Genomic DNA, 45982 nt, shown 5'->3' on the forward strand with positions numbered 1-45982 from the left:
CTCGATGTGGATCGAGGTGAGCACGTCCTGCTGCACGAGGCGCTGCGACAGGATGATCGCGTCCTCGTAGTTGTGGCCCTCCCAGGTCATGAACGCCACGAGCAGGTTGCGCCCGAGCGCCATCTCGCCCTCGTCGGTGCACGGACCGTCGGCGATGACCTGGCCGGCCTCGACGCGGTCGCCCTCGAAGACCACCGGCTTCTGGTTGACGCAGGAGCCGGCGTTGGAGCGGCGGAACTTGTGCAGCAGGTACGTCCGGCGGTGGCCGTCGTCCTGGTGGATGGTGATGTAGTCGGCGCAGAGGTCCTCGATCACACCGCCGACCTCGGCCACCACGACGTCACCGGCGTCGACCGCGGCACGGTACTCCATGCCGGTGCCGACCAGCGGCGACTCCGCCTTGACCAGCGGCACGGCCTGACGCTGCATGTTCGCGCCCATCAGGGCCCGGTTGGCGTCGTCGTGCTCCAGGAACGGGATCATCGCGGTCGCGACCGAGGTCATCTGCCGCGGCGAGACGTCCATGTAGTCCACGGCCGACGGCGCGACGTCCTCGGTCTCGCCACCCTTACGGCGGACCAGGACCCGGTCCTCGGCGAAGGTGCCGTCGGCCAGCAACGGCGCGTTCGCCTGGGCCTTGACGAACCGGTCCTCCTCGTCCGCGGTCAGGTAGTCGATCTGGTCGGTGACCCGACCGTCGACGACCTTCCGGTACGGCGTCTCGATGAAGCCGAACGGGTTGACCCGGGCGAAGGTGGAGAGCGCGCCGATCAGGCCGATGTTCGGGCCTTCCGGCGTCTCGATCGGGCACATCCGGCCGTAGTGCGACGGGTGCACGTCCCGGACCTCGAAGCCGGCCCGCTCCCGGGACAGACCACCCGGGCCGAGCGCGCTCAGCCGACGCCGGTGGGTCAGGCCCGCCAGCGGGTTGGTCTGGTCCATGAACTGGGACAGCTGCGACGTACCGAAGAACTCCTTGATCGCCGCCACCACCGGACGGATGTTGATCAGGGTCTGCGGCGTGATCGCCTCGACGTCCTGGGTGGTCATCCGCTCGCGGACGACCCGCTCCATCCGGGAGAGACCGACCCGGACCTGGTTCTGGATCAGCTCGCCGACGGTACGCAGCCGACGGTTGCCGAAGTGGTCGATGTCGTCGGCCTCGTAGCCCTCCTCACCGGCGTGCAGCCGGCAGAGGTACTCCACGGTGGCGACGATGTCGTCCTCGGTCAGCGTGCCGGTGGTGATCGGCACCTGGACTTCGAGCTTCTTGTTGAACTTGTACCGACCGACCTTGGCGACGTCGTACCGCTTCGGGTTGAAGAAGAGGTTGTCGAGCAGGGTCTGGGCGTTCTCGCGGGTCGGCGGCTCGCCAGGGCGCAGCTTCCGGTAGATGTCGAGCAGCGCCTCGTCCTGGCCGGCGATGTGGTCCTTCTCCAGGGTGGTCATCATCAGCTCGGACCAGCCGAACCGCTCGCGGATCTGCTCGGCCGACCAACCGATGGCCTTGAGCAGGACGGTGACGGCCTGCCGGCGCTTACGGTCGATCCGGACACCCACGGTGTCGCGCTTGTCGATGTCGAACTCCAGCCAGGCACCCCGGCTCGGGATGACCTTGACGCTGGAGAGGTCGCGGTCGGAGGTCTTGTCCGGCTGCTTGTCGAAGTAGACGCCCGGCGACCGGACGAGCTGGCTGACGACCACACGTTCGGTGCCGTTGATGATGAAGGTGCCCTTCGGCGTCATCATCGGGAAGTCACCCATGAACACCGTCTGGCTCTTGATCTCGCCGGTGGTGTTGTTGGTGAACTCCGCGGTCACGAAGAGCGGCGCGCAGTAGGTCAGATCCTTCTCCTTGCACTCCTCGATCGAGGCCTTGACCTCGTCGAAGCGCGGTGCCGAGAAGGAGAGCGACATGGTGCCGGAGAAGTCCTCAATGGGACTGATCTCGTCGAGAATCTCCGCGAGACCCGAGCGTGCGTGCGGGTCGTCAGCCGACCGGCCCTGCCAGGCCTCGTTGCCGACGAGCCAGTCGAAGGACTCGTTCTGGATGGCGAGGAGGTTGGGGACCTCGAGATGTTCGGTGATCCTGCCGAATGAGACACGGCGGGGAGCGAAAGCGCTCGACGTACGACTGGTCTTCGCAGGGCGGGAAGCTGCCAAGATGCGTCCTTCCGAGGACCGGTGCTGCAGAACGGCTGGTACGCGTGCACTCCAATGACCCCACTTGAAATATCCTCAATCGGACATTCCGAGCAGGGGTCGAGATCGGAAGGCAGCGCAAACTAGCAGTGTAGCCGAAAGGCTAACCGCTGTCCAGCCCACCCCGCAGGTCGCCGCGGAACGTGCCTCGGGACCCCCGAAACGGGGTCTACCGGGCCGCTCGGAACGCGGCGCTCCCGCTGGACCACCCGGTCTGCTGCGGCATGGTGCCGCCGCAGCCCTTACCCCGGGCGTGGCCGTCGCAAGCGTGGAAGGTCTTGCAGGTGTCAGCGTGCCTGCCCGGGCGGGGTCGCGTCAAGGGCTGATCACCTTCCGGAGCCCTCTTTCCCACCGCCGTGCGACCGTCCGACACCGCTGCGTCACCGGGCTCCGGAGCCAAACCCCAGCTCACCCGCGCTGCCACCAGGTGACCGAACGACAACGGGCGGTGATCCCGTGCTGGGATCACCGCCCGTCGAGTGCTGTCGTGTGCCTCAGCTCACGTGAGCCGGACACCGTCGAGGCACGCTCAGGTCACTTGAGGGTGACCTTGGCGCCCTCACCCTCGAGCTTGGCCTTGGCCTTCTCGGCGGTCTCCTTGTTGACCTTCTCCAGGATGGCCTTGGGGGCGCCCTCGACGGCGTCCTTGGCCTCCTTCAGGCCCAGGCCGGTCAGCTCACGCACGACCTTGATGACCTGGATCTTCTTGCCACCGTCGGCCTCCAGGACGACGTCGAACTCGTCCTTCTCCGGCTCGGCCTCGGCGGCCGCGCCGCCACCGGCCGGGCCGGCGACCATCATCGCGGCCGGGGCCGCGGCGGTGACCTCGAAGGTCTCCTCGAACTGCTTCACGAACTCGGAGAGCTCGATCAGCGTCATCTCCTTGAACGCGTCGAGCAGCTCGTCGGTGCTGAGCTTCGCCATGGCTGGCGTCCTTTCCTAATCTACGGAAGTTCGAACCGGGGTGCCGGGAGGCCGTCAGGCCGCCTCGGCGCCCTCCTTCTCGCGCTTGTCCTGCAGAGCAGCCGCCAGACGGGCGGTCTTCGACAGCGGGGCCTGGAACAGGGCCGCGGCCTTGCTCAGGTTGCCCTTCATCGCGCCGGCCAGCTTGGCCAGCAGCACCTCACGGGACTCCAGGTCGGCGAGCTTCGTGACCTCGGCCGCGGTGATGGCCTTGCCCTCGAAGACACCGCCCTTGATGACGAGCTTCGGGTTGGCCTTCGCGAAGTCGCGAAGCCCCTTCGCCGCCTCGACGACGTCGCCCGAAACGAAAGTCAGCGCGGTAGGACCGGAGAACAGCTCGTCGAGGCCGCTGATGCCAGCGTCCGTCGCGGCGCGCTTGGCCAGCGTGTTCTTGGCGACCGTGTAGGTGGTCTCCCGGCCCAGCGAGCGCCGCAGCTGGGTCAGCTGGGCGACCGTCAGGCCGCGGTACTCGGTCAGCACGGTGGCGCCGGCGCCCCGGAACTGCTCGGTCAGCTCGGCGACGGCCGTGGCCTTGTCGGCCCGGATCGGCTTGTCCGCCATGTCCCTCCTCTCTCGTTGCGCCAGGCTGGTCACCACCGAAGCCGGGCGGCGTCGGTGGTGGCGGAGGAATCGCGGGTAACGAGAAAAGCCCCGGCGCAGGGCGCACGGGGCGAGGGCCGGCAGATCAGGACGCAGTCGGCGGACCACGTGCCAACGAACCGGTTTTCGCTTGCCGCCCTACGCGGGTCGCCCGTCATGTCGCGGGACCTTCGACCGTGCCGGAGCACGGTGACCAGCGGTCTCTGGGTGGTACCTCATCCAAATTACTCTGGATAACACGGGAAGACTACGCGACCCCTCCCCCACCGCCAAATCGACCCGACGTGGGCTCGGTCACCCCGGTCGGTCTCAACCCCGCAGCCGACGACGCCAGGCGTAGCCGGCCAGCACCACCCCGCTCCAGAGCACCGCCCAACCCGTGAGCAGGAGCGCCGCAGGTATCGCCACCCCGGCCGCGGTGGCCCGCGCGGTCGGCATCACCGGCGGCGCGAGCCACGGCAGCGCCGAACCGGAACGGCCGAACACCACCGCGGCGACCGAGCCGACGGCGAGCACCGCGACGCCGTACCCGGTGCTACCGACGCAGGCACGACTGGCCAGCGCGCCGAGCGCCACGGCGGCCGGCACGGCGAGCAGGTGGGCCCAGAGTCCCAGCGCGATCCCCACCGGCAGGGGCCGGTCGTCGGCGGCCACCGGACCCGCCAGCCCGCCCAGCGGCCACGGAAGCAGCAACGCCAACGCCACCGTGCCGAGCGCCACCACCGTGGCGGCGACCAGGCCGGCCACCTGCTCCCGGCGGCGGCTGCCGACCGCCACCAGCGCCATCCGGCGCTGCACGTCCGGTTCCACGTCCAACAGCAGCTTGGTCTGCCAGGCCAGCACCGGGAAGAGGACCACCGCCGAGACGCCGTACGCCTCGGCCGGCTGGGCTCGGCCCCCGCCGTAGAGGACCCCGAGCACGACCAGGCCGGCGAGCAGGGGCGCGAGGATCCGGCCGGTACGCAGGAAGCCCGCCAGCCGCAGCCGGACCAGCGCGGTCACCGGGCCGCCCCCTCCGGGACGGTGGTGCCGTCCGTCGGTCGTCGCGGGCCCACCCCGACGTCCGGACCCGCTCCGGCGTCCGGCCCCGGACCACCGGTCGTCACCCCGTCGCCGGCCGCCCCGTCATCCGACCCGGCCCCGTCGCCCGTCGGCCCGGTGTCGGGTTCCGGGCCGTCCCCGGTCGGTTCGGGGGCGCGTACCCGCAGGATCTGGTGGCCGGCGGCGCGCAACCGGGCGACGGCGCCGGTGACCCGCGCGGCGGGCACGGCCACCTCGACCACGACCACGCCCTCCGCCTCGGCGGCGCGCTCGGTCACCGTGCCGTCGGCGACCGTCCAGTGTCGCGCTCCGGGCAGCCGGAGCGTCTCGTTGCGGTGGTCGCTGACCAGGACCCGACCACCGGCGGCGAGCACCTCGTCGACCACCAGCGGCACCAGGTCGCGGGCGGCGGCGTCCAGCCCCTCCCAGGGCTCGTCGAGCACCAGCAGGCCGGGCAGCCGGAGCATCGCCTGCGCCAGGCCGACCTTCTGTGCCGTCCCCTTCGACAGGTCGGGCAGGCGAACCCGCCGGAAGCCGGCGATGCCCAGCCGGGACGTCCACTCGTCGACCGCCCGGTCCGCCTCGGCGGCGGACAGCCCGGCGACCCGGGCCATCGCGGTGAGGTAGTACGCCACGGTGAAGGGCTGGTCGGCGGGGAACCGCTCCGGCACCCAGCCGACGTGGCGGGGGCGGTCGACGACCCGGCCCCGGGTGGGCCGGAGCACCCCGGCCGCCACCTGGAGCAGGGTGGACTTCCCGGCTCCGTTGCGACCGAGGACGACGGCCACCTCGCCCGGCTCGACCTGTGCGTCCGCCTGCCGCAGCACCCACGGGCCCCGCCGGTGGTAGCGCACCGAGACGTTCTCCAGCCGCATGCCGACGAGCCTGCCACAGGAGACACGAATCGGGGCGCCGCCACCAACGGTGGCGACGCCCCGATCGGGTGTTCGTCAGCCCTCGGCCGAGGCCTCGTGCAGGTTCTTCACCAGGTTCGGGTCGACCGGGACGCCCGGGCCCATCGTGGTGGTCAGGGTGACCTTCTTGAGGTACTTGCCCTTGGCGGCGGACGGCTTGACCCGCAGCACCTCGTCGAGGACGGCCGCGTAGTTGTCGATCAGCTGCGTCTCGGAGAAGGACGCCTTGCCGATGATCAGGTGCAGGTTCGAGTGCTTGTCCACCCGGAAGGCGATCTTGCCGCCCTTGATGTCCGTGACGGCCTTGGCGACGTCCATGGTCACCGTGCCCGTCTTCGGGTTCGGCATGAGACCGCGCGGGCCCAGGATCCGCGCGATCCGGCCGATCTTGGCCATCTGGTCCGGCGTGGCGATGGCCGCGTCGAAGTCCAGCCAGCCCTCCTGGATCCGGGCGACCAGCTCGTCGGTGCCCACCTCGTCGGCGCCGGCGCCGGCGGCCTCCTCGGCCTTCGCGCCGGCGGCGAAGACGATCACGCGGGCGGTCTTGCCGGTGCCGTGCGGCAGGTTGACCGTGCCCCGGACCATCTGGTCCGCCTTCCGCGGGTCGACGCCGAGGCGCATGGCGACCTCGACCGTGGCGTCGAACTTGACGGCGGTGGTCTCCTTGGCGAGCTTGACCGCCTCGGCCGGGGTGTACAGCTTCGACCGGTCGATGACCTCGGCGGCCTTGCGGTAGCTCTTGCTGCGCTGCATGTTCTGACTACTCCTGTGGTCTCTGGCGGGCGCCGTGCATCGTGCGCCCTCCCACGAACGAATTCGGTGTCGGGTCGCCGAGGTCAGTCGTTGACGATGATGCCCATCGACCGGGCGGTGCCGGCGATGATCTTCTCAGCCTGGTCGAGGTCGTTGGCGTTGAGGTCGGCCATCTTCTTCTCGGCGATCTCGCGCAGCTGGGCACGGGTGACCGAGCCGACCTTGTCCTTCTGCGGCACGCCGGAGCCCTTCTGCACGCCGGCGGCCTTGATCAGCAGCCGGGCGGCGGGCGGGGTCTTCAGCACGAAGGTGAAGGACCGGTCCTCGTACACGCTGATCTGCGCGGGGACGATGTCACCCCGCTGCGACTCGGTCTGCGCGTTGTAGGTCTTGCAGAACTCCATGATGTTCACGCCGTGCTGGCCGAGCGCGGGGCCGACCGGCGGCGCCGGAGTGGCCTGGCCCGCCGGCAGCTGAAGCGTGAACGTCTTGACGAGCTTCTTCTTCGGAGGCATGTCTCTTCCTGGGGCTTGGAACGGGAAAAGTGATGCTGGCGCGTCCCGCTCGATGCGCGCACGGTCAGCACGACAGAGCGGGGCGACGTTCTAGGGTAGCGCAGCCCGCTGCCGCCCCTTGCGGTGAGGGCCGGGACGGACACGGTTCGGGGCGGCGGGCCACGCCCACCGCCCCGGACGCCACGTCAGATCTTGGTGACCTGGTTGAAGTTCAGCTCCACCGGGGTCTCCCGGCCGAAGATCGACACCAGCACCTTGAGCTTCTGCTGGTCGGCGTTGATCTCGCTGATCGTGGCCGGCAGCGAGGCGAACGCGCCGTCGGTGACGGTGACCGAGTCGCCGACCTCGAAGTCGAGAACCTTGACCTCGGGCTTCGCCTTCTTCTGCTCGGTCTCCACCGCCGGGGCCAGCCACTTCAGCACCTCGTCGAGGGAGAGCGGGGCCGGGCGGTCGGCCCGGTCGGTCGCCCCCACGAAGCCGGTGACACCCGGGGTGTTGCGGACGCAGGAGTACGACTCCGGGGTGAGCTCCATCCGGACCAGGATGTAACCCGGGAAGACCTTGTTCTGGACCTGGAGGCGCTTGCCGTTCTTGACCTCGACCTCTTCCCGGGTCGGCACCTCGACCTGGTAGATGTAGTCCTCCATGTCGAGGGACGTGATCCGGGTCTCGAGGTTGGTCTTGACCTTGTTCTCGTAGCCCGCGTAGGAGTGCACCACGTACCAGTCGCCCGGCGCGTAGCGCAGCTTCTGCCGCAGCTCGGCAACCGGGTCGAAGTCCTCCTCCGGCGCCGGCTCGGTCAGCGCGAACTCCGGCTCGCTGGCGGCCTCGACCGACTCGTCACCCGACGCCGTCACCACCGAGGACTGCTCGTCCGCGGGTCCGGCGGTCTCGTCGTACTCAGGCACGCTCGCTCACTTCCGTCACTATCGCTTGGTCAGCTGGATCCGCCGAAGACCACCAGCGCACCCTTGGCGAACACGAAGTCGAGTCCGACGACGAGCGCGGTGACCACCGTCACGAACGCGACCACCACCGCGGTGTAGGTCAGCAGCTCCTTGCGGGTCGGCCAGATGACCTTACGCAGCTCGGCCACGACCTCGCGGATGAACCGCGCGAAGCGCCCGAACAACCCGACCTTGTCGTCCGACTTGGTCCTCGGCTTGCTGTCGGCCGAGTCGGCCTTGGTCCGCGACCGGGTCGCGGTCCCGCCCCGGGAGACCGGCTCCTCCGCGTCGTTGGCGTCCTCGTCGTCGGCGACGCTCTCGACGGTCTCGTCGTCGAGACGGTCGTCGCCGGCGTCCTCGCCGCGGCGCTTGTTGTCGGCCACTTCGCCCTCCGTCGCGGATGTCGGGTCGCACGTTGTCGGACGTGCGCGGCGCTGGTCACGCCGGCCGGACCAACCGTCCCGCGACGGGCCGCGGCCAGCGGATCAGCCGAAGGGCCCGATGCCTCGGAGCCATCCTGCCGATGCCACCACCACGGGCCGAACGCCGCCGGCAGGCGGCGCGACCCACGAAACGGTCAGGCCTGAGGCGCAGGGGTGACAGGACTTGAACCTGCAGCCTGCGGTTTTGGAGACCGCTGCTCTGCCAATTGAGCTACACCCCTGTGCGGCACTGCTCACCCCACACCGACACGCAGGAAGGTGCAGGGGTCACTTGCCCCACGGCGGACCAGTGTACGGGTAGTGGGTCCACTTTCCCAACCGGTCTGCCCCTGGCGGGTCGAAACGCAGGTCAGCGGGGTGCGCGGATGGTCGCCCGGGCCTGGGCGAGGACCTTCTCGCCGTTGCAGGTGGCGGTCAGGTCGAGACGGGTGAGCCCGTCCTCGGTGATCTCCCGCACCTTCGCGGTGACCTCGATCTCGGCGCCCTGGTCGTCGTCCGGCACGACCACCGGACGGGTGAAGCGGACGTTGTAGTCGACCACCGCGTCCGGCGCGCCGGCCCACTCGGTGACCGCCCGCCCGACCAGCGCCATGGTGAACATCCCGTGCGCGATCACCCCGGGCAGTCCCACGCCGGTGGCGAAGCGGTCGCTCCAGTGGATGGGGTTGAAGTCGCCGGAGGCGCCCGCGTAGCGGACCAGGTCCGCCCGGGTGATCCGGTACGTCTGGGCGGGCAGCTCGATCCGGGCCTTCCCCGCGTCGGTCACCGTGTCCATCTCAGTCCTCCCCGCGTACGACGAGCTTCGTCCAGACGGTGACCACGGGCTCGTCGGCCACCGTGGAGACCTCGGTCCGGATGGTCAGGAAGCCGTGCCCGCCCCGGTTGTCGATCGCCTCGACGTGGTTGACGCAGACCAGCTCGTCCCCGGCGGCCACCGGACGGGTGTAGGCGAACCGCTGGTCGCCGTGGACGACCCGGCTGTAGTCGACCCCGAGGTCCGGGTCGTCGACGATCTGGCGGCTCGCCGCCATGGTGATCGTCACCGGGAAGGTCGGCGGGGCGACCACGTCGCGGTGGCCGAGGGCCCGGGCGGCCTCCGGGTCGTGGTGGGCCGCGTCGGTGGCGCCGATCGCCGTGGCGAACTCACGGATCTTCTCTCGGCCCACCTGGTAGGGGGCGGTCGGCGGGTAGCTCCGGCCGACGAAGGACGGGTCCAGTGACATGCGGAGAACCTACACGGACGAAAAACGCCGATCCGGCGCGCACGGGCGAAAGCCGTGCGCGCCGGATCGGCGTCGGAAGCTGAGCGGACCGGCGGAAACCGGCCGCCGGGTCAGCGGGTCTCGCGGTGGACGGTGTGCTTGCCGTCCCGGGGGCAGAACTTCTTCAGCTCGATGCGGTCCGGGTCGTTACGGCGGTTCTTGCGCGTGATGTAGTTGCGCTCCTTGCACTCCACACACGCCAAAGTGATCTTCGGCCGGACATCGGTAGCCTTCGCCACGGCGGAGTGCCTTCCTCGCTAAGGATCAACTACGGCGTAGTAGCTTACGCGCTGACTACGCGGACACGCAAAGTGGGCGCCATTGGCGCCCGTTCACCGCCCACCGGACATCGGCCCGGAGGACGAGAGTAGCGGTGGCCGGACTTGAACCGGCGACACAGCGATTATGAGCCGCTTGCTCTGCCATCTGAGCTACACCGCCGCAGGCGGGTCCAGCCGGACCCTCTGAGCCCCCTTACGGAATCGAACCGTAGACCTTCTCCTTACCATGGAGACGCTCTGCCGACTGAGCTAAGGGGGCCTACCCGACCACCCCGGAGGGCGTCGCGCAGGGGTAACAGTACACGGCGGAGCCCGGGAGGTGAAATCGGATCCCCCCATCCCCGCCGCGACGGGAATCGGCGCAGGTCAGGGCACTACACGGAGACGGCGTACGTCCGCGCCGGGCAGCGACTCGACCTCCGCCTGGGCACCGAACCACGCCTCCAGCCGCTCGTACGGCAGGGGACGGCTGAACAGGAAACCCTGGCCGATGTCGCAGCCGATGTCCTGGAGCAGCTCCAGGGTCAGCTCGCTCTCCACCCCCTCGGCCACCACCGCCAGGCCGAACTGCTGGGAGAGGGTCACCACGGCGTTGACGATCGCCAGGTCGCCCGGGTCGGTCGCCATGCCCTGGACGAAGGAGCGGTCCACCTTCACCTCGTGCACCGGCAGCCGGCGCAGGTAGGCCAGGGAGAAGGAGCCGGTGCCGAAGTCGTCCACCGACAGGCGGACACCGAGGTCGCGCAGGCGGCGCAGGGTCGGGATCGGGCGGTCGGTGCCGTCCAGGACCCCGGTCTCCTTGATCTCGAAGGTGAGGCGCTGCGGCGGTACGTCGTACTCGTCCAGCAGCTCGCGCACCTGGTCGGGGAAGTGCCGGTCGGTGAGCGTACGCGCGGAGAGGTTGACCGCGACGGAGAGCGGCTGCTCGGCGTGCGTCCAGTCCCGGCTGCGCCGCAGCCCCTCCCGGAGCACCAGTTCGGTGAGCCGGCCGAGCTGGCCGGTGTGCTCGGCCACCGCGACGAAGTCCTCCGGCGTGACCGAGCCGTGCGCCGGGTGCTCCCAGCGGGCCAGGCACTCCACCCCGACCAGTCGCCGGTCGCGCAGGGTCACCTTGGGCTGGAAGTAGACCTCGACCCCGCCCTCGTCGAGGGCCTGTCGCAGGTCACCGGCGATGCCGAGACGGCGTAGCGATCGGGACTCCAGCGCCGGGCTGAACAGCTGGATGCTGCCCGGCATGGACTTCGCCGCGGTCGCCGCCAACTCCACCCGTTGCAGCAGGGTGGCCGCGTCGCTGCCGTGGTCCGGGTGGACGGCGACCCCGACCGCGGTGTCCACGTCCAGGGTGAGCGGCTCGAAGACCATCTCGTCGCGGATCTGCTCGCGCAGCCGCGTGGCCAGCTCCAGGGCCGCGTCGGCGCTCTCCACCCGGAGGGTGAGCAGGAACTCGTCCCCGCCGAGCCGGCCGACCAGGGCCGACGACGGGGCCGACGCGCGCAGCCGCTCGGCGACCTCGGCGAGGACCTTGTCCCCGGCGGCGTGGCCGAGGGACTCGTTGACCTGGCGCAGCCCGTCGACGTCGAAGAGGAGGACGGCGACCACCTCACCCGGGGCCCGGATCCGGACCGCCTCGCCGAGCGCCTCGGCGATCCGCCGCCGGTTCGGCAGCTTGGTCAGCCCGTCGTGGTACGCGTCGTGCCGGAGCCGGTCGACCAGCCGGGAGTTCTCCAGGGCGACCGCGGCGTGCGCGGCCACCGTCTCGAAGACGGGGATGTCGTCCGGGGTGAAGTGGCCGGCGTCACTGAGCCGGTTGACCACCTCGAGCGTGCCGATCACCGCCTGGCCGGAGCGCAGCGGCACGGTGATGACGTCCTTCACGCCACTGCCGCGCAGAGCGGCCCCCAGTCGGTCGTCCCCGTCGAGGCGGGCGCCCCAGACCAGGGTCCGCCGCTCCCGGCGGGCCTCCTCCCGCACCACCACCGGGGTGGGGGCGACGTCGAGCAGACCCGGGGTGTCCACCCGGGCGGTGAGCATGACCTCGGAGTGCCGGCCCTGGGCGGGCAGCCAGAGCGTGGCGTACTCGGCCTGCATGAGCTTGCGGATCCGGGCGAGCAGGACGTCGATCAGGGTGCCGTCCTGGCCGCTGGCGGTCATCGCCCGGGTCAGCTCGTACATGTCGCCGAGGGTGCGGTGCTGGCGGAAGAACTGCGCGTAGGAGCGGTAGACCAGGACCACCGCGAACGCCAGCACCGCGATGAGCACCAGCGCCCACCAGGTGGTCTCGATCGCGATCAGGACCACCAGGCCCATGACCACGTTGATCCCGGACGTCAGCAGGGGCGGACCGGCGGTGCGGACCACCTCCCGCCCGGCCTGCCAGCCGTGCATCAGGGAGATCACCCCGCCGACCGCCGCCAGCGAGGCCAGGGTGTGCACGCTGACCGCGCCGAACAGGGACAGCCAGGTGTGTGGGCCCACGCCCTCCAGCGGCGGCAGCGCGACCAGCACCAGGCCGGCCAACGACACCGAGGCACCGGCCTTGGAGACGTTGAACCAGAGCTTTGTGGGTGAGATCCGGCGGCGGAACTGGACGATCAGCACCGCCGCCACGCTCAACGCGACCACCGTCAACGGCGGCAGCCAGAAGAAGGCGAGAACCAGCGGGATCTCGTTGATCGTGAAGGTGAGTCCCTGCCGGCGGATGACGAAGTGCAGCACCTGCGTGCCGGCCGCCACCATCACGACCAGCAGGGTGAGCGTCAGTATCGGGTTACCCGGAGACGGGTCCGACACGAGGGCGAGGGCGACGGAGCAGACGACCGCGAAGAGGGCCAGCGGACCCGTGATCAGCCAGGCCTGGTCGGTCGATCTGCGCGACGACGGGCGAGCGCTCGTCATCCGGCTCCCTCGTTACTCGTATCTCGAACGGGCCTCCGACCAGCGATCTCCCGACGGCGTCGGACCGACCTCAGGGGGCGAGGACGTTGACCACCGGCGCGCTCCACTCGAAGTCGGAGTCGGTGCCGGCGTTGTTGTTGGTGCCGGAGAAGCCGGCGGCGGCCAGGGCAAAAACCATCAGCGCCATGACTGCGGCGAACCGGAAGGGCTTCCGACCAGACATCAGTGCGCTCCTGTCAACAGGGGGTGAGGGGGAGATGGATGGAGGAGGTTCCACGATCGTGCCACAGAGGTCCGATCGAGCAAAGAGGCGTGGGAACGGGCCCACCGGGGATAGGCCAGTTTCGGACCGTTCGTACCTACCCCGACTCCGAATAGCTACCCCTGGTTTCGGCGTTCATCTCACCATCTGCACCTTCCCGCTCATGTTGCCGCAGTACGTGATTCGTCATCAATCCCCAAGATCGCCCCCATTCGCACACCCGCCCCCACCTGCCAGGATGCACCTTCAACCCTAGCCCCCAGGACCGACAAAAATAGAGAGGTGTCGAACGATGGGAATTGGGGTACCGGGAACTGGCCTGGCAAATGACCACCGCGCCGGCAAAACTTCCAGATCGGCGCCACGCTGCGTCCCGAGGCCGCCACAGTGGGCGGTGCGCCACCCGGTCGGCGGAGAACGGGGTGGCCACAGTGCAACCACCGCGTCGACGGCGACGCCGTGCGGACGACCGTCCCGGCGAGCGAGGTCGACCACGGGTGGACGGAACGGGTAGGACGCCCGCGGCCAGCAACCCGGCAGGGAAGCCTGGCACCGGATCCCTACCCTCGCTGCCATGACGTACCAGCCGATCCCGGCCCCCTCCGCTCCCCGCCGCACCACGCGGAACGTCCTCATCGCCGTCGGCGTGGTCCTCGTTCTCTGCTGCCTCGGCGGGTCGATCAGCGGCTTCTGGATCTACCGCAGCGTCAGCGACGCGGTCGCACCGGTCTCGGACAGCACCACCACGTACCTGGACGCGGTGCGGCGTGGCGACCACTCGACCGCCTACGGGCAGCTCTGCGCTCCCATGCGGAACCGGGTCAGCGAGGCCGACTTCACCCGCATGCAGGCAGCCCAGCCCCGGCTGAGCGACTACGACATCACCGGTGTGCACGTCGCCAACACCAACGGCCGGACCGAAGGCACCGCGACCGTCCGACTGACTCAGGAGAACGGCACCGAGACCACCCAGATCTTCCGGCTGGTCAAGGAGGACGGCGCCTGGCGCGTCTGCCAGCAGTAGCGGTGCCGCCGGCCCGGGACGCTGGCGGCAGGGCGGTAGCTGGGCGGTGCAGGTGGTAGCAGGGGGTGCCTGCTACCACCGGAGCGCCGGTCACCGGCGGGCTGTCAGGCGGCGGGCGCAGGGGCCGTCGTGGTCGAGCCGGAGCAGGCAGCGCCGACCGCCGGGCATCCGGGCGTCGCAGAACACCCGACGCCGTACGCCCTGCTCGTCCTCGTACGAGACAGTGGTCTCGCCGGGGTCGGTGGCCGGCAGGATGCTCGCCCAGCGGGCGAGCACCCGGGCAAGTCGCGCTGCGGCGATCGGGTCGGCGGCGGTCACCGGCAGGTGAATCACAAACCGCTCGGGCATCAGCACGCCCGCTCGTTGCGCGCGGTCGCGTACTCGGTTTGCCAGCGACGCAGCGCGTCCTTGACGCGGCTGGCCTCCTCCCGGCTCTGGTACAGCTCGTCGTGGGCGGCGGCCAGGTCGTCGGCCACCCGGTCGAGGAACCGCCGCACCTCATCCGGGTCAAGCCCGCGCCGAAGGAACCCGGTCGACGGGAATCTCCGCCCGCGCACCTGCCAGGACCGCAGCGGGGCGTACGCCCTCGACCGGTAAAGGCCCGCTTTCCTCTCGCCCCGGGACCGGTGGCGTCGGCCGCCCAGCCGGAAGAAGGTCCGCATACCGTTCCGCCTCTCTGTCGCCGTAGCGACGTATCCCCGCTGACCTGGATGGGCGGCCCACCCGTCCGCCGCGCACGGGCGGACCGCCCGGCACCTGCCACCGCAGCTCCATCAGCGGTACGGCACCAGGGCCTAGCCCATCTTGCGCCGGTCGCGTCCCTTTCTGCAACTCCCGATTAGGGAGCGGGTCGTTGCGAGATTGATCCAACATCGTCAGACTGGGCGACATGGCTGGAAGCCCCACCGTGCGTCGTCGACGGCTCGCCGCTGCCCTCCGCCGTCTTCGCGAACAGACCGGAATGACCGCTGACCAGGCTGCCAAGGAGGTCGGCATCTCTAAATCGGCGATCAGCCGGATCGAGAACGCGCAGGTCTCCGTGATGCCGCCGGTCGCCCGGAGTCTGCTTGAGCTGTACGGCGTCGAAGGCGAGGAGGTCGACGCTCTCGTCCAGGTTGCCCGGGACGCCCGCAAACGCGGCTGGTGGCAGGCGTACGACGACGTCCTGCCCGACTGGTTCGAGGTCTACGTCGGGTTGGAGGACGAGGCGTCCGAGATCCGCGCCTTCGAACCGCAGCTCGTGCCGGGGCTGCTCCAGACTGCGGATTACGCGCGGGCGATCATCCGGGCGGAACACCCCGACGCGCCAACCGACGAGGTCGACCGCCGGATCGAGCTACGCATGCGTCGACAGCAGCGCATGAACCCACCTCGGTTGTGGGTGGTGCTGGACGAGGCTGCCCTACGCCGTCCGATCGGCGGAAAGGACACCTTCAGGACTCAGTTGCGGCGCCTGGTCGACGCGAGCGGCCAACCCGGTCTGACCCTTCAGATCCTCACCTTCGGTGCGGGCGAGTACGGATCGATGGGCAGCGCCTTCAGCGTGCTCACCTTCCCGGAGCCGGCGGATCCGGGGGTCGTCTACGTCGAGACCCGCGCCGGTAGCCTCTACCTCGAAGGCCAACAGGTCAGGGAGTACACCCGCGTTTTCGAGCACCTGGTCGCCACGGCCATGGGCGCTCGGGAGTCGCGGGACCTGATCGAGAGGGCGATCGACGGCCTATGAGGGGACGGCGGGGTGGAAGAAGCCGGCACGGGCCACGTGACCTGGTGGAAGAGCACGCGCAGTAACGGCTCTGGCAACTGCGTCGAGGTCGGAAAGGGACTGCCTCACGCAATCGGGTTGCGGGACAGCAAAGACCGTTCCGGTCCCGTCCTGGTCTTCACGCCGTGGCACTGGACTGCCTTCGTTGACGGACTGAAGAACGGCGACTTCGTCACCGGCTGACCCCGTTCCGCCACCAGCGGTGGTCCACCACCCGATCGCTGTGAATCCAGTCCGTCTGCCGAAGGGCCGGATCGAGCATGTTGCCGAGCACTGATCATCGGGCCGTCAGCCGGGCGGGTCTGGCGCGGATGGCGGCGCTGGCGCTGCTGTGGGGGTCGAGCTTCCTCTGGATCAAGCTCGCCCTGCGCGGCTTCAACCCGGTGCAGATCGTCTTCGCCCGACTCCTGCTCGGCTCCGTCGTCCTCGCGCCGCTCGCCCTGGCCCGTGGCCTGGGGTTTCCGCGCGGCTGGCGGTTGTGGGGACACCTGTTTGTCGCCGCCTTGGTCGCCAACGCGATCCCCTACGTGCTGTTCGGCGTCGCGCAGGAGACCGTCGGGTCGAACGTCGCCGGGGTACTGAACGCCACCACCCCGCTGTGGACCCTCCTCCTGGCGTTCCTGGTCGGCGTGGACCGGTCGGTGAGCTGGACGAAGGCGGTTGGGTTCGCGCTCGGATTCCTCGGTGTCGTCGTCATCTTCTCGCCGTGGGAGTCCGCGAACGAGATCGCGAGCTGGGGTGGACTCGCCTGTCTCGCCGCTGCCGCCAGCTACGGCATCAGTTACGTCTACATGGGCCGTCACCTGGCCGGTCGCGGGATCAGCCCGCTCATGCTCTCGGCGAGTCAGCTCGGCGCGGCCACCGTCCTGCTGGTCTTGGCGATGCCGGTCGCCGGGCTGGAGCCGCCCACGTGGCGGTGGGACGCGGTGGTGAGCCTGCTCGTGCTCGGCGTCCTCGGCACCGGCGCGGCCTACGTGCTGAACTACCGGATCATCGCGGACGAGGGCGCGACGGCGGCCTCCGTCGTCGGGTACCTGCTGCCACTGGTCGCGGTCGGCCTGGGCTGGCTCGTCGTGGACGAGGTCGTCACGCCGGCCATCCTGACCGGCGTCGTCCTGGTCCTCCTCGGCGTCCTCCTCAGCCGCAGGGCGACAGGCAGCGTCGCCGTACGGTCAGTCGGCCGCCGGGAGACGGTAGACGGAGACGTGCGAACGTGACTCGACGGTGAACTCGGAGCGGTCCCAGTCCGCATGCCGGCTCTCCAACTCGAAGCCGGCCAGTTGTGCCATCAGATCCAGCTCGGCGGGCCAGATGTAGCGGTGCGGGCTGCGGTACAGCTTCGCCTCCCGCCCCTCCCCGAACCGGAAGTGGTGCGAGACGACCTGCTGGTGGAGTACGTCGTACGTGTCCAGGCCGATGTAGTCGGACTCGGAGCGCCAGACCGTGGCCGACTGCCCCGGCGGAAGCTTGCGCAGCTCGGGCACCCACAACTCGATCACGAACCGCCCGCCTGGGGTGAGGTGCCGGGCGGCGTTGCGGAAGCAGGCGACCTGCTCGGCCTGGGTGAGCAGGTTGGAGATCGTGTTGAAGACGAGGTAGACAAGCGAGAACTCACCGGGCGCGACGGTGGTCGCCATGTCGCCGACGATCACGGGGACTGTCGCCTCGTCCGCCTTCGTCCGCAGTTGGTCGAGCATCGGGCGGGACAGCTCGATGCCGGTGACGGGCACGCCCCGTTCGGCGAGCGGCATGGCCACCCGACCGGTGCCGACGGCGAACTCCAGCGCCCGGCGGCCGTCGGCGAGTTCGGCGAGGCGTTCGACGGTCGGGCCGAGCACCTCGGGGGCGAACATGCCGACGCCGGGCGTGTCGTAGCCTCGGGCGGCGTCGACGTCCCAGATGTCCTCTTGTCGCATACCGCCGACCATTGTCCAACATCGATGGGAAGTCCACCGGTTTTTGCGTCTTCCGATCGACGGGACGGGGAGCAGCGCTGACCGGCGGGCGTCGTTGCTCGACGGGTTTGCCTAGTTCTCCTGCTCCGCTCGGTAGCGGGCGAGGCACTCCTGCGTCCAGCTCGTGTGACGCTCGCGCAGGTCGGCGGCGGTCAGATCGGTGCGGCCGAGATCGTGGTAGTTGGGCAGCCAGGTCTCGACGCCGCGGTGAGAGTTCCGCACCGCGAACAGGTCCCACAGCGCCAGGTCGGGCACCGTCTCCGCGGCCTGCTCGTACGCCCTCAGGAACATCTCGGCCGAGTCCGGGCCGTGCAGCAGAATCAGGTCGAGCCGACACCAGCTCACGTCGAGGCCGCGCGGTGCCCGTGCGGCCCCCGACCAGTCGACGACGCCGGTGATCGCCTTCCGCTCCCACAGGACGTTGCCGGACCAGTAGTCGTAGTGCGTCAGGACGGGCCTCTGACCGGCGAGGCGACGACCATGGACAGCCAGAATCGATGCGGCCGGCCCCGCGCCGACGCCGCCAGGGGACGAGGCGGATGCCGCTGCCATGCCGTCGCGGAGCGCGGTGAGCCGGTTCAGCGGTACGGCGTGGATGCGGGCCAGAACGCGTCCCAGCTGCTCGGCCGCAGCCTGAGCGGAGACCGACGTAAGGTCGGCGCGGCCGGGCAGCCGGGTGATCAGGAGGGCCGGTTCACCGAACCGACGACCGGCCGGGTCGGCGTCCAGAAGCCTCGGAGCCCAGCCGTCCAGGCCGTCGAGAGCTGCCAGCACGCCGGCCTCCCGCGCGGCGGCGTCGTCGCCCGGCGGGAACCGGCGCAGCACCATCTCCCGCGCCGGATGCTCGGTCCGCAGGAGGTGCGTGGCCGCGTGGGCGCCGCCGGTGAGTCGCCGAACGGTGTACGCGGAGGCCCCTGGACCGGCGACGTCAGCAGCCCACGCAACGGCTGACGGAGGAGGCTGCGGCTCGATCACCGCGTCGTACCGCAGTCAGTGCAGTGCGGCGTTCCACACGTCCGTGTGCGCATCGAGGTACTCCGCAGTCGTCAACCAGTAGGGACCGTCTTCGTTCCAGATCCTCGCCCATGGCTGGCGCTGCTGTTCGTGGCCCTCACGCAGAAGGTCGTACATCGCTCGGGCACGACGGCCCAGCATGACTGCCAAGGCCGACCGTGAGACATCGTCGAGCGCGTAGCCGTCGACCACCGCACGCAGCCGCGCTGCGGACTCGGATACCGGACGGTCGGCCCGCAGCCCCGCCATGCTCTGTGCGGCATAGGCGATGTCCCACAGCCGGGATCCTGGTGCGGCGCAGTCCCAGTCGATCAGCACCCAGCCTCGGATCGGAGACCTGACCAGATTCCACGGCGCCACGTCGTTGTGGCAGATGATCTCTTCGCGATCCGGCGGGATGACTTGGTTCCAGAGCGCGCCGGGCGGCGGAACGAAACTGGCCGACGCCTCGTGCAACTCGGCCACCATCCGACCGATCGACGACAGCTCCGGCGGCGAGTACGTGCCGGACTCCGCACCAGGCTCGCCGGGCACGTACTCCAACACCTGTCGGCCCTTCTCATCACGCCCCAACGGTCGAGGGGCCGCGGGGAAACCCACCGCATGCAGGTGTTCGAGAAGAGCATCGACGCTCTCGGTCCACGGCCCGACCGGACGCCGAACGGTGTCACCGACCCGTACCACGCCCGTCGTGACGTTGCCCTTCAACGGCTCTTCATCGATGCTCACTTCGAGATCCTGGCTCAACCCGAACACGGTGGCCAAGCCCTTGTGACCGACCTTCGCGAGCGCGCCACCTGACGACGATCCTGGGCCGACCTACGCCACCAACTCCTCGCTGAGGGCCCACAGACGCGCGGCGGCCTCGGGGTCACGGGCCAGAGGGCTCGGCTCGATCTGCCTGCCGCGGCAGAAGTAGCCTCCGGTGACCCCGGCCGCCGCCGGGGCGCTGGCCAGGTGGACGGGGGTGGCCGCGCCGGTCTGGACGGTACCCATGAAGGGCTTGGCGGCCGTGACGAGCAGCTTGGCGACGCCGCGGACCTCGCGGCCCAACTGGGTACGGATGAGGCCCGGGTGCAGGCAGTTGGCGACCACACCGGTGCCGGTCAGGCGCTTGGCCAACTCGACTGTGAACAGAATGTTCGCCAGTTTCGAAAGCGGGTAGCTCGGCTCGCCGCGGGCCAGTTCGCCCCACGGGATCTGCTTGACCGAGCTGTGCACGTTGGACGACACCGTGATCACACGGGCCGGCGCGCTGCCCACCAACCGTTCCCGAAGCAGGTTGGTCAGCAGGAACGGCGCCAAATGGTTGACGGCGAACATGGTCTCGTAGCCGTCGACCGTGAACTGCCGCTTGAGCATGATCACACCGGCGTTGTTGTCGAGCACGTCGAGCCGGTGGTACTTCTCCAGCACCTCGGCGGCCAGCCGGCGCACTTCGGCCAGGCTCGACATGTCGGCCGTCAGGAGGTCCACCTCGGCGCTGGGCGCCCGATGCCGGATCTCCTCGACGGCCGCTCGCCCTCGCTCGGCGTCGCGCCCGACAATGACTACGGTGGCCCCCAGCTCGGCCAGCCGGGCCGCCGTCTCCCGGCCGATCCCGCTGGTTCCGCCGGTCACCAGGCACACCTTGCCGGACATGGTGGTCATCGACCCTCCCGGATGCCGGATGTACGCGCCGCAGCACTATTTTCTCCGGGTGACGCCTCGGGTACCAGGTGTGATCGGATGCTTTCCAGGAGAGCCTTCGTCAAGGCCGCGCAAGCCTGGATCTTGGCTACGTCGATTCGCGTTTCCTGCCGGCGGCGGCGCGCGCCGACACGGCCACGAGGCTGATTGCCCCGGCCGCTGACGCTGCAACTGTCCCCGCCTCCCATGCCGTCCGGCCATGGTGCAGACGCGCCGCGACCCACGATTGCCGACGACACGCATACGACACAGCAAGCGAGATCGAGTGGGCCAGAGCAGGATTGAGTAAGACTCAAGAAAAAGGCCCCTGACCGGCATTCTTGCTGGTCAGGGGCCTTTTTGTGCACCTGGTGGCGGGTAGAGGATTCGAACCTCTGTAGCTTTCGCGACGGATTTACAGTCCGCTCCCATTGGCCGCTCGGGCAACCCGCCAGGGCACCCCACCGCGCCGTAACGCGGTAGCGGAGCAAGGATAGCGGCTCCACCCGGGGTCCGTGCAACCGGGTACGGTCAGGGGGCCGTACCGCTGGTCGAGGACGACCGCAACCGTCAAGCAGGACAGCCGGACAAGCAGGAGCATGAGCATGGCAGCCAACCCGTCGTTCGACATCGTCAGCAAGGTCGACCGTCAGGAGGTCGACAACGCCCTCCGTCAGGCGGAGAAGGAACTCGCGACGCGGTTCGACTTCCGGGGCACCGGCGCGGAGATCTCCTGGTCGGGCGAGGAGGCGATCAGCCTCCAGGCGGAGACCGAGGAGCGGGTCCGCGCCGCGCTGGACGTCTTCAAGGAGAAGCTGGTCAAGCGGAACATCTCGATGAAGTCGCTGGACGCCGGTGACCCGCGCTCGTCGGGCAAGGTCTTCAAGATCGACTGCAAGGTGATCCAGGGCATCGACTCGGACAAGGCCAAGGCGATCAGCAAGAAGATCCGGGACGAGGGGCCGAAGGGCGTCCAGGCGCAGATCCAGGGCGACCAGCTCCGGGTCACCGGCAAGAAGAAGGACGACCTCCAGGCGGTCATCGCCCTGCTCAAGGCCGAGGACTTCGGGGTCGCCCTCCAGTTCACCAACTACCGCTGACGGTCCCCGACGTGCGGCTCCGCGACGTCCAGGCCGACGACGTGGCGGCGTACGTCCGGATGCGTTGCGACCCGGCGATGACGGCCCATCTCGGTGGGCCGTTTCCCCGGGACCGGGTGGAGGCCCAGGTGGCCCGCGACGTCGAACTGGTTGCCGGCGGCACCAGCCTGATCAAGATGATCGTCGTCGACTCCCCCGTGCCGGGCACGGTGGCGGGCACGGTGACGCTCTGGCCGCACGAGGTCGACGGGGAGCCCGGGGCGGAGATCGGCTGGATGGTGCTCCCCGAGCACCAGGGACGCGGACTCGCCCGGCGAGCCGTGCGGAGCCTGCTCGACCTGGCCGGCTCCGACGACCGGTGGGGCGTGGTGCACGCCTTCCCGGACGTCGGCAACGCCCCCTCGAACGGCATCTGCCGGACCCTCGGTTTCACCTCGCTCGGCGAGCGGGAGTGGCCGTTCCGGGGACGGGTCTTCCGCGTCCACCACTGGCGGATCGACCTGCGCGGCTGACCCGTCCCGGACGTACCGCGCGGGTCAGACCGCCTCGGCGGCGAGGGTGTGTTCGGTGCGTACGGCCTGGGCTTCGGCGCGGGCGATGGAGCCGCCGGGGCGGCCCGCCACCCCGGCCGCGACGAGGACCGCCGCGCCGGCGAAGACGAACGCCCACGGGACGCCGCCGTGGTCGACGATCAGACCGGCCACCGCGCCGCCGGCGGCGCTCGCGCCGACCGACATGGTGACCACCCAGGTGTACGCCTCGTTGAGCATGCCGGCCGGGGTGACCCGGCCGACCATGGTGTTCTCCAGGGTGAGCGCGGGGGCGATGGTCGCTCCCCCGACGACCAGCGTCACGCCGAGCGCCAGCGGGGCGGTCATCGCCGCGAAGACCAGGAAGCTGGCCCCCACGCCGCCGAGCAGCCAGGCGAACTGGCGGGTCATGTTCTTCGCCGGGCGGCGGGTGCCGAACCAGAAGCCGCCGACCGCGCTGCCCACTCCCCAGACGGCGAGCAGCAGGCCGGCGAGGCTCTCCGCGTCGCCGTCGGTGGAGGCGCTCGCGTACGCCGGGACGGTCACGCCGGCCGCCCCGAACGCGATGCCCAGCCCGGCGACGCAGAGCAGCAGGGCGGGGAAGCCGGGCACCCGCAGGGGGCCGAGTCCCTTGGCGTGGGCGTGCCGGGGGTGCGGCTGCCAGTTGCGCATCACCCGCCCGAGGGCGACCACGGCGGTGCCGACCAGGGTGACCACGGCGGAGCCGACCAGGGCGGCCCGGGCGTCGGCGACCAGCACGAAGCCGGCCGTCAGCAGCGGCCCGAGGACGAAGACGACCTCGAAGAGGGTGGTCTCGGCGGCGAGCGCGGTGTTGCGCAGGTGGTACCGGCCGCTGGCGACGGTGGTCAGGTCGTTCCAGGCGCCCCGGATCGCGGCGGTGAGCGGTGGGTAGGTGGCACCGGCCACGCCGGCCGCGACGAAGATCAGGGGCAGCGTCTCGGCCCCGGGGCGGCTGGCCAGCAGCAGACCGACCAGGGCGAACGGGTGGGCGACGGCGGTGGCGAGCAGGATCGGGGTGGGCCCGATCCGGTCGGCGATCCGGCCGGCCACCGGGCTGAACGCGGCACCCGCGACGGCGTACGTGGCACCGGCCACGGCGGCCAGCGAGTACCGCCCGGTGACCTCCTCGACCAGCAGCAGCAGCGCCAGCGAGGTCATTCCGATCCCGAGCCGGCCGATGATGCCGGTGACGAGCAACACAGGTGCTCCGGGGATCCGCCATACGTCCCGGTACCGACCCAGTGCGGCCACGGTGTCTCCTCTGCTGCGGACGCAGCCGTTCGCGTCCGCGGTGAGCGGTGATGGTGTGTGGCGGCGCGGTAATGGGCGGACGGCTCTACGACCCTGACGCCGGACGGTCCGACCATAACCCGTTCCGGCAGTACGGAGAAACGGTTACTCCGCTCACCCTGGACGGACCGCTGACAGGGTTCCGCCCGCGACCGGGACCTGGTCGCGGGCGGAACGGCTGGCGTTCAGGGGCGGCCGGGCGCTCCCCGGCCTGCAGGGGCGGCCGGGCGGTCCCGGCGTACGGTCAGCGCTGGAACTGCACCGGGCCGCTGTTCGCGGCCATCTGCTCCAGCCGGCGGACCCGCTCCTCCATCCTCGGGTGGGTGGAGAAGAGGTTGGCGACGCCGCCGCCCTTGAACGGGTTGTCGATCATGAGGTGCGCGGTGCTGGTCAGCTGCCCCTGGGCGGGGAGCGGGCGACGCTGGGTACCCATGTGGATCTTGCGCAACGCGCTGGCCAGGGCCAGCGGGTCGCGGGTGAGTTGGGCCCCCGAGGCGTCCGCCTGGAACTCCCGGCTCCGGCTGACCGCCAACTGGATCACCGTGGCCGCGATCGGGCCGAGGATGAGGGTCAGCAGCAGCACGGCCGGGTTCGGCCGGTCCTCGTCGTCCCCGCCACCGAGCGGGATGAACCAGGCGATGTTGGCGAGCATGGTGATGATGCCGGCCAGGCCGGCGGCCACGCTGGAGATCAGGATGTCCCGGTTGTAGACGTGCGACAGCTCGTGTCCGATGACGCCCCGCAGCTCCCGGTAGTCGAGGATCTCCGTGATGCCCTGGGTGACACAGACCGCCGCGTTGCGCGGGTTACGGCCGGTGGCGAAGGCGTTCGGCTGGGCGGTGGGGCTGACGTAGAGCCGGGGCATCGGCTGCCGCGCCTCGGTCGCCAACTCCCGGACCATCCGGTACAGCTCCGGGAACTGCGCCTCGCTGACCGGCTGGGCCCGCATCGACCGCAGCGCCAGCTTGTCCGAGTAGAAGTAGGTGACGCCGTTCATGACCAGGGACGCCACGACGGCGATGACGAGTCCGCCACTGCCGCCGAACCAGTAGCCGACCGCGAGGATCAGCGAGGTGAGCAGGCCGAGCAGCGCGGCGGTCTTGAGACGGTTGTGGTGCACGATCACTCCTTCGGTGCCCGGATCTGCCGGGATCCGTCAACCGGTGACAACAACCCGGTACCCCGCAACCATCCCTCTCATGACTGTGAGTAACCTGAGAACGGCACGCGAAGGCACCGCGACCGCCCGGAGAAGGACGCCCCGGCTAGACCAGATCGAACAGGAGCTGCGGGGCCAGACCGAGCACGACCGCCACGGCGCTGGCAGCCGCCAGCGCGGCAATAACGCTCCGTGACGGAGTGCGGGAGGGTGCCGACGCGGCCGGGGAGGCGTACAGGGTCGCGGCGACACGCAGGTAGTAGGCCAGGCCGACGACCGCGTTCACCGCCACCACCAGGGCCAGCCAGCCCGCCCCGCCCGCCACCAGCGACCGGACCACGGTCACCTTGGCGAACAACCCGGCCAGCCCCGGCGGCAACCCGGCCAGCCCGACCAGGGCCAACCCGAACGCCGCCCCGGCGAAGCGGTGCCGCCGCGCCACGCCCCGGTACTGCTCGACCGTGCCGCCGTCCGCGCCGTCCGGCCGCAACGCCACCACGCCCGCGAAGGCGGCGAGTTCCAGCACCACGAAGAAGACCGCGTACGCCACGGCGGCGGCGTAGGCGGCGGTGCGGGCGTCGGTGGTGCGCCCGGCGGCCAGTGCCAGCGCGCCCAGCGGGGCGAGAATGTAGCCGGCCTGGGCCACCGAGGACCAGGCGAGCAGCCGGACCATCCGCCGCTGCCGCAGCGCCACCAGGTTGCCGACGGTCATGGTGAGCGCGGCCAGCAGGGCGAGCACCGGACCGGTGACGGTCGCCGGCAGCGCGTGCTGGACCACGGCGAGCAGCGCGACCACCCCGCCGAGCTTCGAGGCGGTCGACAGGTACGCGGCCACCGGCACCGGCGCGCCGTCGTAGGTGGCCGGCGCCCAGGCGTGGAACGGCACCGCCGCCACCTTGAACGCCAACCCGAGCACCACAAGCGTCACCGCGACCGTGGTCAGCGGCAGGTCGAGCAGCGTGCCGTCGGCCAGCGCCGCGCCGAGCGGACGCAGGTGCAGCCGGCCGGTGACCGCGTAGAGCAGTGCCGCGCCGAGCAGGGTGACCGTGGTGGCCACCACGCTGACCACGAAGAAGGTCACCGCCGCCTCGGCCCCGGCCAGGCTGCCCCGGCGCAGCCCGACCAGCACGTACAGCGGCAGGGTGAGCGTCTCCAACGCCACGATCAGGGTGATCAGGTCGCCGGCCGCGCCGAGCACGACACCGCCGGTCATCGAACAGGCGAGCAGGAAGCAGAACTCCCCCACCGGCACCCGCCCGCCGCGCAGCAGCGGACCGGAGAGCGCCAGCACGCCGAGGGTGAGCAGGGCGAAGACCGCGCCGACCAGTCCCGCCCGGTCGTCGGCGACCCAGGAACAGCCGTCGGCGACGCAGAACGTCCCCCGGTCGCCGCCGGCCCCGACCAGCGCCGCGCCGAGCGCGGTGGCGGTCGCGCCGGACGCGGCAGCCGCCACCGTGGCGCGCGGCCGGGCCAGCAGCAGGTCGACCAGGAGCACGAGGACGGCCGTCCCGGCGGCCAGGTATCCGGGCAGCAGCGCCACGTGGTCGATGGACTGGACCGCGCTCACGGGGCCGGCCTTTCGTTCGCGACTGCGGGGCTCCGCTCCGCTGCACTTCTCGCGCTCACGGGTGCACCACCTCCAGCAGCGCGGCGACCGGGGCCTCGGCGACCCCGAGCACCAGCGTCGGCACCAGTCCGATGGCCAGGGCGAGCAGCACCAGCGGGGCCCAGGCGACGAGTTCCGCCCCGGCGAGGCCCGGGGAGAGACCGGCCACCGCCGGGCCGGGCCGCCCGTGGGTCACCCGGCGCAGCAGCCGCAGCAGGTACGCGGCGGTGAGCGCCCCGCCGACCGCGGCGAGCACGCCGAGCGTGCCCCAGAGCGCCCCGCCGACCTCGATGGCGGCCACCACGGCGAACGCCTCGCCCCAGAAGCCGGCGAGACCGGGCAGGCCGAGCGAGGCGACCGCGGCGAAGGCGAGCAGACCGGCGAGGCGGGGTGCGGTCTCCCGCAGCCCGGACAGGTCGGCCAGCTCGCCGGTGTGGGTACGGTCCTTGACCGCCCCGGCGAGGAAGAAGAGCAGACCGGTGATCACACCGTGCGCGACGTTGCCGATCAGGGCCGCCTGGATGCCGGTGGCGGTGAGCGTGGCGATGCCGAGCAGCACGAAGCCCATGTGCCCGACGCTGGAGTACGCGATCAGCCGCTTCAGCTCGTCCTGGGCGAGGCAGACCAGCGAGCCGACGAGGATCGCCGCGACGGCGAGCACGCCGAGCACCGGCGCGGCCCAACGGGCACCCTCCGGGGCGACCCCGACGGCGACCCGGACCAGGCCGTACGTGCCCATCTTGAGCAGCACGCCGGCGAGGATCACGCTGCCGACGGTGGGGGCCCGGGTGTGCGCGTCGGGCAGCCAGGAGTGCAGCGGCCAGAGCGGACTCTTCACCGCGAAGGCCAGCCCCAGCAGGATGAACGCGGCCAACTGGGTGCCCCGGGACAGCTCCGACCCGCCGGTCAGCGCCACGATGTCGGCGGTGCCGGCGGCCGACACCACGACGTACACCCCGACCAGCAGCAGCACCGAGCCGGCGAGGGTGTAGAGGGCGAACTTCCGGGCCGCCGCGCGGGCTCCGTCCCGGTCGGCCGCGTCGCCACCGGCCCCGTCCGCGCCGCCCCAGCCGGCGATCACCGCGTACATGGGCAGCAGGACGACCTCGAAGAAGAGGAAGAAGAGGACCAGGTCGAGGGCGAGGAAGGTGCCGAGGATGCCGACCTCGATCACCAGCAGCAGGGCGACCAGCACACTCCCCCGGCCGCCGTCGGGCACCCGCCAGAGGGAGTACCCGCAGCAGAGCAGGGTGAGCAGGGCGGTCAGCACGACCAGCGGATACGAGATGCCGTCCACGCCGAGGTGGAACCGCAGGTCCAGGGCGGGCACCCAGGGCACGTCGAGCCGGTGCCAGGGCAGCACGCCGGGTTCGGTCGCCGTGTACGCCGTCCAGGTGCGGTCGCCGGTGGCGAGCAGCGCCGCCGCGACCAGGGTGAGCGCGGCGGCTGCCGTGCCGGCTAGCCGCCCGGCCCGGTCACCGGGCAGCGCGGCGGCCAGCACCGCGCCGAGCGCGGGCAGCGCCAGCACCGCCACCAGCAGGATCTGACCGGCCGTCACGCGTCACCCCCGGGCCGACCGGGCGGACAGAGCGGCTGGGTCGTCATGCGACACCTCCGACCAGGACGGCGGCGAGGCCGATGAGCAGGACGCCGGCCAGCACCGCCACCGCCGCCCGGGGCAGGGCCGCCCGGTGCAGCGCGGCCAGTCCGCCGCCGAGGCCGGTGGCGGCCCGCCCGCTCCCCTCGACCGCCCCGTCCACCACCCGTTCGTCACCGGTGCGCGCGAGCCGGGCCAGGCCGACGACCGGGCGTACCACCAGGGCGTGCTGGACGTCGTCGAGCCGGAACGCGGCGGCGAAGACCGGCCGCAGTGGACCGAGCGCCGCCGCCGGGTCGGCGGCGGGGTCGCGTCGCCACCGCCACCCGGCGAGCCCCGCGCCGAGCAGCAGCAACGCCAGCGGCAGCAGCAGTTCGGGGCCGAGGTGGACCAGTTCCCCCTCGCCGCCGAGCCGGTCGGTCAGGGCGGGGGTGAAGCCGGCCAGACCGAGCAGGGCGGCCGGCACGGCGAGCAGCAGTACGGGCCAGCGCATCGCCGCCGGCGGGTCGTGCGGGTGGGCCAGCGGGGCCCGGCTGGTGCCGAGGAACGTGCGCAGCAGCAGCCGGGTGGCGTACCAGGCGGTGACCGCGACGCCGACCAGCCCGGCGAGCCAGACCAGCCATCCGACCCAGGCCGGGGCCGGCCCGCCGCCGTGCCGGGCGGCGTCCTCGGCGGCGGCGAGGACGCCCTCCTTGCTGAAGAAGCCGGAGAGCGGCGGCATCCCGGCCAGCGCGCCGAGCCCGACCAGGGTGCACCAGAAGGTGACCGGCATCTGCCGGCGCAGCCCGCCCATGCCGGACATCAGCGTGGTGCCGACCGCGTGGATCACCGCACCGGCGGCGAGGAAGAGCAGCGCCTTGAACGCGGCGTGGGTGAGCAGGTGGAACAGGGCCGCCGAGGAGGAGCCGACGGCCAGCGCGCCGGTCATGTAGCCGATCTGGGAGACCGTGGACCAGGCGAGCACCCGTTTCAGGTCGTCCTGGGCGGTGGCGGCGAACGCGCCGAGCAGCAGGGTGACCGCGCCCATGACGCCGAGCACCGCCAGCGCGACCGGGGCCGCCTCGAAGAGCGGGTACAGGCGGGTGACCGCGTACACCCCCGCCGCGACCATGGTCGCGGCGTGGATCAGCGCGGAGATCGGGGTGGGGCCGGCCATCGCGTCCGGCAGCCAGGTGTGCAGCGGGAACTGGGCGCTCTTGCCGGCCACCCCGGCGAGCAGCAGCAGGCAGGCGGCGGTGAGCGTGCCGGTGGCGTGGTCGTGGGCGAGCACGTCGGCGATCCGGAAACTGCCGGCGCTCACCCCGAGCAGCGCGATGCCGAGCAGGAAGCCCACGTCGCCGACCCGGGTGACCAGGAACGCCTTCATCGCGGCGGCCGGGGCCTGCGGCAGCCGCCGGTCGTGGGCGATGAGCAGGTAGGAGCAGATGCCCATCACCTCCCAGCCGACCAGCAGCGGGATCAGGTCACCGGAGACCACCACCAGCAGCATGGCGCCGGTGAAGAGGCTGATCTGCGCCGCGTAGGGCGGGTAGCGGTGGTCGACCTCGACGTCGTCGTCCGGGCCCCGCCGCAGGTAGGCCACCGAGTAGACCTGCACCGCGAGCGCGACCGCGGCCACCGCGACCGCGACCAGCGCCGCCGCGCCGTCCAGCCGGACGCCGAGGGTCACCCGCAGGTCACCCAGCTCGATCCAGGTGCGGGCGTGCTCGGTCGGACCGTCGAGGGTGACCAGCAGGGCCACCGCGAGCAGCAGCGCCCCGGCCGCCCCGGCCACCCCGAGGCCGATCGCCACCCGCCGGGCCCGCTCCCCGCCGCCGGCCCGGCCACGCGGGGAGGGCGCCAGCAGCAGCCCGGTCAGCCCCGCCACCAGCGGTACGGCCGGCAGCAGCGCGCCGAGGGTCTGGACACGGTTCACCGGGCGGCCTCCTCGGGGCGCTCGGCCGACCCGGCGCGGGCGTGCCCGGGGCTCCCGGCCGGCTCCTGCTCGGGGCTCCCGGCCGGCTCGGGACGCTCGGTGAGCGGGACCTCGTCCACCGCGACGGTGGCCCGCAGCCGGTAGAGCTGGAGCACGATGGCCAGCCCCACACCGATCTCGGCGGCGGCGAGGACGATCACGAACAGCGCGAAGACCTGCCCGCCGTGCGGCAGGGCGGCCCGGACGGTGGTGTCGGCGGTGACCAGGATCAGGTTGACCGCGTTCAGCATCAGTTCGACGGCCATCAGCACCAGCACGGCGTTGCGCCGGCGCAGCACGCCGTAGACGCCGAGCCCGAAGAGCAGGGCGGCGGTGACGTACGGGATGACCGGCCTCATCGGACGTCCCCGTCCGCCCGGCCGTCGCCGTGCTCCGGACGGTCGCCCGCCTCCCGGCGGCTGCCGATGGCGGGGCGGGAGATGATGATCGCCCCGACCAGGGCGGACAGCAGCAGCACCGAGAGCAGCTCGAACGGGAGGACCCAACTGCCGAAGATCTCCGCGCCGAGGCGTTCGGCGGTGCCCGCCTCGGGCAGCTCCACCGTCGTCCACCGGTACGCGTCGACCAGCAGCGCGCTCAGCCCCAGACCGGTGCCGCCGCCGACCAGGGCGGCCGGCCAACCGGGCCGGTCCAGGTCGTCGGAGGCCCCGATCGGGGCGCGGGTGAGCATCACCGCGAAGAGCAGCAGCACCACCACCGCGCCGACGTAGATCAGCACCTGCACCCAGGCGACCAGTTCGGCGGTGAGCACCAGGTACATCCCGGCCAGCGCGCCGAGGCAGACCACCAGGTGGAGGCCGGCCCGGACCAGGTGTCGCGTGGTCACCACCAGGGCACCCGTGCCGACCGCCACCGCGCCGAGCGCGAGCAGCAGCACGTCCACACCGGTCACTGTCGGGTCCCCTCCGTACCGCCGTCGGGGCGGGCCCGGGTCGGACCGGCGGCGGGGGCGGACCCGGCGGCGGCCTTGCGCGCGGCGGTGGTCTCCTCCTTGGCGGGTTCTCCGTTCGGGTCGTGCGCGGGCGGCGGCGGAACGGTCGCCATCCACTGCCCGAGGTGGTCCTTGTCGTGCAGGAGGTCCCGGATGTCGTATTCGGCGTACTCGAACTCGGGCGACCAGTAGAGCGCGTCGAACGGGCAGACCTCGACGCAGATGCCGCAGTACATGCAGAGCGAGAAGTCGATGTCGAAGCGGTCGAGCACGTTGCGCTGGCGGGGGCGGGCCGCGCCGGGCACGGCCACCTCCTCCTTGTGCGAGTCGATGTAGATGCACCAGTCCGGGCACTCCCGGGCGCAGAGCATGCAGACCGTGCAGTTCTCGGCCAGCAGGGCGATCACCCCACGGGAGCGGGGCGGCAGTTCGGGCGCCACGTCCGGGTACTGCTGGGTGGTCGAGCGGCGGGTCATCGTCTTCAGCGTGACCGCCAGTCCCTTCGCCAGTCCGCTTCCGGGCACACCGCTGTCACTCATGCAGTCATCCTGCCCTGTGTCCCCGGCGTGCGCGACCACCACCCGGCAGTTGCCGGCGGTACCGTGACCGGTGGGGAGAACGACCGCACCGGGAAGCACCGCGAAAGGACAGCCCGATGACCGCCGCGCTGCAGAACGGCGATCCGCCCGAGGGCGGGTGGACGACCGACGATCTGGACGCGCTACCCGACGACGGGCGTCGCCGTGAACTGCTCGATGGAGTGCTGCTCGTGTCCCCCTCCCCCACCCGGCTCCACCAGACCATCGCCATGCGGCTCGGCGTCGCGCTGGAAGAGGCGTGTCCCGACGAGTACGACGTGACCCAGGCCGTGGAGGTCCGGCTCAACCGGACCCGGTCGTTCATCCCGGACGTGCTGGTCACCACCGCCGAGGCTGCCGCCGGCAACCCCGCCCACTACGCGCCGCACCAGGTGGTGCTGGCGGTGGAGATCGTCTCGCCGAGCACCCGCTCGGTCGACCGGGTGCTGAAGCCGGCGCTCTACGCCCAGGCCGGCATCCCGTACTACTGGCGGGTCGAGGTGGAGGACGAGGCGATCGTGGTCTACACGTCCCGGATCGACCCGGTGGACGAGGTCTACACCGAGACCGGGCGGTGGACGAAGGTCGTCGACACCGGGGAGCCGTTCCCGGTGAACCTGTCGATCGCCCGGATCACGCCCCGGGGCCGGTGACCGGCGGCAGCACCTCCACGCCGAGTTGCAGCAGGAGCTGGAACAGCTCGTTGACGCTCCACACGTCCACGATCCGGCCGTGCGGGTCGAACCGCAGGAAGCTCGCCCCGGAGTAGCTGACCACCTGTCCGGTCGGCGGCACCGGCCCGAACTGCCCGGTCTGGGTGCCGGCGGCCCGCCACCGTACCGCGACCCGGTCGCCACCGGCCGCCACGTCCACGATCTTGTAGCGGAGGTCGGGGAAGGCCGCCCGGCGTTCCCGGTGCCAGGCCAGCGTCGCCGCCGGACCGGTCCCGCCCAGCCCCGGGCACTCCGGCCCGATGAGGTCGTACGCCGTCTCCTCCCGGCCGCCGTTCCAGACGTCGGTGACGAGGCGACGGGCCAGGGCCTCCAGGTCGGTCACCCGGCGAGCCTAGCCGTGGACGCTCGGGCCGGCGGACGGCCCACGAACGTCTTGCCCTCCACCACCGACTCCGCCGGCGCCCACGGCCGAGGGACGCCCCACGGCGACGACCGGCGGACGGCCGGCGGCGCGTGGGTCGGCGGGCGTGAGTCGGCGGGCCCGCCGTCGGCGGATCGGACATGATGGGGACGGCAGACGATCTGGCGCACCGCGAGGGGGCGACGTGAGCGACACCGGCAGCGGCTCGACGACGAGCGACGACGAGGTCCTGGAGCGGACCGGGGGCAAGTACGTCGAGCCGGGAGGTGAGTTCACCCGCGACCAGCGCTACATCGCCACCCGGATCACCGCCGACGGGCGGGACGGCTATCCGGTGGAGCCCGGCCGGTACCGGCTGGCGGTGAGCCGGGCCTGCCCGTGGGCGAACCGGCTGATCATCGTCCGGCGGCTGCTCGGCCTGGAGGAGCCCATCTCGATGGCGGTGGCCGGCCCCACGCACGACAAGCGGAGCTGGACCTTCGACCTGGACCCGGACGGCCGGGACCCGGTGCTCGGCGTCGAACGGCTGGCCGAGTCCTACTTCAAGCGCTTCCCCGGCTACGACCGGGGCATCACCGTGCCGGCGATCGTGGACGAGCCGACCGGGCAGGTGGTCACCAACGACTACGCGCAGATGAGCCTGGACCTGTCCACGGAGTGGACCGCGCACCACCGGCCGGGTGCCCCGGAACTCTACCCGGACCGGTTGCGCGCCGAGATCGACGAGGTCAACGCGTTGGTGTTCAGGGACGTCAACAACGGCGTCTACCGGTGCGGCTTCGCCGGCAGCCAGGAGGCGTACGAGCGGGCGTACCGCCGTCTCTTCGATCGGCTGGACTGGTTGAGCGACCGGCTGGCCGGCCAGCGTTACCTCGTCGGGGACACCGTCACCGAGGCCGACGTGCGGCTCTTCACCACGCTGGTCCGGTTCGACCCGGTCTATCACGGCCACTTCAAGTGCAACCGGCAGAAGCTCACCGAGATGCCGGTGCTGTGGGCGTACGCGCGGGACCTGTTCCAGACTCCCGGCTTCGGCGACACGGTCGACTTCGACCACATCAAGCGGCACTACTACGAGGTGCACCGGGACATCAACCCGACCGGGGTCGTGCCGCTCGGGCCGGACCTGGCGAACTGGCTGAGCCCGCACGGCCGGGAGGAACTGGGCGGGCGTCCGTTCGGTGACGGTACCCCGCCCCCGCCGCCCCCGGCGGCCGAGCGGGTCGACCCCGCGCACACCCCGCTGGGCTGACACGTCCCTGGACATCCGCCCGCCCCGCCTGGTCGTCCGGGTGGGGCGGGCGGTTCCACAGGCATCCGAAACACCGCAAAGACATCGACATTCCTCGCGCCTTAACATAACGTTCAATCGAACCTGATCGAATTGTTGGCGATTCGGCCGGCTTGCGTCGGCCGACGTCCGACCACGGTGTCCACTGTGGACGACGATTCCTGAGGAGGATCGAACCTTGCGGAAGCCAGGTGGCAGAACGGTACGCCGGGGCGTACTGGCCGGCATGGTCGTCGGTGCGCTCGTGGCCGCCGTCACCGCTCCGGCGGCGGCAGCCCCGCGTGCGGCGACGCCGGAACGGCCCGTGCCCGCCCCGTTGCGGGCAGGCGGGCCGGAGGCCGCGCCGGACCGGTACATCGTGGTGCTCTCCGACTCGCCGGCCGGCACCGACCGGGCCGCACGGACCGCACAGGCGCGCGTCGCCTCCGTCGCGGAACGGGCCGGCGGCACCGTGCTGACCCGCTACACGCAGGTCCTCGACGGGTACGCGGCCCACCTGCCCCCGGCCGCCCTCGCCGCGGTGCGCAACGACCCCGCCGTGGCGTACGTCGAGCGGGACACCCGCATCCGGGGCGGCCTGACCAGCGACGTGTCGACGCAGGCCACCCAGCCGAACCCGCCGTCGTGGGGGCTGGACCGCATCGACCAGCACTACCTGCCGCTGAACAACAGCTTCGGGTACACCTCGACCGGCTCCGGCGTCACGGTCTACGTGGTCGACTCCGGTATCCGGGCCACCCATGTCGACTTCGGCACCCGGGCCAGCGGGGTCTACGACGCGGTCGGCGACGGCAACGGCACCAACGACTGCCACGGTCACGGTACGCACGTGGCCGGAACCGTCGGCGGTGCGACGTACGGCGTCGCCAAGTCCGTCACGATCAAGGCGGTACGGGTCCTCCAGTGCGACAACACCGGCTGGACGTCGGACCTGATCGAGGGCATCGACTGGATCGCCGCCAACCACGACCCGGTCTCGGTGGCGAACTTCAGCCTCCAGGGCTACGGCACCACCCCGAACACCGCCGTGGAGAACCTGATCGACGAGGGCGTGCACACGGTCTTCATCGCCAACAACTTCAACACCGACGCCTGCACGAACGGCCCGCGCTCGTCCCGGGGCGTGACCGTCGCCGCGACCGACTCCACCGACACCCGGGCCTCGTTCTCCAGCTACGGCACGTGCGTCGACATCTTCGCCCCCGGCGTGAGCATCACCTCGGCCGGCATCGCCTCGAACACCGCGGTCGCCTCCGGCTGGTCCGGCACCTCGATGGCGGCGCCGCACGTCGCCGGGTGGCTGGCCCGGTACCGGCAGCTCAACCCCACGGCCTCGATCGCGACGGCCAAGAGCGCGTTGATCACGGCCGCCACCACAGGCGTCGTGATCAACCCGGGCACCGGCTCGCCGAACCGCCTGCTCTACGCCGCTCCGTGACCACCCCGGCCGGTCGGGCGCCCGCCCGGCCGGCTGGCGGAAGGTGCCCCGCCTCCCTGCGGAGACGGGGCACCTTCCTGCCGGCCGAGCGTCAGCGGGCGACCCGGTTCACGTCGCCACCCGGACGGCGGCGGTCAGGACGAGCTGGCCGAGCGCGACCGGCACCAGGACCAGCCAGCACAGGCGCTGGAGCTGGTCCTCCCGGAGCCGGGGATACGACACCCGCAGCCAGATGATCACGAACGAGACGGCGAAGACCTTCAGCAGCGTCCAGAGCCAACCGAGGTACTCGTCGCCGAAGGGGCCCTGCCAGCCACCGAGGAAGAGCACGGTGGTCAGCGCGGCGATCACCACGATGCCGACGTACTCGGCGAGGAGGAAGAAGGCGAACCGCAGGCCGGTGTACTCGGTCATGTAGCCGAAGACCAGCTCGGAGTCGGCGATCGGCATGTCGAACGGAGGACGCCGGATCTCGGCGAGCCCGGCGACGAAGAACACCACCATCGCGGGGGCCTGCCAGAGCAGCCACCACGGCTGCCATGCCTCGACGATGCCGGGCAGGCTGAGCGTGCCGGCCGCCATCGCCACCGACGCGGCGGCCAGCACCAGTGGCAGCTCGTAGCCGAGCAGCTGGGCGGCGCCGCGCAGGCCGCCGAGGAGGCTGTACTTGTTGGCCGACGCCCAGGCCGACATGAGCACCGCGACCACGCCGACCCCGACCACGGCCAGGACGAAGAAGAGGCCGATGTCCAGCGGCTGCCCGACCAGGTCGCCGGGGCCGAGCGGGATCACCAGCAGGGCGAGAAGGTACGGCACCAGCGCCACCGCCGGGGCCAGCCGGAACACCGGACGGTCCGCCGCGCGCGGGGTGACGTCCTCCTTCTGCACGAACTTGATGCCGTCGGCGACGAGCTGCGCCCAGCCGTGGAAGCCACCGGCGTACATCGGGCCGAGTCGACCCTGCATGTGGGCCATCACCTTGTGCTCGGCCTGCCCCACGACGAGCGGCAGGACCAGGAAGGCGGCGAGCACCCCGACCACCCGCAGGGTCAGCTCCAGCCAGAGCGGCATCAGCGCGCACCCCCGCCGTCACCGTCACCGGGCGCGGGCCGCGGCGGTGGGTCGCCGGCGGCAGGGCGCTGGGGCGGATCGCCGGCGGCAGGGCGCGGCGGTGGGTCGCCGGCGGCGGGCCGCTGGGGTCGGTCGCCGGCGGCAGGCCGCTGCGGTCGGTCGCCCCGGGGCGGCCGGTCGCCCGGGGGGCGGCGGGCCGGGCGGGCGGGTGCGCCGCCGCGCGGCCCCTCCCCGACGCCACCGGCGCCGGCCGGGGTCGGCGTGGAACCCCACTCCCCCGGCGCGGGGACGCCCGGCGGGCGGACGGCCCGGCGGCCACCACCGGCCTCCGACTCGCCCGGTTCCTTCGCCCCCGGCCACGGCTTCGCCACCCGGGAGGCGAGCACGAACTCCTTGCGCAGCGGATGCCCCTCGAACTGCGGCGGCAACAGCAGCGGGCGGAGTCCCTCGTGCCCGGCGAACACGATGCCGAACATCTCGTGCGTCTCCCGCTCGTGCCAGTCCGCGCCGGGGTAGACGTCCACCACCGACGCCACCTCGGCGGCCTCCCGGGGCACCCGGGTGCGTAGCAGGACCCCGTGCCGGCGCGTGGTCGACCAGAGATGGGCCACCACGTCGAAGCCGGCGTCCAGCTCGTCGACGGCGGAGAGCCAGTCGAAGAAGTCGCAGGCCAGCTCCGCGTCGTCCCGCGCCGCGCGCAGCGCGTCCCGCCAGCGCGCCGGCGGCACGTCGACGGTCGCGCGAGCGTACGCCTGGCCGCCGGAGATGCCCGCGACCGCCGCCTCGTCCGCGACCAGCTCGACCAGCCGTCGCCCGACTCCCTCCGCCTCCATGCCCCGATCCTATGGCCCGCCCGACCCCCGCACCCGCCCCCATCCGTTGATCATGGAGTTGGTGGCACGCCACGCAGCCACCTTGATGATCAACTGCGGTAACGCGACGTGCGCGGAGGTGGGAACGGGGAGGATCGGGTGGTGCGGGCGATAACGGTGGCACCCGGGGTGGCGGACTCCCTGCGACTCGACGACACCTGGCCGGAACCGGACCCCGAGGAGGGGGCGATCCTGGTCGAGGCGCTCGCCGTGGGCATCTGCGGCACCGACCACGAGATCGTCGCCGGGGAGTACGGCGAGGTGCCGCCGGGGGCCGACCGCCTGGTGATCGGGCACGAGTCGCTGGGCCGGGTGCTGGAGGACCCGACCGGCACCCTGCACCCCGGCGACCTCGTCGCCGGGATCGTCCGCCACCCCGACCCCGTGCCCTGTGCCAACTGCGCGGTCGACGAGTGGGACATGTGCCGCAACGGCCGCTACACCGAACACGGCATCAAGGCGCTGCCCGGCTTCGCCCGGGACCGCTGGCGGGTCTCCCCGAAGTTCGCCATCGGCCTGGACTCCCGCCTGGCCGACGTCGGGGTGCTCCTCGAACCGGCCAGCGTGGTGGCCAAGGCGTGGGACCACATCGACCGGATCAGCCGGCGGACCGAGTGGCAGCCGCAGAACGTACTGGTCGCCGGGGCCGGTCCGATCGGCCTGCTCGCCGCACTGTTGGCCAGCCAGCGCGGGCTGACCGTGCACGTGCTGGACCGTGCCCCGACCGGACCGAAACCGACGCTGGTGCGGGCGCTCGGCGCGACGTACCACACGAGCACCGTCGACGAGTTGGACTTCGAACCCGACATCACGGTGGAGTGCACCGGCGCTCCGACCGTCGTGCTCGACGTGATGTGCAAGGCCGCCCCGGTCGGCATCGTCTGCCTCACCGGTGTCTCCAGCGGGGGGCGGATCATCGACTTCGACGCGGGCGCGCTGAACCGGGCGATGGTGCTGGAGAACACCGTCGTCTTCGGCTCGGTGAACGCCAACCGCCGGCACTGGGAGCTGGCCGCCGAGGCCCTCGGCCGGGCCGACCCGTCCTGGCTCGGCAGCCTGGTCACCCGCCGGCTCCCGGTCGAGGCGTACGCCGAGGCGTACCGCCCCGGCCCGGACGATATCAAGGTGGTGCTGGAGTTCGCCCGCTGACCCGACCGGGCCGACCGGGTCAGGTCGGCGGAGCAGGCCGGGTCAGCGGAGCGGGCCGGGTCAGCGGAGCGGGCTCAGCGTCCGGGCACCTCAGAGGCCGGGCAACTGGCCGTTGCGGAACAGGTCGACGAAGAGCTGGTGGTCCTGGCGGGCCTGGAGCCCGTACGTGTGGGCGAACTCCACCAGGTACGTCACGAAACCCTGCTCGTCGGCGTCGACGGCGGCGACGATCGCCTCCTCGGTGGAGTAGTCGACCAGGTCGTGGCTGGACTCGTCGTCGGCGACCGAGTGCATCCGGGCGACCGCCCGACCCAGGTCGGCGATCACCCCTGCCAGTTCCTCCGGCTCGTTGACGTCGGCCCAGTCCAGGTCGGCGGCGTACGGGGACACCTCGGCGACCAGTTGGCCCACCCCGTTCAGCTCGGTGAAGCCCAGCCACGGGTCGGCGTGCGCCTGGAGTGCCCGCTGCGACTCGGCCGTCCGGTGCCCCTGGTGCCGGAAGTAGCCCCGGACGCCCTCGTCGTCGATGTGCCGGGCCACGGCGGGCACCTGCGCCTGCTTCATGTAGATGACGACGTCGTTCTCCAACGCCTGCGTGTGCCCCTCCAGCAGGAGGTTGTACGACGGCAGCCCGGCCGAGCCGATGCCCACGCCCTTGCGTAGCACCACGTCCTTGACCTGGGCGGCGACCGGACGCAGCCGGGCGCTGGAGGCGGGCAGCGTGTCCAGGTAACGGTGGAACGACTGGCAGACCGCCTCCCGGGTCGCCTCGTCGACCTCGTAGACCCCGTCGCCGACGGAGAAGCGACGCTCGTAGTTGTCGACGGTGGTCTGCGCGGCGAGCAGGTCGACCCGGGTGTTCAGCCGGGCCTGCTGGAGCACCCGGCGCAGCACGCCGTCCGCGTTGTCCAGGGTGATCGAGCCGATCGCGTCGTCCCCGCCGTGCGCGATGGCCCGCAGCTCGGTCAGGTACGACCGGGCGAACGCCCGCACCAGGTCGCTGATCACCTGGTCGGAGAGGGCCTTGGCGTACCCGATCAGCGCCACGCTCGCCACGAACCGCTTCAGGTCCCAGGAGAAGGGGCCGACGTACGCCTCGTCGAAGTCGTTGACGTTGAACACGAGCTGCCCGGAGGCGTTCATGTAGGTGCCGAAGTTCTCCGCGTGCAGGTCACCGTGGATCCACACCCGGCTGGTCCGCTCGTCGAGGAACCGGTCGTCGGCGTACTCGCCGACCTGGTCGGCGTAGAAGAGCGAGGCACTGCCCCGGTAGAAGGCGAACGGCGAGGCGGCCATCTTGCGGAACTTGCGCCGGAAGGCGGCCGGGTCGAGGGCCATCGACGGCCCGAACTCCTCGATCAGGACGTCGACGATGCGGGCGGAACGGCGGTCCAGGGTCTGGCTCATGGGCGCTCACGCTAGTCCCCGGCCACCACTGCTTGATCTTCGCCCGCCGACCGGCCCTCGCCCGACGGCACGGCCGGCCCGTCGGGTTGCGTCCCGACGGGCCGGCCGTGCCTGTCGACTGGAGAGACGCTGGTCAGCGCGGGCTGACCGGACGCGGTACGGGTGCTGCCGTCGGCCCGCCGGCCCGGCGGCCCGAGGTGGCAGTCACCCCGTCCGGATGTCCGCCACAGGTGGTGGTCATGGTCGGCGCGATCGTGGTGGTGCCGCCGGCGGTCACGTCGATCGCGGTGACCTCGCCGTCCTCGGCGGCGTACCAGCAGCTCTCGCCGGTGTAGCTCAAGTACTCCAGGTTCACCTCCTGGGTACGGTGCCCGCTGACGGTGAAGACCCCGTTCGAGCCGATGTTGACGTACGACGGGCTGGCGATGTCACCGGTCCGCGCGTTGTACGTCCAGGCGTACCCACCGGGGAGCGGGGAACCGTCGGCCCGGGTCACCGTGCCCGTCACGCTGCCCCCGGCGACCAGGTTCGCGTCCACCGTTGCGGTGCCCCCGACGGTCACCTGGGTCATCGTCGCGTCGAACCGGTCGGCGACGTCACCGGACCACTGCCAGGCGTAGCCGGTGTTCCGGGTCGGCGCGAACTCCACCGGCCAGCGGTACGGTCCCAGGTCGGAGATGGTGTAGCGGCCCTGCGAGTTCGAGCAGTTGGCCCCGAATACGTTGCCCTGGCCGGGGTGGAACGCGTAGGGGTAGGTACAGATGCCGGAGACGACCGCCCCGGTGGCCGCGTTGCGGACCACTCCGCTGATCGCGCCCGGCGGGTCCATCCGGATCGGCGGTACGGTGACCGTCTGCTGGTCCAGCAGTTGGACGGTCAGCGCCTCCCGCTGGTCGCCGCTGCCTCCGTTGGCGGTCACCCACTGCGCACCGTAGTACTTCTCCGGCGTGACGTACGGATTGCGCGCCTGGTACGCGTAGAGCTGCACGGTGCTCGCACCGCTGAACGGCCCGATCTCGAGACGACCGTCCGAGCCCGAGCAGTACGACTTCATCCTCGCGGACTGCCCGACCCACTTCGGTGCGACCAGGCGGACACATACCCCGCTGACCGGCGCGCCGGTGACAGCGTCCAGCACGGTGGTGACGGCGGCGGTGGCCGGGGTCAGTTCGGTGTCCGCGCGGACTACCTGTCCCCGGAGCACGTCGACGTGTCGCCCCGACTCGTCGGGGAAGTACGAGGCGCCACCGGAGACGGTCACCTCCCACCACCCGGCTGGTACCTCGTCGACCCGGACCGTTCCGTTGCTGCCACACGCCTGTCGGCCGTTCGGCGTGCTGTGGACGTAGACGCAGGGCCGCAGGACCGGCTGACCGGTCACCGCGTCGGTGACGGTTGCCTCCACCACGCCGAGCGGCAGCCACTGCTCGTCGGCGACGACGGTGCCGCCGTCGGTGACCGTGACCAGGGTGGCTTGCTCACGGGCTTCCTGCTGGGGGAACCACTGGGTGCCCCGGAAGTTGCTGTAGATCGATATCTGGTACTGGCCAGGAGCCAGGTTGCCGATCTCGTACCGGCCATCGCCGAGGGTCCAGGTATCGGTTTGCGCGCTGAAGGAGTCGTCGGCGGTACGTACGGTGACCGTGGCCTCGGCCGGCGCGTTGTTCGGGTCGGTGATCCGCCCCTTCATCGTGCCCGCGCCCACGCCCAGCGTCACGTCCCGTTCCACCAGGTCGTACGCCGGGACCCAGACGGTCTCCGCGTTGCGGTGGTCGGGTGCGTCGTACCACCAGACCGTGCGGAACCCGGACGCGTGCACCCGGACCTTGTAGCCGACGTCGTTCGGCAACCCGCTGATCGTGTAGCGACCGGTCGCGTCCGTGCAGAACTCCGCCGCGACCTCGGTGGCCGAGGTGTGCAGGGCCAGGCACGCTCCCACGATCGGCACGCCGTCGGAGCCGCGGACCAGGCCGGTGTAGCCGACGGTGTCGGCGGCCGCCGGAGCGGCGAGCGTAGGAATCAGGACGAGCGCCGCCATGGCGGCCCCCGCCACCCGCATGAGTCTCATGAGCCGGAACGATATCGAAGATTGACGATCGCCAAAGCCCCGTTGCCCACCGGCCGGGCCGGTCGGGTCAACGCTCGGGCGGGCGGACCACCGGCGCGGTGAGCGACTCGACCGGGCGCGGCGGTGCGGAGCCCGGCGACGGGGCGTCCGCCGGGGAGGCCAGTGGGTCCGGTCGCGGCACCCCACCGATGCCGGACTGCTCGGCGGCGATCTTCTCCTGGAGGCGCAGGATGCCGTGCAGCAGCGCCTCCGGCCGGGGCGGGCAGCCGGGCACGTAGACGTCGACCGGGATGAGCTGGTCGACCCCCTTGGTCACGGAGTACGAGTCCCAGTACGGCCCGCCGCAGTTGGAGCAGGCGCCGAAGGAGATGACGTACTTCGGCTCGGGCATCTGGTCGTAGAGGCGCTTGATCGCCGGGGCCATCTTGTCGGTGACGGTGCCGGAGACCACCATCAGGTCGGCCTGGCGGGGGCCGTGCGCGAAGGGGATCACACCGAGCCGCATGAAGTCGTGCCGTCCCATGCTGGTGGCGATGAACTCGATCGCACAACAGGCCAGCCCGAAGTTGAAGACCCAGAGCGAGTAGCGGCGGCCCCAGTTGAGCACGAACCGGATCGGCTCACCGAGCACTCCCGGTAGCTGCACCCCGGCCTCCTCCCGTCGCCCCGACCCACAGTCAACCACAGCGTCCCGGGACGGCGATCTGCCACAACCGGGGCGCCGGCGGGACGTGTCACTCCCGATCACCGACGGTCAGAACCGGGTGGCGTCGGAGGCGGCCCCCGCCCTGCTTGATCGACTCCGGTTGCGGCATGTTGGGCTCTCGGCCCGCCTGGATAGCCCGACATGCCGCAAGACAAGTCGATCAAGCAGGCCGGACGGGGGGCGGGGTCAGGGCCGGGCGGGTGCGGGGTCAGAAAGTGGGGCGTTGGAGCAGGCCGACGAACTCGACCAGCAACCGCTCGCGCAGGGCTGGCGGGGCAGCGTCGAGCAGCGTGTTCACGGTGGCCGTCCGGTCCGGCAGGCCCCCGGCCCCACCCAGGCCGAGCCCCTCGGCGAGACCGGCCACCAGCTCGGGCGTGAGCGCGTCCGGGCTGAGCCCGGCGGCCAGGCTGAGCAGTTCCGCCGGCAGCCGCACCGGGCCGACCGCCCGGGCCGCCGCCACCGCGGCGGCGAGGTCCGGGGCGAACTCGGCGACCTTCGGGGCCACCGAGGCGGTGACGGTCAGGTGGACGCTCGCCGGCAGTTCGCCGTACGTCATCTGGGGTTGGGTGTGCCAGCCCCGCGCGGTCAGCTCGTCGACCAGGACGAAGAGGTCGAGTCCGGGGTCGGTGCTGGTGAAGCAGACGACGGTGGACTCGGGTTCGGCCATCAGCCGCAGCCCCTCGGTGCCCCGCACCGCGGCCGCCAGGTGGCGGACCGCCTCGACGGTCCGGCCGGCCAACTCGACGTAGCCGGCGTCGCCGATGTGCCGCAGGGTCGCGTACGCGGCGGCGATCGGCCCACCGGAGCGGGTGGAGGCGATCACCGGGTTGATCATCGTGTACCCGGGCCAGTCGGCGAAGGCGAAGTACTGCGGGGCGCGCAGCGCCGCGTCCCGGTGGAGCAGCACCGACACCCCCTTCGGGGCGTACGCGTACTTGTGCAGGTCCACCGAGATCGAGGTGACCCCGGGCACGGAGAGGTCGAACCGGGGCACCGGCAGGCCGAGCCGACGCAGGTACGGCAGGGTCCAGCCGCCGAAGCAGGCGTCCACGTGGCAGCGCACCCCGGACCGGGCGGCCACCGCCGCGATCTGCTCCACCGGATCGAGGACCCCGTGCGCGTAGGAGGGTGCCGAGCAGGCCACCAGCACCGTCTCCGGACGGATCGCAGCGGCCACGTCGGCCACCTCCGGCCGCAGCGTGCGAGGGGAGACGGGCACCGGGTCGAGCGCCACCCGCAGGTAGTGCGCCGCCTTGGCGAACGCCGCGTGCGCGCTGACCGGCACCACGATCCGGGGCTCGGCGACGTCGGGGCGGGCGTCCCGGGCGGCCTTGACCGCCAGGATCAGCGACTCGGTGCCCCCGCTGGTGACACTGCCCACCGCGTCCGGGGCGGCCGTGCCCGGCCCACCGCCGAGCAGCCGCACCGCTGCCCCGACCAGCGCGTTCTCCATCGCCAACAGGGACGGGAAGGCGGTCGGGTCGAGCCCGTTGACGTGCGCGCTGCCGGCGTGGGCGGCGCTGGTCAGGTCGTCCAGACCGGGCACCGCCGGGTCGTAGACGTAGGCGAAGAGGCGTCCGCCGTGGGTGGGCCGGTCGGCGGCGCGCAGCGCCCGGATCTCGGCGAGCACCTGCTCCGCCGGTACGCCCCGCGGCGGCAACGCCGACGGGGCCGCGTCCGTCCCATCGGCCGGAGCCGCCTCGGGCAGGTCGGTCGGGGCCGCGTCCGCCGGGTCGCCCGGAGGCGCCTTGGGCAGGTCGGTCGGGGCCGTGTCCGCCGGGTCGCCCGGAGCCGTCCTCAGGTCGTCGGTCATCGACTGGCTCTCCCCTTCTGTTCGCGGTCGGCGACGGTGGGCCGCTCGGCGGTTCGGCCGGTGGTTCGGCCGGCGGCTCCGTCAGCGGCCCGCTCGGTGGCTCGGTCGGCGGTTCGGCCGGCGGCTCCGTCAGCGGCCCGCTCGGTGGCTCGATCGGCGGTTCCGTCAGCGGCCTGCTCGGTGGCTCGGTCGGCGGCCTGCTCGGCGGCGGCGAGCCGTTCGGCGGTCAGGTCGTAGCGGCGCAGCAGCAGCACGGCCGGACCGACCAGCAGCGCGGGCAGCACGGTGAAGCCGAGCAGCACGCCGAGGCGGGCGGTGTCGGACTGGGCCGCCGCCGAGCCGGTCGCCGAGGAGACGTACCCGGAAAGCTGGAGCACCAGCCCGTAGATGCCGGGGCCGAGGGCCAGTCCGAAGGTCTCCCCCGCCGTCCAGAGCCCGGTGAACACGCCGGCCTGGCGGCGGCCGGTGCGCGCGGTGTCGTACGCGATGCAGTCGGGAAGCATGGCCAGCGCGAAGACCTGCTGCCCGGCGTAGCCGCACCCGATCGCCGCGACCAGCGGGTAGACCACGGCCGGGGGAAGCACCGGCGCGGCGGCCAGCGCCAGCGCGCCGGCCGCGAAGAGCACCGACGCGGCGACCAGCGCCGCGCGCTTGCCCACCCGCGCGCCGACCCGGGTCCAGAGCGGCATGACCAGCAGGGCGGGGCCGACGAAGCACGCGAACAGCAGGGTCGGCCCGGTTTCCGGGTCGACCAGGATCTGGTCGGCGAAGTAGTTGACCCCGGCGAGGATGGTCGCCACCCCGGCCGACTGCACCACGAAGCAGATCAGCAGCACCCGGAACGGGCGGTTGCGGCCGGCGACGGCGAGCTGCGCGCGCAGGGTCGGCTCGCTCTCCCCGACCTCGCCGGCCGGGGCGCCCCGGGTGCCGAGGAACGCGCCGAGCGCACCCGCCACGATCAGGGCCGCGACGAACACCCCCATCCAGCGGTGCCCGGGAACGCCGTCCCCGCCGGCGGTCACCACCAGCGGCGCGACCGCGCCGGAGACCAGGATGGCCACCGCCAGGACGGCGATCCGCCAGCTCATCAGCCGGGTCCGCTCGGCGTAGTCGCCGGTCAGCTCGGCCGGCATCGCCACGTACGGCACCTGGAAGAAGGCGAACGCGGTCGCGGTGGCGAGGAAGGCGACCGCGACGTACACCGCGGCGCCCGGGCCGGTGCCGAGCGGCGCGGCGAAGATCGCGGCGAACAGCACCCCGAGGGCGACCCCGGCGAGGAGGAGGTACGGCCGGCGCGCGCCCCAGGGGGACCGGGTCCGGTCGGAGATGCGTCCGGCGACCGGGTTGACCAGCACGTCCCACGCCTTGGGCAGGAGCACCAGCAGGGCGGCCACGCCGGCCGCGACGCCCAGGGTGTCGGTGAGGTACGGCAGCAGCAGCAACCCCGGCACCGTGCCGAAGGCCCCGGTCGCCAGGGAGCCGAGGGCATAGCCGAGGTGCACCCGGCGGGGCAGCTCAGCCGACGGCGCGTCCATGGAGCCGAATGGTACTCACATTGTGTCGGTCGTCACGTCCTCGGGTGCGGGCGGGCCGGGGCGGGTTCGCCGGGGTGGGGTGGGGTGGGGTGGTAGCAGGGGACCCCTGTTACCGCTTTCTTGGGTTCTAGTGGTGGTTGCAACACCTGACGTGTGCAGGGGTTGTGGTGTTCGGGTTGCGTGGGGTGCGGGCTCCTCAGGGTCGGGTGAAGTTGTCTGCCGAGCGGCAGGCTTATCTTGATCTTG

At 71.7% G+C, this 45982-nt stretch carries 45 protein-coding genes, 4 tRNA genes and 1 pseudogene (1 of these 50 only partly in view); 10 read left to right on the plus strand and 40 right to left on the minus strand.

Annotated features, from left to right (window positions below):
* The 17 genes from rpoB to QSK20_RS15520 form a co-directional block, all read right to left on the minus strand.
* On the minus strand, positions 1 to 2163 hold the 5' portion of the coding sequence (gene rpoB / locus QSK20_RS15440) for a DNA-directed RNA polymerase subunit beta (RefSeq protein WP_285789282.1). It extends 1278 nt beyond the left edge of the window; the window shows 2163 of its 3441 coding nt (coding positions 1-2163); the start codon lies at positions 2161 to 2163; its stop codon lies beyond the left edge, outside the window.
* Between the two features lie 573 nt (positions 2164 to 2736).
* Positions 2737 to 3126 (minus strand): 50S ribosomal protein L7/L12, encoded by a 390-nt coding sequence (gene rplL, locus QSK20_RS15445; RefSeq protein ID WP_088982045.1) that lies wholly within the window; start codon positions 3124 to 3126, stop codon positions 2737 to 2739.
* A gap of 54 nt (positions 3127 to 3180) precedes the next feature.
* Positions 3181 to 3726, minus strand: coding sequence for a 50S ribosomal protein L10 (gene rplJ / locus QSK20_RS15450; protein WP_285789283.1), 546 nt, complete (start codon positions 3724 to 3726; stop codon positions 3181 to 3183).
* Positions 3727 to 4074: 348 nt separating this feature from the next.
* Entirely contained in the window at positions 4075 to 4767 is a 693-nt protein-coding gene (locus QSK20_RS15455) for a hypothetical protein (protein ID WP_285789284.1), read from the minus strand.
* Complete coding sequence (locus QSK20_RS15460) at positions 4764 to 5681, minus strand: ATP-binding cassette domain-containing protein (protein WP_285789285.1); 918 nt, start codon at positions 5679 to 5681, stop codon at positions 4764 to 4766. The genes QSK20_RS15455 and QSK20_RS15460 overlap by 4 nt, the downstream gene beginning before the upstream one ends.
* A gap of 75 nt (positions 5682 to 5756) precedes the next feature.
* On the minus strand, positions 5757 to 6473 hold the full coding sequence (gene rplA / locus QSK20_RS15465; RefSeq protein ID WP_145836987.1) for a 50S ribosomal protein L1: 717 nt from the start codon (positions 6471 to 6473) through the stop codon (positions 5757 to 5759).
* Between the two features lie 83 nt (positions 6474 to 6556).
* Positions 6557 to 6988, minus strand: a complete 432-nt coding sequence (rplK, locus tag QSK20_RS15470; protein WP_285789286.1) for a 50S ribosomal protein L11 — start codon at positions 6986 to 6988, stop codon at positions 6557 to 6559.
* A 185-nt stretch (positions 6989 to 7173) separates the two neighbouring features.
* Positions 7174 to 7896 (minus strand): transcription termination/antitermination protein NusG, encoded by a 723-nt coding sequence (gene nusG / locus QSK20_RS15475; RefSeq protein WP_285789287.1) that lies wholly within the window; start codon positions 7894 to 7896, stop codon positions 7174 to 7176.
* 29 nt (positions 7897 to 7925) lie between these two features.
* On the minus strand, positions 7926 to 8318 hold the full coding sequence (gene secE, locus QSK20_RS15480; protein WP_088982038.1) for a preprotein translocase subunit SecE: 393 nt from the start codon (positions 8316 to 8318) through the stop codon (positions 7926 to 7928).
* A 208-nt stretch (positions 8319 to 8526) separates the two neighbouring features.
* Positions 8527 to 8599 (minus strand) — tRNA-Trp (locus QSK20_RS15485).
* A gap of 128 nt (positions 8600 to 8727) precedes the next feature.
* A complete protein-coding gene (locus tag QSK20_RS15490) occupies positions 8728 to 9120 on the minus strand; it encodes a MaoC family dehydratase (RefSeq protein ID WP_285789334.1) in 393 nt (130 codons plus the stop codon).
* A 34-nt stretch (positions 9121 to 9154) separates the two neighbouring features.
* Complete coding sequence (locus QSK20_RS15495; protein ID WP_285789288.1) at positions 9155 to 9601, minus strand: MaoC family dehydratase N-terminal domain-containing protein; 447 nt, start codon at positions 9599 to 9601, stop codon at positions 9155 to 9157.
* Positions 9602 to 9711: 110 nt separating this feature from the next.
* Positions 9712 to 9879 carry a 50S ribosomal protein L33 gene (gene rpmG, locus QSK20_RS15500; RefSeq protein ID WP_013288652.1) on the minus strand — a complete coding sequence of 56 codons (168 nt, stop codon included), beginning with the start codon at positions 9877 to 9879 and terminating at the stop codon, positions 9712 to 9714.
* Between the two features lie 129 nt (positions 9880 to 10008).
* Positions 10009 to 10081 (minus strand) — tRNA-Met (locus QSK20_RS15505).
* 26 nt (positions 10082 to 10107) lie between these two features.
* A tRNA-Thr gene (locus QSK20_RS15510) sits at positions 10108 to 10180 on the minus strand.
* A 107-nt stretch (positions 10181 to 10287) separates the two neighbouring features.
* Positions 10288 to 12816 carry a bifunctional diguanylate cyclase/phosphodiesterase gene (locus QSK20_RS15515; RefSeq protein WP_285789289.1) on the minus strand — a complete coding sequence of 843 codons (2529 nt, stop codon included), beginning with the start codon at positions 12814 to 12816 and terminating at the stop codon, positions 10288 to 10290.
* Between the two features lie 70 nt (positions 12817 to 12886).
* Entirely contained in the window at positions 12887 to 13039 is a 153-nt protein-coding gene (locus tag QSK20_RS15520; protein WP_285789290.1) for a hypothetical protein, read from the minus strand.
* A 613-nt stretch (positions 13040 to 13652) separates the two neighbouring features.
* Between QSK20_RS15520 and QSK20_RS15525 the strand changes: the two genes are divergently transcribed.
* Complete coding sequence (locus tag QSK20_RS15525) at positions 13653 to 14102, plus strand: Rv0361 family membrane protein (protein WP_285789291.1); 450 nt, start codon at positions 13653 to 13655, stop codon at positions 14100 to 14102.
* Between the two features lie 90 nt (positions 14103 to 14192).
* Here the strand turns inward: QSK20_RS15525 and QSK20_RS15530 are convergent, their stop codons facing one another.
* Together QSK20_RS15530 and QSK20_RS15535 are read right to left on the minus strand one after the other, a co-directional pair.
* Positions 14193 to 14450, minus strand: coding sequence for a hypothetical protein (locus tag QSK20_RS15530; RefSeq protein ID WP_285789292.1), 258 nt, complete (start codon positions 14448 to 14450; stop codon positions 14193 to 14195).
* Positions 14450 to 14764, minus strand: coding sequence for a DivIVA domain-containing protein (locus QSK20_RS15535; protein WP_285789293.1), 315 nt, complete (start codon positions 14762 to 14764; stop codon positions 14450 to 14452). Before QSK20_RS15535 ends, QSK20_RS15530 begins: the two co-directional genes overlap by 1 nt.
* A gap of 227 nt (positions 14765 to 14991) precedes the next feature.
* Between QSK20_RS15535 and QSK20_RS15540 the strand changes: the two genes are divergently transcribed.
* The 3 genes from QSK20_RS15540 (at position 14992) to QSK20_RS15550 (ending at position 17084) form a co-directional block, all read left to right on the plus strand.
* Positions 14992 to 15828, plus strand: coding sequence for a helix-turn-helix domain-containing protein (locus QSK20_RS15540; protein ID WP_285789294.1), 837 nt, complete (start codon positions 14992 to 14994; stop codon positions 15826 to 15828).
* A gap of 12 nt (positions 15829 to 15840) precedes the next feature.
* Positions 15841 to 16050, plus strand: coding sequence for a DUF397 domain-containing protein (locus QSK20_RS15545; protein WP_285789295.1), 210 nt, complete (start codon positions 15841 to 15843; stop codon positions 16048 to 16050).
* Positions 16051 to 16127: 77 nt separating this feature from the next.
* Positions 16128 to 17084: a DMT family transporter gene (locus QSK20_RS15550; RefSeq protein WP_285789296.1), complete on the plus strand. Its 957-nt coding sequence runs from the start codon at positions 16128 to 16130 to the stop codon at positions 17082 to 17084.
* Here the strand turns inward: QSK20_RS15550 and QSK20_RS15555 are convergent.
* The 5 genes from QSK20_RS15555 to QSK20_RS15575 form a co-directional block, all read right to left on the minus strand.
* Positions 17040 to 17783 (minus strand): class I SAM-dependent methyltransferase, encoded by a 744-nt coding sequence (locus QSK20_RS15555; RefSeq protein ID WP_285789297.1) that lies wholly within the window; start codon positions 17781 to 17783, stop codon positions 17040 to 17042. The genes QSK20_RS15550 and QSK20_RS15555 overlap by 45 nt on opposite strands.
* A gap of 111 nt (positions 17784 to 17894) precedes the next feature.
* Positions 17895 to 18797: a phosphotransferase family protein gene (locus tag QSK20_RS15560; RefSeq protein ID WP_285789298.1), complete on the minus strand. Its 903-nt coding sequence runs from the start codon at positions 18795 to 18797 to the stop codon at positions 17895 to 17897.
* Between the two features lie 15 nt (positions 18798 to 18812).
* Positions 18813 to 19565: a phosphotransferase enzyme family protein gene (locus QSK20_RS15565; RefSeq protein WP_285789299.1), complete on the minus strand. Its 753-nt coding sequence runs from the start codon at positions 19563 to 19565 to the stop codon at positions 18813 to 18815.
* A gap of 90 nt (positions 19566 to 19655) precedes the next feature.
* Positions 19656 to 20486, minus strand: coding sequence for an SDR family oxidoreductase (locus QSK20_RS15570; protein WP_285789300.1), 831 nt, complete (start codon positions 20484 to 20486; stop codon positions 19656 to 19658).
* 387 nt (positions 20487 to 20873) lie between these two features.
* Positions 20874 to 20957, minus strand: a tRNA-Tyr gene (locus QSK20_RS15575).
* Positions 20958 to 21109: 152 nt separating this feature from the next.
* On the opposite strand from QSK20_RS15575, the gene QSK20_RS15580 reads away from it, so the two are divergent.
* Positions 21110 to 21604, plus strand: a complete 495-nt coding sequence (locus tag QSK20_RS15580) for a YajQ family cyclic di-GMP-binding protein (protein ID WP_088985513.1) — start codon at positions 21110 to 21112, stop codon at positions 21602 to 21604.
* A gap of 11 nt (positions 21605 to 21615) precedes the next feature.
* A complete protein-coding gene (locus tag QSK20_RS15585) occupies positions 21616 to 22116 on the plus strand; it encodes a GNAT family N-acetyltransferase (protein ID WP_285789301.1) in 501 nt (166 codons plus the stop codon).
* Positions 22117 to 22140: 24 nt separating this feature from the next.
* On the opposite strand, the gene QSK20_RS15590 is transcribed toward QSK20_RS15585, so the two are convergent.
* From QSK20_RS15590 to QSK20_RS15625, 8 genes are all read right to left on the minus strand, one after another.
* Positions 22141 to 23406, minus strand: a complete 1266-nt coding sequence (locus tag QSK20_RS15590; RefSeq protein WP_285789302.1) for an MFS transporter — start codon at positions 23404 to 23406, stop codon at positions 22141 to 22143.
* Positions 23407 to 23689: 283 nt separating this feature from the next.
* Positions 23690 to 24565, minus strand: coding sequence for a zinc metalloprotease HtpX (htpX, locus tag QSK20_RS15595; RefSeq protein ID WP_285789303.1), 876 nt, complete (start codon positions 24563 to 24565; stop codon positions 23690 to 23692).
* Between the two features lie 145 nt (positions 24566 to 24710).
* Entirely contained in the window at positions 24711 to 26171 is a 1461-nt protein-coding gene (locus QSK20_RS15600) for an NADH-quinone oxidoreductase subunit N (RefSeq protein ID WP_285789304.1), read from the minus strand.
* 55 nt (positions 26172 to 26226) lie between these two features.
* Positions 26227 to 27768 (minus strand): complex I subunit 4 family protein, encoded by a 1542-nt coding sequence (locus tag QSK20_RS15605; protein WP_285789305.1) that lies wholly within the window; start codon positions 27766 to 27768, stop codon positions 26227 to 26229.
* Positions 27769 to 27811: 43 nt separating this feature from the next.
* Positions 27812 to 29722: an NADH-quinone oxidoreductase subunit 5 family protein gene (locus QSK20_RS15610; RefSeq protein WP_285789306.1), complete on the minus strand. Its 1911-nt coding sequence runs from the start codon at positions 29720 to 29722 to the stop codon at positions 27812 to 27814.
* The gene (nuoK, locus tag QSK20_RS15615) at positions 29719 to 30120 is read right to left on the minus strand and encodes an NADH-quinone oxidoreductase subunit NuoK (RefSeq protein ID WP_285789307.1); all 402 of its coding nucleotides are present in this window, start codon (positions 30118 to 30120) and stop codon (positions 29719 to 29721) included. The genes QSK20_RS15610 and nuoK overlap by 4 nt, the downstream gene beginning before the upstream one ends.
* Positions 30117 to 30674 (minus strand): NADH-quinone oxidoreductase subunit J family protein, encoded by a 558-nt coding sequence (locus tag QSK20_RS15620; RefSeq protein WP_285789308.1) that lies wholly within the window; start codon positions 30672 to 30674, stop codon positions 30117 to 30119. The genes nuoK and QSK20_RS15620 overlap by 4 nt, the downstream gene beginning before the upstream one ends.
* The gene (locus tag QSK20_RS15625; RefSeq protein WP_285789309.1) at positions 30671 to 31252 is read right to left on the minus strand and encodes a NuoI/complex I 23 kDa subunit family protein; all 582 of its coding nucleotides are present in this window, start codon (positions 31250 to 31252) and stop codon (positions 30671 to 30673) included. Before QSK20_RS15625 ends, QSK20_RS15620 begins: the two co-directional genes overlap by 4 nt.
* Positions 31253 to 31368: 116 nt before the next feature.
* Here QSK20_RS15625 and QSK20_RS15630 point away from each other — a divergent pair, with 116 nt between their 5' ends.
* Positions 31369 to 31944, plus strand: coding sequence for a Uma2 family endonuclease (locus tag QSK20_RS15630; protein WP_285789310.1), 576 nt, complete (start codon positions 31369 to 31371; stop codon positions 31942 to 31944).
* On the opposite strand, the gene QSK20_RS15635 is transcribed toward QSK20_RS15630, so the two are convergent.
* On the minus strand, positions 31925 to 32347 hold the full coding sequence (locus QSK20_RS15635) for an ester cyclase (protein ID WP_285789311.1): 423 nt from the start codon (positions 32345 to 32347) through the stop codon (positions 31925 to 31927). The two genes, QSK20_RS15630 and QSK20_RS15635, sit on opposite strands and share 20 nt — an antisense overlap.
* A 223-nt stretch (positions 32348 to 32570) precedes the next feature.
* Here QSK20_RS15635 and QSK20_RS15640 point away from each other — a divergent pair, with 223 nt between their 5' ends.
* Both QSK20_RS15640 and QSK20_RS15645 read left to right on the plus strand, forming a co-directional pair.
* Positions 32571 to 33638, plus strand: coding sequence for a glutathione S-transferase family protein (locus tag QSK20_RS15640; RefSeq protein WP_502888902.1), 1068 nt, complete (start codon positions 32571 to 32573; stop codon positions 33636 to 33638).
* Between the two features lie 217 nt (positions 33639 to 33855).
* Complete coding sequence (locus QSK20_RS15645; protein ID WP_285789312.1) at positions 33856 to 35115, plus strand: S8 family peptidase; 1260 nt, start codon at positions 33856 to 33858, stop codon at positions 35113 to 35115.
* Positions 35116 to 35223: 108 nt separating this feature from the next.
* Here the strand turns inward: QSK20_RS15645 and QSK20_RS15650 are convergent, their stop codons facing one another.
* Together QSK20_RS15650 and QSK20_RS15655 are read right to left on the minus strand one after the other, a co-directional pair.
* The gene (locus QSK20_RS15650; RefSeq protein WP_285789313.1) at positions 35224 to 36186 is read right to left on the minus strand and encodes a complex I subunit 1/NuoH family protein; all 963 of its coding nucleotides are present in this window, start codon (positions 36184 to 36186) and stop codon (positions 35224 to 35226) included.
* Positions 36186 to 37019, minus strand: a complete 834-nt coding sequence (locus QSK20_RS15655; RefSeq protein WP_285789314.1) for an NADH-quinone oxidoreductase subunit C — start codon at positions 37017 to 37019, stop codon at positions 36186 to 36188. The genes QSK20_RS15650 and QSK20_RS15655 overlap by 1 nt, the downstream gene beginning before the upstream one ends.
* Positions 37020 to 37160: 141 nt before the next feature.
* Here QSK20_RS15655 and QSK20_RS15660 point away from each other — a divergent pair, with 141 nt between their 5' ends.
* Positions 37161 to 38207, plus strand: coding sequence for a glucose 1-dehydrogenase (locus QSK20_RS15660; protein ID WP_285789336.1), 1047 nt, complete (start codon positions 37161 to 37163; stop codon positions 38205 to 38207).
* Positions 38208 to 38297: 90 nt separating this feature from the next.
* On the opposite strand, the gene QSK20_RS15665 is transcribed toward QSK20_RS15660, so the two are convergent.
* The 5 genes and pseudogenes from QSK20_RS15665 to QSK20_RS15685 all read right to left on the minus strand — a co-directional run.
* Positions 38298 to 39614, minus strand: a complete 1317-nt coding sequence (locus QSK20_RS15665; RefSeq protein ID WP_285789315.1) for a DUF2252 domain-containing protein — start codon at positions 39612 to 39614, stop codon at positions 38298 to 38300.
* 133 nt (positions 39615 to 39747) lie between these two features.
* On the minus strand, positions 39748 to 41682 hold the full coding sequence (locus tag QSK20_RS15670) for a carboxypeptidase-like regulatory domain-containing protein (protein WP_285789316.1): 1935 nt from the start codon (positions 41680 to 41682) through the stop codon (positions 39748 to 39750).
* 67 nt (positions 41683 to 41749) lie between these two features.
* Positions 41750 to 42328, minus strand: coding sequence for an NADH-quinone oxidoreductase subunit B (locus QSK20_RS15675; RefSeq protein WP_285789317.1), 579 nt, complete (start codon positions 42326 to 42328; stop codon positions 41750 to 41752).
* A 268-nt stretch (positions 42329 to 42596) separates the two neighbouring features.
* Complete coding sequence (locus QSK20_RS15680; protein ID WP_285789318.1) at positions 42597 to 44201, minus strand: pyridoxal phosphate-dependent decarboxylase family protein; 1605 nt, start codon at positions 44199 to 44201, stop codon at positions 42597 to 42599.
* A 203-nt stretch (positions 44202 to 44404) separates the two neighbouring features.
* Positions 44405 to 45736 (minus strand): annotated as a pseudogene (locus QSK20_RS15685) (MFS transporter); the annotation flags it as partial.
* Between the last annotated feature and the right edge of the window lie 246 nt (positions 45737 to 45982).

The organism is Micromonospora sp. NBRC 101691 (assembly GCF_030269285.1).
In the GTDB taxonomy this organism is placed as follows: Bacteria; Actinomycetota; Actinomycetes; order Mycobacteriales; family Micromonosporaceae; genus Micromonospora; species Micromonospora echinospora.

What these genes read in the sequence shown, in the direction of transcription:
- rplL (WP_088982045.1), bottom strand. Translation starts at nt 3,126, where the DNA reads ATGGCGAAGCTCAGCACCGACGAGCTGCTCGACGCGTTCAAGGAGATG.
- rplJ (WP_285789283.1), bottom strand. Translation starts at nt 3,726, where the DNA reads ATGGCGGACAAGCCGATCCGGGCCGACAAGGCCACGGCCGTCGCCGAG.
- QSK20_RS15460 (WP_285789285.1), bottom strand. Translation starts at nt 5,681, where the DNA reads ATGCGGCTGGAGAACGTCTCGGTGCGCTACCACCGGCGGGGCCCGTGG.
- rplA (WP_145836987.1), bottom strand. Translation starts at nt 6,473, where the DNA reads ATGCAGCGCAGCAAGAGCTACCGCAAGGCCGCCGAGGTCATCGACCGG.
- rplK (WP_285789286.1), bottom strand. Translation starts at nt 6,988, where the DNA reads ATGCCTCCGAAGAAGAAGCTCGTCAAGACGTTCACGCTTCAGCTGCCG.
- QSK20_RS15495 (WP_285789288.1), bottom strand. Translation starts at nt 9,601, where the DNA reads ATGTCACTGGACCCGTCCTTCGTCGGCCGGAGCTACCCGCCGACCGCC.
- QSK20_RS15515 (WP_285789289.1), bottom strand. Translation starts at nt 12,816, where the DNA reads ATGACGAGCGCTCGCCCGTCGTCGCGCAGATCGACCGACCAGGCCTGG.
- QSK20_RS15520 (WP_285789290.1), bottom strand. Translation starts at nt 13,039, where the DNA reads ATGTCTGGTCGGAAGCCCTTCCGGTTCGCCGCAGTCATGGCGCTGATG.
- QSK20_RS15525 (WP_285789291.1), top strand. Translation starts at nt 13,653, where the DNA reads ATGACGTACCAGCCGATCCCGGCCCCCTCCGCTCCCCGCCGCACCACG.
- QSK20_RS15530 (WP_285789292.1), bottom strand. Translation starts at nt 14,450, where the DNA reads ATGCCCGAGCGGTTTGTGATTCACCTGCCGGTGACCGCCGCCGACCCG.
- QSK20_RS15535 (WP_285789293.1), bottom strand. Translation starts at nt 14,764, where the DNA reads ATGCGGACCTTCTTCCGGCTGGGCGGCCGACGCCACCGGTCCCGGGGC.
- QSK20_RS15540 (WP_285789294.1), top strand. Translation starts at nt 14,992, where the DNA reads ATGGCTGGAAGCCCCACCGTGCGTCGTCGACGGCTCGCCGCTGCCCTC.
- QSK20_RS15550 (WP_285789296.1), top strand. Translation starts at nt 16,128, where the DNA reads ATGTTGCCGAGCACTGATCATCGGGCCGTCAGCCGGGCGGGTCTGGCG.
- QSK20_RS15555 (WP_285789297.1), bottom strand. Translation starts at nt 17,783, where the DNA reads ATGCGACAAGAGGACATCTGGGACGTCGACGCCGCCCGAGGCTACGAC.
- QSK20_RS15570 (WP_285789300.1), bottom strand. Translation starts at nt 20,486, where the DNA reads ATGACCACCATGTCCGGCAAGGTGTGCCTGGTGACCGGCGGAACCAGC.
- QSK20_RS15580 (WP_088985513.1), top strand. Translation starts at nt 21,110, where the DNA reads ATGGCAGCCAACCCGTCGTTCGACATCGTCAGCAAGGTCGACCGTCAG.
- nuoK (WP_285789307.1), bottom strand. Translation starts at nt 30,120, where the DNA reads ATGAGGCCGGTCATCCCGTACGTCACCGCCGCCCTGCTCTTCGGGCTC.
- QSK20_RS15625 (WP_285789309.1), bottom strand. Translation starts at nt 31,252, where the DNA reads ATGAGTGACAGCGGTGTGCCCGGAAGCGGACTGGCGAAGGGACTGGCG.
- QSK20_RS15630 (WP_285789310.1), top strand. Translation starts at nt 31,369, where the DNA reads ATGACCGCCGCGCTGCAGAACGGCGATCCGCCCGAGGGCGGGTGGACG.
- QSK20_RS15650 (WP_285789313.1), bottom strand. Translation starts at nt 36,186, where the DNA reads ATGCCGCTCTGGCTGGAGCTGACCCTGCGGGTGGTCGGGGTGCTCGCC.
- QSK20_RS15655 (WP_285789314.1), bottom strand. Translation starts at nt 37,019, where the DNA reads ATGGAGGCGGAGGGAGTCGGGCGACGGCTGGTCGAGCTGGTCGCGGAC.
- QSK20_RS15665 (WP_285789315.1), bottom strand. Translation starts at nt 39,614, where the DNA reads ATGAGCCAGACCCTGGACCGCCGTTCCGCCCGCATCGTCGACGTCCTG.
- QSK20_RS15670 (WP_285789316.1), bottom strand. Translation starts at nt 41,682, where the DNA reads ATGAGACTCATGCGGGTGGCGGGGGCCGCCATGGCGGCGCTCGTCCTG.
- QSK20_RS15680 (WP_285789318.1), bottom strand. Translation starts at nt 44,201, where the DNA reads ATGACCGACGACCTGAGGACGGCTCCGGGCGACCCGGCGGACACGGCC.